52 protein-coding genes and 2 tRNA genes (2 of these 54 cut by a window edge) are annotated in these 57,671 nt (G+C 70.8%); 41 read left to right on the top strand and 13 right to left on the bottom strand.

The annotated features are described in order from the left end of the window. A protein-coding gene (gene pepN / locus IEQ44_RS10805) for an aminopeptidase N (RefSeq protein ID WP_193638471.1) crosses the window boundary here: on the bottom strand, positions 1–1,230 show its 5' portion. It extends 1,335 nt beyond the left edge of the window; the window shows 1,230 of its 2,565 coding nt (coding positions 1–1,230); the start codon lies at positions 1,228–1,230; the stop codon falls past the left edge of the window. Between the two features lie 63 nt (positions 1,231–1,293). Here pepN and IEQ44_RS10800 point away from each other — a divergent pair, with 63 nt between their 5' ends. The 16 genes from IEQ44_RS10800 to IEQ44_RS10725 all read left to right on the top strand — a co-directional run bounded on the left by IEQ44_RS10800 (position 1,294) and on the right by IEQ44_RS10725 (position 14,673). Continuing rightward, entirely contained in the window at positions 1,294–1,920 is a 627-nt protein-coding gene (locus tag IEQ44_RS10800; protein ID WP_193638470.1) for a mycothiol-dependent nitroreductase Rv2466c family protein, read from the top strand. A gap of 2 nt (positions 1,921–1,922) precedes the next feature. After that, on the top strand, positions 1,923–3,143 hold the full coding sequence (locus IEQ44_RS10795; protein ID WP_193638469.1) for an N-acetylmuramoyl-L-alanine amidase: 1,221 nt from the start codon (positions 1,923–1,925) through the stop codon (positions 3,141–3,143). 64 nt (positions 3,144–3,207) lie between these two features. Beyond that, positions 3,208–5,013, top strand: coding sequence for a methionine--tRNA ligase (gene metG, locus IEQ44_RS10790; RefSeq protein ID WP_193638468.1), 1,806 nt, complete (start codon positions 3,208–3,210; stop codon positions 5,011–5,013). Between the two features lie 114 nt (positions 5,014–5,127). Continuing rightward, positions 5,128–5,694 (top strand): LURP-one-related family protein, encoded by a 567-nt coding sequence (locus IEQ44_RS10785; protein ID WP_193638467.1) that lies wholly within the window; start codon positions 5,128–5,130, stop codon positions 5,692–5,694. Positions 5,695–5,734: 40 nt separating this feature from the next. Next, the gene (locus IEQ44_RS10780; protein WP_319804617.1) at positions 5,735–6,628 is read left to right on the top strand and encodes an alpha/beta hydrolase; all 894 of its coding nucleotides are present in this window, start codon (positions 5,735–5,737) and stop codon (positions 6,626–6,628) included. 14 nt (positions 6,629–6,642) lie between these two features. Next, positions 6,643–7,149: a ribose-5-phosphate isomerase gene (locus IEQ44_RS10775; RefSeq protein WP_193638466.1), complete on the top strand. Its 507-nt coding sequence runs from the start codon at positions 6,643–6,645 to the stop codon at positions 7,147–7,149. A gap of 6 nt (positions 7,150–7,155) precedes the next feature. Then, positions 7,156–7,986, top strand: coding sequence for an Fpg/Nei family DNA glycosylase (locus tag IEQ44_RS10770; RefSeq protein ID WP_193638465.1), 831 nt, complete (start codon positions 7,156–7,158; stop codon positions 7,984–7,986). 46 nt (positions 7,987–8,032) lie between these two features. Beyond that, entirely contained in the window at positions 8,033–9,127 is a 1,095-nt protein-coding gene (locus IEQ44_RS10765) for a PP2C family protein-serine/threonine phosphatase (protein WP_193638464.1), read from the top strand. Further along, a complete protein-coding gene (locus IEQ44_RS10760; protein WP_193638508.1) occupies positions 9,066–9,224 on the top strand; it encodes a hypothetical protein in 159 nt (52 codons plus the stop codon). The genes IEQ44_RS10765 and IEQ44_RS10760 overlap by 62 nt, the downstream gene beginning before the upstream one ends. Further along, positions 9,215–9,288 (top strand) — tRNA-Gly (locus IEQ44_RS10755). Before IEQ44_RS10760 ends, IEQ44_RS10755 begins: the two co-directional genes overlap by 10 nt. Before the next feature lie 44 nt (positions 9,289–9,332). Further along, a tRNA-Pro gene (locus IEQ44_RS10750) sits at positions 9,333–9,405 on the top strand. A gap of 208 nt (positions 9,406–9,613) precedes the next feature. Next, positions 9,614–10,978, top strand: a complete 1,365-nt coding sequence (tig, locus tag IEQ44_RS10745; RefSeq protein WP_193638463.1) for a trigger factor — start codon at positions 9,614–9,616, stop codon at positions 10,976–10,978. 183 nt (positions 10,979–11,161) lie between these two features. Beyond that, positions 11,162–11,770, top strand: coding sequence for an ATP-dependent Clp protease proteolytic subunit (locus tag IEQ44_RS10740; protein ID WP_193638500.1), 609 nt, complete (start codon positions 11,162–11,164; stop codon positions 11,768–11,770). Positions 11,771–11,775: 5 nt separating this feature from the next. Then, positions 11,776–12,384 carry an ATP-dependent Clp protease proteolytic subunit gene (locus IEQ44_RS10735; RefSeq protein WP_193638462.1) on the top strand — a complete coding sequence of 203 codons (609 nt, stop codon included), beginning with the start codon at positions 11,776–11,778 and terminating at the stop codon, positions 12,382–12,384. A 156-nt stretch (positions 12,385–12,540) separates the two neighbouring features. Then, positions 12,541–13,812 carry an ATP-dependent Clp protease ATP-binding subunit ClpX gene (gene clpX, locus IEQ44_RS10730; protein WP_193638461.1) on the top strand — a complete coding sequence of 424 codons (1,272 nt, stop codon included), beginning with the start codon at positions 12,541–12,543 and terminating at the stop codon, positions 13,810–13,812. Between the two features lie 105 nt (positions 13,813–13,917). Next, positions 13,918–14,673, top strand: coding sequence for a hypothetical protein (locus IEQ44_RS10725; RefSeq protein WP_193638460.1), 756 nt, complete (start codon positions 13,918–13,920; stop codon positions 14,671–14,673). 92 nt (positions 14,674–14,765) lie between these two features. Here IEQ44_RS10725 and valS read toward each other — a convergent pair whose 3' ends face one another. From valS to IEQ44_RS10710, 3 genes are all read right to left on the bottom strand, one after another. Then, the gene (gene valS, locus IEQ44_RS10720) at positions 14,766–17,381 is read right to left on the bottom strand and encodes a valine--tRNA ligase (RefSeq protein WP_193638459.1); all 2,616 of its coding nucleotides are present in this window, start codon (positions 17,379–17,381) and stop codon (positions 14,766–14,768) included. A 10-nt stretch (positions 17,382–17,391) separates the two neighbouring features. Beyond that, the gene (locus IEQ44_RS10715; protein WP_193638458.1) at positions 17,392–18,675 is read right to left on the bottom strand and encodes a M48 family metalloprotease; all 1,284 of its coding nucleotides are present in this window, start codon (positions 18,673–18,675) and stop codon (positions 17,392–17,394) included. Between the two features lie 130 nt (positions 18,676–18,805). After that, positions 18,806–19,840 carry a hypothetical protein gene (locus tag IEQ44_RS10710; protein ID WP_193638457.1) on the bottom strand — a complete coding sequence of 345 codons (1,035 nt, stop codon included), beginning with the start codon at positions 19,838–19,840 and terminating at the stop codon, positions 18,806–18,808. Between the two features lie 235 nt (positions 19,841–20,075). On the opposite strand from IEQ44_RS10710, the gene IEQ44_RS10705 reads away from it, so the two are divergent. Further along, positions 20,076–21,476 (top strand): bifunctional folylpolyglutamate synthase/dihydrofolate synthase, encoded by a 1,401-nt coding sequence (locus IEQ44_RS10705; RefSeq protein ID WP_193638456.1) that lies wholly within the window; start codon positions 20,076–20,078, stop codon positions 21,474–21,476. Then, a complete protein-coding gene (locus IEQ44_RS10700; RefSeq protein WP_227487290.1) occupies positions 21,473–21,952 on the top strand; it encodes a DUF4233 domain-containing protein in 480 nt (159 codons plus the stop codon). Before IEQ44_RS10705 ends, IEQ44_RS10700 begins: the two co-directional genes overlap by 4 nt. A 90-nt stretch (positions 21,953–22,042) precedes the next feature. On the opposite strand, the gene pdxR is transcribed toward IEQ44_RS10700, so the two are convergent. Beyond that, on the bottom strand, positions 22,043–23,392 hold the full coding sequence (pdxR, locus tag IEQ44_RS10695) for a MocR-like pyridoxine biosynthesis transcription factor PdxR (RefSeq protein ID WP_193638455.1): 1,350 nt from the start codon (positions 23,390–23,392) through the stop codon (positions 22,043–22,045). A gap of 147 nt (positions 23,393–23,539) precedes the next feature. Between pdxR and IEQ44_RS10690 the strand changes: the two genes are divergently transcribed. The 9 genes from IEQ44_RS10690 to rodA all read left to right on the top strand — a co-directional run bounded on the left by IEQ44_RS10690 (position 23,540) and on the right by rodA (position 32,931). Then, complete coding sequence (locus IEQ44_RS10690; protein ID WP_193638454.1) at positions 23,540–24,343, top strand: pyridoxamine 5'-phosphate oxidase family protein; 804 nt, start codon at positions 23,540–23,542, stop codon at positions 24,341–24,343. Positions 24,344–24,389: 46 nt separating this feature from the next. Then, positions 24,390–25,769, top strand: a complete 1,380-nt coding sequence (locus IEQ44_RS10685) for an HNH endonuclease signature motif containing protein (protein WP_193638453.1) — start codon at positions 24,390–24,392, stop codon at positions 25,767–25,769. 58 nt (positions 25,770–25,827) lie between these two features. Next, a complete protein-coding gene (ndk, locus tag IEQ44_RS10680) occupies positions 25,828–26,235 on the top strand; it encodes a nucleoside-diphosphate kinase (RefSeq protein ID WP_193638452.1) in 408 nt (135 codons plus the stop codon). 31 nt (positions 26,236–26,266) lie between these two features. Next, complete coding sequence (locus IEQ44_RS10675; RefSeq protein WP_193638451.1) at positions 26,267–26,971, top strand: hypothetical protein; 705 nt, start codon at positions 26,267–26,269, stop codon at positions 26,969–26,971. A 166-nt stretch (positions 26,972–27,137) separates the two neighbouring features. Then, positions 27,138–28,166, top strand: a complete 1,029-nt coding sequence (locus IEQ44_RS10670; protein WP_193638450.1) for a rod shape-determining protein — start codon at positions 27,138–27,140, stop codon at positions 28,164–28,166. Further along, positions 28,166–29,086 (top strand): rod shape-determining protein MreC, encoded by a 921-nt coding sequence (mreC, locus tag IEQ44_RS10665; RefSeq protein ID WP_193638449.1) that lies wholly within the window; start codon positions 28,166–28,168, stop codon positions 29,084–29,086. Before IEQ44_RS10670 ends, mreC begins: the two co-directional genes overlap by 1 nt. A gap of 4 nt (positions 29,087–29,090) precedes the next feature. Further along, positions 29,091–29,612: a rod shape-determining protein MreD gene (gene mreD, locus IEQ44_RS10660; protein WP_193638448.1), complete on the top strand. Its 522-nt coding sequence runs from the start codon at positions 29,091–29,093 to the stop codon at positions 29,610–29,612. Further along, the gene (gene mrdA, locus IEQ44_RS10655) at positions 29,612–31,744 is read left to right on the top strand and encodes a penicillin-binding protein 2 (protein ID WP_193638447.1); all 2,133 of its coding nucleotides are present in this window, start codon (positions 29,612–29,614) and stop codon (positions 31,742–31,744) included. The genes mreD and mrdA overlap by 1 nt, the downstream gene beginning before the upstream one ends. Beyond that, positions 31,741–32,931: a rod shape-determining protein RodA gene (gene rodA / locus IEQ44_RS10650; RefSeq protein WP_193638446.1), complete on the top strand. Its 1,191-nt coding sequence runs from the start codon at positions 31,741–31,743 to the stop codon at positions 32,929–32,931. Before mrdA ends, rodA begins: the two co-directional genes overlap by 4 nt. A gap of 33 nt (positions 32,932–32,964) precedes the next feature. Here the strand turns inward: rodA and IEQ44_RS17930 are convergent, their stop codons facing one another. Further along, a complete protein-coding gene (locus IEQ44_RS17930; RefSeq protein WP_193638445.1) occupies positions 32,965–35,004 on the bottom strand; it encodes a sensor histidine kinase in 2,040 nt (679 codons plus the stop codon). A 142-nt stretch (positions 35,005–35,146) separates the two neighbouring features. Between IEQ44_RS17930 and IEQ44_RS10640 the strand changes: the two genes are divergently transcribed. Beyond that, complete coding sequence (locus tag IEQ44_RS10640; RefSeq protein ID WP_193638444.1) at positions 35,147–37,129, top strand: TIGR03960 family B12-binding radical SAM protein; 1,983 nt, start codon at positions 35,147–35,149, stop codon at positions 37,127–37,129. Position 37,130: 1 nt separating this feature from the next. After that, on the top strand, positions 37,131–37,382 hold the full coding sequence (locus tag IEQ44_RS10635) for a hypothetical protein (RefSeq protein ID WP_193638443.1): 252 nt from the start codon (positions 37,131–37,133) through the stop codon (positions 37,380–37,382). Here IEQ44_RS10635 and IEQ44_RS10630 read toward each other — a convergent pair. Then, the gene (locus IEQ44_RS10630) at positions 37,372–38,595 is read right to left on the bottom strand and encodes an MFS transporter (RefSeq protein WP_319804616.1); all 1,224 of its coding nucleotides are present in this window, start codon (positions 38,593–38,595) and stop codon (positions 37,372–37,374) included. The two genes, IEQ44_RS10635 and IEQ44_RS10630, sit on opposite strands and share 11 nt — an antisense overlap. A gap of 64 nt (positions 38,596–38,659) precedes the next feature. On the opposite strand from IEQ44_RS10630, the gene IEQ44_RS10625 reads away from it, so the two are divergent. The 10 genes from IEQ44_RS10625 to IEQ44_RS10580 all read left to right on the top strand — a co-directional run bounded on the left by IEQ44_RS10625 (position 38,660) and on the right by IEQ44_RS10580 (position 50,006). Continuing rightward, on the top strand, positions 38,660–39,373 hold the full coding sequence (locus tag IEQ44_RS10625; RefSeq protein WP_193638442.1) for a TIGR03936 family radical SAM-associated protein: 714 nt from the start codon (positions 38,660–38,662) through the stop codon (positions 39,371–39,373). A 111-nt stretch (positions 39,374–39,484) separates the two neighbouring features. Then, positions 39,485–39,733 (top strand): hypothetical protein, encoded by a 249-nt coding sequence (locus tag IEQ44_RS10620; RefSeq protein WP_193638441.1) that lies wholly within the window; start codon positions 39,485–39,487, stop codon positions 39,731–39,733. Positions 39,734–39,774: 41 nt separating this feature from the next. Beyond that, on the top strand, positions 39,775–43,044 hold the full coding sequence (locus tag IEQ44_RS10615) for an Rne/Rng family ribonuclease (RefSeq protein WP_193638440.1): 3,270 nt from the start codon (positions 39,775–39,777) through the stop codon (positions 43,042–43,044). 198 nt (positions 43,045–43,242) lie between these two features. Continuing rightward, entirely contained in the window at positions 43,243–43,545 is a 303-nt protein-coding gene (gene rplU / locus IEQ44_RS10610) for a 50S ribosomal protein L21 (RefSeq protein ID WP_193638439.1), read from the top strand. Between the two features lie 33 nt (positions 43,546–43,578). Further along, the gene (rpmA, locus tag IEQ44_RS10605; RefSeq protein WP_193638438.1) at positions 43,579–43,833 is read left to right on the top strand and encodes a 50S ribosomal protein L27; all 255 of its coding nucleotides are present in this window, start codon (positions 43,579–43,581) and stop codon (positions 43,831–43,833) included. Positions 43,834–43,985: 152 nt separating this feature from the next. Continuing rightward, positions 43,986–45,527 (top strand): GTPase ObgE, encoded by a 1,542-nt coding sequence (obgE, locus tag IEQ44_RS10600; protein WP_193638437.1) that lies wholly within the window; start codon positions 43,986–43,988, stop codon positions 45,525–45,527. Next, positions 45,524–46,693, top strand: a complete 1,170-nt coding sequence (gene proB / locus IEQ44_RS10595) for a glutamate 5-kinase (protein ID WP_193638436.1) — start codon at positions 45,524–45,526, stop codon at positions 46,691–46,693. Before obgE ends, proB begins: the two co-directional genes overlap by 4 nt. Before the next feature lie 12 nt (positions 46,694–46,705). Next, entirely contained in the window at positions 46,706–47,887 is a 1,182-nt protein-coding gene (locus IEQ44_RS10590) for a cysteine desulfurase family protein (RefSeq protein WP_193638435.1), read from the top strand. Further along, a complete protein-coding gene (gene mnmA / locus IEQ44_RS10585) occupies positions 47,884–48,993 on the top strand; it encodes a tRNA 2-thiouridine(34) synthase MnmA (RefSeq protein ID WP_193638434.1) in 1,110 nt (369 codons plus the stop codon). The genes IEQ44_RS10590 and mnmA overlap by 4 nt, the downstream gene beginning before the upstream one ends. Beyond that, positions 48,990–50,006 (top strand): uroporphyrinogen decarboxylase/cobalamine-independent methonine synthase family protein, encoded by a 1,017-nt coding sequence (locus tag IEQ44_RS10580; RefSeq protein ID WP_319804615.1) that lies wholly within the window; start codon positions 48,990–48,992, stop codon positions 50,004–50,006. Before mnmA ends, IEQ44_RS10580 begins: the two co-directional genes overlap by 4 nt. A 48-nt stretch (positions 50,007–50,054) precedes the next feature. On the opposite strand, the gene IEQ44_RS10575 is transcribed toward IEQ44_RS10580, so the two are convergent. The 6 genes from IEQ44_RS10575 to IEQ44_RS10555 all read right to left on the bottom strand — a co-directional run bounded on the left by IEQ44_RS10575 (position 50,055) and on the right by IEQ44_RS10555 (position 55,005). Then, positions 50,055–50,354, bottom strand: a complete 300-nt coding sequence (locus IEQ44_RS10575) for a GntT/GntP/DsdX family permease (protein ID WP_319804614.1) — start codon at positions 50,352–50,354, stop codon at positions 50,055–50,057. 33 nt (positions 50,355–50,387) lie between these two features. After that, entirely contained in the window at positions 50,388–50,588 is a 201-nt protein-coding gene (locus IEQ44_RS16975; RefSeq protein ID WP_227487289.1) for a hypothetical protein, read from the bottom strand. A gap of 54 nt (positions 50,589–50,642) precedes the next feature. Then, entirely contained in the window at positions 50,643–51,107 is a 465-nt protein-coding gene (locus IEQ44_RS16970) for a GntT/GntP/DsdX family permease (RefSeq protein WP_227487288.1), read from the bottom strand. A gap of 91 nt (positions 51,108–51,198) precedes the next feature. Continuing rightward, entirely contained in the window at positions 51,199–54,063 is a 2,865-nt protein-coding gene (locus tag IEQ44_RS10565) for a cation-translocating P-type ATPase (protein ID WP_193638433.1), read from the bottom strand. A gap of 81 nt (positions 54,064–54,144) precedes the next feature. Further along, positions 54,145–54,627, bottom strand: a complete 483-nt coding sequence (locus IEQ44_RS10560; RefSeq protein ID WP_193638432.1) for a PGPGW domain-containing protein — start codon at positions 54,625–54,627, stop codon at positions 54,145–54,147. A 36-nt stretch (positions 54,628–54,663) separates the two neighbouring features. Then, entirely contained in the window at positions 54,664–55,005 is a 342-nt protein-coding gene (locus IEQ44_RS10555) for a lipopolysaccharide assembly protein LapA domain-containing protein (protein WP_227487287.1), read from the bottom strand. 89 nt (positions 55,006–55,094) lie between these two features. Here IEQ44_RS10555 and IEQ44_RS10550 point away from each other — a divergent pair, with 89 nt between their 5' ends. Together IEQ44_RS10550 and IEQ44_RS10545 are read left to right on the top strand one after the other, a co-directional pair. Beyond that, complete coding sequence (locus IEQ44_RS10550; protein ID WP_193638430.1) at positions 55,095–57,542, top strand: phosphoketolase family protein; 2,448 nt, start codon at positions 55,095–55,097, stop codon at positions 57,540–57,542. 5 nt (positions 57,543–57,547) lie between these two features. Beyond that, positions 57,548–57,671 carry the beginning of an acetate/propionate family kinase gene (locus IEQ44_RS10545; RefSeq protein WP_193638429.1) on the top strand. It continues 971 nt past the right edge of the window, so 124 of the gene's 1,095 nt are visible here — the first part of the coding sequence; it begins with the start codon at positions 57,548–57,550; its stop codon lies off the right edge, out of view.

The raw sequence follows: 57,671 nt of genomic DNA, 5'->3' as shown, positions 1-57,671 counted from the left end.
GCGCAGGCCGGCGAGGAACGGGTCGAGCCCGACCCAGGCGACGAGCTGCTTGAGCACCGAGGCGCCCTTGGCGTAGGTGATCATGTCGAAGTTGACCTCGACCGCGTGCAGGTCGACGTTGTCGGCCGCCACGGGGTGGGTCGAGGGCAGCTGGTCGGCGCGGTAGCCGGTCTGCTTGCGGGCGTTGGCGAAACCGGTCCACGCGTCGGTGAACTCGGTGGCCTCGGCCTCGCACCAGTAGCAGGCCCACTCGGCGAACGACTCGTTGAGCCACAGGTCGTCCCACCACTGCATCGTGACGAGGTTGCCGAACCACATGTGGGCCATCTCGTGGGTGATCACCGAGGTGCGGAACTCGTAGAACGAGCGCGGCTGGCGCGAGCGCGGCAGGTACTCGTCGCGCAGGGTCACGCAGCCCGCGTTCTCCATCGCGCCCATGTTGTACTCCGGCACGTAGAGCTGGTCGTACTTGCCGAAGGGGTAGGGGAACTCGAACTTCTCCTCGAAGAAGGCGAAGGAGTTCTTGGTCGTCTCGACCAGGTTCTCGACGTCCATGTGCTCCACCAGCGACTGGCGGCAGTAGTGGCCGAGCGGGATCGTGCCGTACTTGCCCTCGTAGGTGTCGAGCACCTCGTGGTACTCGCCGGCCACGACGGCGGTGATGTAGGTCGACATCCGCTCGGTCGGGGCGAAGCGCCACACCGCCTTGCCGTCGCCCGTGGGCTCCGGGGTCGGCGTGGGGGAGTTGGAGACGACCTTCCAGTGCTCGGGGGCGGTCACGGTGAAGGTGAAGACCGACTTGAGGTCGGGCTGCTCGAAGGTGGTGAAGACGCGACGCGCGTCGGGCACCTCGAACTGGCTGTAGAGGTAGACACGGTCGTCGACCGGGTCGACGAAGCGGTGCAGGCCCTCACCGGTGTGGGAGTAGGTGCAGTCGGCGCGCACCACGAGGGTGTTCTCCGAGGCGAGGTCGTCGAGCCGGATACGGCTGTCGACGTAGACCTCGGCCGGGTCGAGGGAGCGTCCGTTGAGGGTGATCTCGTGGACCTCTGCGTCCACGAGGTCGGCGAAGGTGCTCGCGCCGGGGGTGGTGGCGGTGAAGGTGAGCGTGGTCGTCGAGCCGAAGGTCTTCTCACCGGTGGTGAGGTCGAGGTCGATGGCGTACGAGGTGACGTCCAGGAGGGCGGCGCGGGTGGCGGCCTCGTCCCTGGTCAGGTTGGTTCCGGGCATGGGGTCGATACTGTCACCTCCGGCGAACCGGGTGGTTGAAGCGGGTCTGGTTCACTGAGAGGCGTGAGCACCTCCGAGACGACTCCCCGCAAGGACACCGCCGACTTCTGGTTCGACCCGCTCTGCCCCTTCGCCTGGATCACCTCGCGCTGGATCCTCGAGGTCGAGAAGGTGCGCGACATCGAGGTCGTGTGGCACGTCATGAGCCTGGCCTACCTCAACCAGGACAAGGACATCCCTGACGACTACCGCGAGATGCTCAAGCCGGCCTGGGGGCCGGTGCGGGTCTGCATCGCGGCGGAGCAGCGTCACGGCAACGGAGTGCTGGCGGGGCTCTACACCGCGTTCGGTGAGCTGATCCACCACGAGGAGCAGCCGATCACCCGAGAGCTGGTCGCCACGGCCGTCGAGCGCGCCGGCCTCGAGGCCGACCTCGTCGACGCCATGGACGACTCCTCGCTCGACGAGGCGGTGGCCCGCTCGCACCACGAGGGGATGGACCAGGTCGGCGACGACGTGGGCACTCCGACCATCGCCATCAACGGCAGCGCCTTCTTCGGCCCCGTGCTCTCGGCCATCCCGCGCGGCGACGACGCCGGTCGCCTCTGGGACGGCTGCGTGGCGGTCGCCGGCTTCCCGCACTTCTACGAGCTCAAGCGCTCGCGCACCGGCGAGCTCGACTTCAGCTGATCGTGCCTCGCGTCCTGCCCCGCTCGGTGTCGACGGCGCTGGTCCTCGCCCTCGTCGGAACCCTGCTGGGTGCGGCGCCGGCGGGGGCCGGCCCGACGCCGGGTCCGGCACCGACAGCTGGGCCGCAGCTGGAGCCCAACCCGGACCGCGTCGGCCTGCGGTCGGTCGGGGGAGGTCTGGCCGAACGCCGGGTGCCGGTGCCCGTCTCCTCGGGCGTGAGCACCTGGCGCACCGACCGGTTCACGATGCTGGCCGCCACCTGGCAGGGGAGGCGCTCCCCGCACCTGGAGGTGCAGGTCCGCGGCCGGGACGGCTGGCAGGCGTGGCAGCACCTCGACGAGAGCGAGCACGGTCCCACCACCACCGGCTCGACCGGCCGGCGCGGCAGCGAGCTGGTCTGGGTGGGGGAGGCCCGGCAGGTCCGCGTGCGCAGCGACGCCGCCAGCGCCGCCGACGTGCAGCTGGTCCTGGTCGACACCACCTCCGACCCACAGCCCGAGCCGGAACCCACTCCTGAGCCGACCTCGGAACCGGCGCCGGCCCCTGAGCCGACGCCGACCCCGGAACCGACGGCGACGCCGACCGACGACGCGAGTCCGGCTCCCGAGGCGGCCCCGCGCAGGCACGCACCGCGGCCGCGGATCCGGGGCCGCAAGGCCTGGGGTGCGAAGGAGCGGTGGCGCAGCGGCGAGCCGGTGACGCGTCGGTTCACCAAGCAGGTGCACGTGCACCACACGGCGAGCAGCAGCTCCTACCGTCGGACCGACGTCCCGGGCATCATCCGGGGGTTCTACCGCTACCACACCAAGACGCTGGGCTGGTCCGACATCGGCTACAACGTGCTGGTCGACCGCTTCGGCCGGGCCTGGCTGGGCCGCAAGGGCGGGCCGATGGTGCAGGGCGCCCACACCCTCGGCTTCAACCACAACTCCGTGGGCCTCGCCGTGATCGGTGACCACCGCAGGACGAAGCCGCGCCGCAAGGTCGTGCGTACGCTCGTCAAGGTCGCCGCGTGGCACCTCGACCGCGACGGGCGCCGGGCCAAGGGCCAGGTCAAGGTGACCTCCCACGGCTCGGACCGGTACGCCAGGGGCGAGAAGGTGCGCCTGCCGATCATCTCGGGGCACCGCCGCACCAACCACACCGCGTGCCCCGGCGCCCAGCTGCGGAAGCGGTTGCCGCAGATCCGTCGTCAGACGCAGCGGCGCGTCAACCGGTTCTGACCGGCCGTCCGGTGCGCTCCTGCCGATGCCGGAGCGATCGCGACCCCTCATTAGGATCACGGGCATGAGCAAAGTCCTCTCCGCTGTCGCCTGGCCGTACGCGAACGGCCCGCGCCACATCGGCCACGTGGCCGGTTTCGGTGTGCCCTCCGACGTCTTCAGTCGGTACATGCGCATGGCGGGCCACGACGTGCTCATGGTCTCCGGCTCCGACGAGCACGGCACCCCGATCCTGATCGCCGCCGACGAGGCAGGCATGACCCCGCAGGAGCTGGCGGACAAGAACCACCGGCTCATCGTGGAGGACCTCGTCGGCCTGGGGCTGTCGTACGACCTCTACACCCGCACGACCACCGGCAACCACCACGCGGTGGTGCAGGAGATGTTCCGCGGCGTCCACGCCAACGGCTACTTCGTCGAGGAGACCACCTTCGGGGCGATCTCGCCGTCGACCGGTCGCACCCTCCCCGACCGCTACATCGAGGGCACCTGCCCGATCTGCAGGACGCCGGGCGCCCGCGGCGACCAGTGCGACGCCTGCGGCAACCAGCTCGACCCGCACGACCTCATCGACCCGGTCAGCCGGATCAACGGCGAGACCCCCGAGTTCATCGAGACCCAGCACTTCTTCCTCGACCTGCCGGCGCTGGCCGAGGCGCTGGGGGAGTGGCTCGACGAGCGCGACGCGTCGGGCACCTGGCGGCCCAACGTCATCAAGTTCTCCATGAACATCCTCAAGGAGATCCGCCCGCGGGCCATGACCCGTGACATCGACTGGGGCATCGCCGTGCCGCTCGAGGGATGGCAGGACAACCCCACGAAGAAGCTGTACGTCTGGTTCGACGCCGTGATCGGCTACCTGTCCGCCTCGATCGAGTGGGCGCGCCGCTCGGGCAACCCCGACGCGTGGCGCGAGTGGTGGAACCCTGCGCCAGCGGGAGAGGGCCAGGCCCTGTCGTACTACTTCATGGGCAAGGACAACATCACCTTCCACTCCCAGATCTGGCCGGCCGAGATGCTGGCCTACAACGGCCAGGGGTCGAAGGGCGGTGAGGCGCACGAGCTCGGCGAGCTCAACCTGCCCACCGAGGTCGTCTCCTCGGAGTTCCTCACCATGGAGGGGCGCAAGTTCTCCTCCTCCAAGAAGGTCGTCATCTACGTCGCCGACCTGCTCAGCCGCTACCAGGCCGACGCGTTCCGCTACTTCGTCGCCGCCGCCGGCCCGGAGAACCAGGACTCCGACTTCTCGTGGGCCGAGTTCGTGCAGCGCACCAACTCCGAGCTCGTCGCCGGCTGGGGCAACCTGGTCAGCCGCACCGCGACGCTGATCGCCAAGAACTTCGGCGAGGTGCCCGCGCCGGCGCAGCTGTCGCCCGAGGACGAGACCGTCCTCGCCTCCACGCTGGCCGCCTTCGACACCGTGGGCGACCTGATCGGGCGCAACCGCATGCGCAACGCCATCAACGAGGCGATGCGGGCCGTGGGCGAGGTCAACAAGTACGTCACCGACGCCGAGCCGTGGAAGATCAAGGAGGATCCCGAGCGCCTCGGCACCGTGCTGTGGGTGATGGCGCAGTGCGTCCAGGACCTCAACACCCTGCTCAGCCCCTTCCTGCCCTTCACCGCCAACCAGATCGACGAGATCCTGGGCGGTCCGGGCGACCTCCAGCCGATGCCCCGCATCGAGGAGGTCGACGACCTCGACCTCGAGGGCCGCGCCTACCCGGTGATCACCGGCGACTACGCCAACGCCCGCTCGTGGGGTCGCCACGACGTCGTGGTCGGCACCCCGATCGCGAAGCCGACCCCGGTCTTCACCAAGCTCGACCCGTCGCTCGTCGACGACGAGCTCGCCCGCCTCGGCCTCTGAGGCGCCCCCCATCCATCGGCAACTGTCGGGTTGATGACGCACGTCACGGCGTGTCGTGTCATCAACCCGACAGTTGCCTCCGAGGGGCGGTGACCAGCGCTAGGGTCTGCGTCCATGACGCACACCCACCTGCCCCGGCTCCTGGTCCGGCAGAAGATCACGATGATGGTCAACCGCTTCGAGATCTTCGAGGCCGACCCGAGCACGGGGGCGCAGGGCCAGCTGGTGGCCTTCGCCGAGCAGAAGCGCTTCGCCTTCAAGGAGCAGGTCACGTTCTTCACCGACTCCTCGCGCACGCGTCCCGTCTTCACGTTCAAGGCTCGTCAGGTGATGGACTTCGGCGCCGGCTACGACATCCGCGACGAGGCCGGCACCCAGATCGGCTACTTCAAGAAGGACTTCGCCCAGAGCCTGCTGCAGACGACCTTCCACGTCGAGGGTCCGGGCTACCAGGGCACGGGCAAGGAGCGCTCGATGCTGGTCGCCCTGCTGCGTCGCTTCGCCGACCTGCCGCTGCCGATCCACTTCGACTACGTCGACGCCGCGGGGGCACCCCTGCTCTCGATCACCCGCAAGTTCGCGGTGCGTGACCAGTACGACGTGCAGGTCGCCGACCAGCGGGTCGACTTCAGGGTTGCGGCGGCCATCGCGGTGGGCATGGACGTCCTGATGGACCGCTGAGGCCCCGGCCTCCCCAGACCCGAGCAACGCAGGAGGACCCGTGGTGCTGCACCCCCAGGCCGCCGCCGCCGTGGCGGCGAGCGCCGACGAGACCCCGGTCACCGATCCCGCCTTCGACCACGTCGCCGAGCGCGCGGCGGGCCGGAGGGCGGCTCTGGCGGAGCCGCGCGAGGACGTGGAGGAGGTCCGCGACGTCGACGCCGACGGAGTGCCGGTGCGCCTGCACCGTCCGGTCGGGCGGCCACAGGGCCTGGTCCTGCACCTGCACGGTGGCGGGTTCGTGCTCAACGACATCGACGTCCACGACGCCTCCGCCCGACGCCTGGCCAACCGGTCGGGCATGGCGGTGCTCAGCGTCGCCTACCGACGACCGCCGGAGCACCCGTTCCCGGCCGCCCCCGACGACGTCTCCACGGTCGTACGCTGGCTTGACGCCGGCGGTGTCGAGGCGCTGGGCCTGCCGGCCGAGCTGCCGTTCTTCGCCCACGGTGACAGCGCGGGCGGCAACCTCGCGTTGGTCGCCGCCCTCCGCCACCCCGGGCGGTTCGCGGCCGTCGCCCTGATCTACCCGTTTCTCGACCCGACGGCGTCGTCGCCGTCCTACCACGAGGAGAACCACGGCTTCGGTCGCGAGTCGGCGCTCTGGTACTGGTCGCAGTACGCCCCGGACGCCGACCTCACCGACCCCGACCTCGCGCCCCTGCTCAGCGACCGGCTGGCCACGCTGCCGCCGACGCTGGTGACGACCGCCGAGCACGACCCGTGCCGCGACGACGGCGAGCGCCTGGTCACCCTGCTGGCCGAGGCCGGTGTCGAGGTGGTGGGCACCCGCTACCTGGGCCAGGTGCACGGCTTCTGGCGCCACCCGCAGTCGTTCGACGCCGCGGAGCCGTTGATGCGGCAGGTGGCCGGTTTCCTGGCCCAGCACGCCTGAGGGACAATGGGGCCATGCGCGTTCACATCGGCTCCGACCACGCCGGCCTCGAACTCAAGGACCACCTGCTCAACTGGCTCGTCGACAACGGCTACGAGGCCGTCGACCACGGCCCCTTCGTCTACGACGCGCTCGACGACTACCCGGTCTTCTGCCTGCGCGCCGCCGAGGGCGTCGCCGCGGAGCAGGCCGAGGGCCTCGACAGCCTGGGCATCGTCATCGGCGGCTCCGGCAACGGCGAGCAGATGGCGGCCAACAAGGTCCAGGGCATCCGGGCCGCGCTGGTGTGGAACGACGACACCGCCGCGCTGGCCCGCGACCACAACGACGCCAACGTCATCAGCCTGGGTGGTCGTCAGCACACGATCGACGAGATGACTCGCTTCATCGACATCTTCCTCAAGGCGCCGTTCTCGGGCGACGAGCGCCACGTGCGTCGGATCGGCCAGATGAGCTCCTACGAGCAGACCCGCGAGCTGCCCCCGCTGCCGGAGTCCGCCCTGCGCGGCCCGGAGGCCTGAGGCTCGGTGCCCGAGGGACACACCCTCCGTCGTCTCGCCGGACACCTCGACCAGGCCTTCGCCGGCCGGGTGGTGCGGGTCTCCAGCCCCCAGGGCCGCTTCGAGCACGAGGCACGCTCCCTCGACGGCGCCGTGCTGGTCGGTGCTGACGCGTTCGGCAAGCAGCTCTTCGTCGAGTTCGACGGGGAACGGTTCGTGCACGTGCACCTCGGGCTCATCGGCGCCTTCGACGTCACCGTCGACGTCGAGGAGGTGCCACCCCCGGTCGGCGCGGTGCGCCTGCGGCTGCAGACCGCGACCGCGTACGCCGACCTGCGCGGCGCGACCCGCTGCGACCTGGTGGGTCCCGAGGTCGTCGAACGGGTGCGTACGACCCTGGGGCCCGACCCGCTGCGGGCCGACGGCGACGTCGCGGCCGCGTGGGCCAAGGTGCGGGGCAGCAACCGCACCATCGGCGACCTGCTGATGGACCAGGGCGTGCTCGCCGGTGTCGGCAACGTCTACCGCGCCGAGGTGCTCTTCCGGCACCGCATCCACCCGCTCCGCCTGGGCCGCACCCTCACCCGGGCCCAGTTCGTCGCGATCTGGGACGACCTGGTGGCCCTGATGACCGAGGGCGTGGCCACCGGACGCATCGACACGGTGCGGCCCGAGCACACCCCCGAGGCGATGGGGCGAGCCCCGCGCAAGGACGACCACGGGGGAGAGGTGTACGTCTACCGTCGCGCCGGGTTGCCGTGCCACGTCTGCGGTGCGCCGGTGCGCAGCAGCACGTTGGTGGGGCGCAACCTCTTCTGGTGCGCCAAATGTCAGCCCGCGCCGCGAGCGCGGCACTAGCCTTCAGTTCACCGGGGTGAGCATGACGGAGATGCGAAGGTGAGGAATGGCTGAGCACGGTTCGGTCCTCGACGTTCCCGCGCGCCGCATCAAACGGCGCTGGGAGCGGGCGTCACAGTCCGGCACACCGCCGGAGCTGATGGCGCTGGTGGTGCTCACCGGTGCCCTGGCGTCGATGATCCTGCTGTGGCCGGACGTGGTGCCACTCATCGTGCTGGTGCTGCCCCTGGTGGTCGGCAACAACCTCCTCGGTCCGCGTGAGCTGCCGTGGTTCGTCGTGCTCGTGCTGGTGGCGCTGGCCTTCGTCACCGCCCAGCGCGGCGACATGGATCCTCGCTCGGCGGTCGCCGTCGGCGTCATCTTCGCGGTCGGCTTCATCATCCTGATGACCTCGTTCCGACGCTCGCGCCTGGGCGTCGCCGGGTCGCGCGGGGAGTCGATGCTGGTCGACCTGCGTGACCGCATCCTCAAGCAGGGCGCCATCCCCGCGCTGCCTCCCGAGTGGGACGTCACCTGGGAGCTGCGCTCCGCGGGCGGCACCCTCTTCGCCGGTGACTTCGTGGTGGCCTCGCGTTCGTCGGAGGGGCGTCTCGACGTCGTCGTGGTCGACGTCTCCGGCAAGGGGGAGCAGGCCGGCACCCGGGCGTTGTTGCTCTCCGGTGCCTTCGGCGGGCTGATGGGTGCGTTGCCGTCGAGCTCGTTCCTGCCTGCGGCCAACGCCTACCTCTTGCGCCAGGACTGGGAGGAGGGCTTCGCCACCGCCGTGCACCTGAGTCTCGACATGGCCTCGGGTGACTTCGAGTTGCGCTCGGCCGGGCACCCGCCTGCCGCCCTCCACGACGCGGGGGCGGGGCGCTGGTCGGTCCTCGAGAGCGAGGGCCCGATCCTCGGTCTCGTCGCCGACGCCGAGTTCGTGACCACCCGGGGCACGATGCGCCGCGGTGACGCCATGGTGCTCTACACCGACGGGCTGGTGGAGACCCGGGGACGCGACATCGCGATGGGCATCGACCGCATGTTGGGGCAGGCCGACCGGGTGCTGCGAGGTGACTTCGTCAACGGCGCGGAGCGACTCGTCGATGCCCTGGGCGGCCCCGGCGACGACCGCGGCCTGCTGCTGGTCCACCGCCGCGTGGGCTGACGCCCCCGGGTGGAGCGGGTGCGTGCGGTGTGGCACGATGTCTCCCGCGCACCTGCTGGGCCTGATCGGCGCGGAGGGGCAGCGTACGCGGATGTAGCTCAATGGTAGAGCCTCAGTCTTCCAAACTGATTACGCGGGTTCGATTCCCGTCATCCGCTCCAAGAGCCCGTGGGGCCAGTTTCTCCAGGCCCCGCAGGTGTCTTGACGGGGCGTAGCGTAGTGGCTAGCGCGCCTGCTTTGGGAGCAGGAGACCGCAGGTTCGAGTCCTGTCGCCCCGACCGTCCGTCGTGGGGGGAATTCACGTCCCGTCGCGCCGCGCAGTAGTCTGGTTGGTGGACAATTCTGCCGGGCCCCGCGCGACCAGCCGTACGAGTGTTGCGAAGGTCTGCCCGTTCGGACCCCCGCTCGTCGCTGACGCGGCGTTGCGGTGCCCACGCCGGGACGCCGCACCCCTGAACTGCACCACCATCGATAAGGAGAACACCTGTGAAGAGCGCCGTCGAGAACTTGAACCCGACCCGGGTCAAGCTGACTGTCGAGGTGCCCTTCGAGGAGCTCAAGCCGAGCCTCGACGCGGCGTACAAGAAGATCGCCCAGCAGATCAACGTGCCCGGCTTCCGCCGCGGCAAGGTCCCGGCCGCCGTCATCGACCGTCAGGTCGGGCGCGGCGCGGTGCTCAACGAGTCGATCAACGAGGTCATCCCGGCCAAGTACATGGAGGCGCTCGAGGCCAACGAGCTCGAGCCGCTCGCCCAGCCTGAGATCGAGGTCACCAAGCTGGAGGACAACGACGTCCTGGAGTTCACCGCCGAGGTCGACGTCAAGCCCCAGTTCGAGCTGCCCGCCTACGACGGTCTCGAGGCCGAGGTCGAGGACCTCGAGGTCACCGACGCCGACGTCGAGGAGCAGGTCGAGGCGCTGCGTGAGCGCTTCGGCACCCTGGTCGACGTGGAGCGCGCGGCCGCCGACGGCGACTTCGTGACCATCGACCTGCGTGCGGCCAAGGACGGCGAGACCGTCGAGGGTGGCGAGGTCACCGGCATGTCCTACAAGGTCGGTCGGGGCGGCATGCTCGACGGCCTGGACGAGTCCCTCGTCGGCATGTCGGCCGGCGACGAGAAGGCCTTCACCTCCCAGCTCGTCGGCGGCGACCTGGTCGGCGAGGACGTCGAGGTCACCGTCACCGTCACCGGCGTGCAGGAGCAGCAGCTGCCCGACTTCGACGACGAGTTCGCCCAGCTGGCCTCCGAGTTCGACACCGCCGAGGAGCTGTCGGCCGACGTGCGCGAGCGCCTCGTGCGCGGCAAGCGCCTCGAGCAGGCCGCCGCCGCCCGCGACGCCGTCCTCGAGGTCCTCCTGGAGAAGGTGTCGATCCCGCTGCCCGAGACCGTGGTCACCGACGAGCTCAACTCGCGCCGGGCCAACGTGGAGCAGCAGATCATGTTCTCCGGCCTGACGATGGAGAAGTACCTGGAGCAGGAGGGACAGACCTCCGACGAGTTCGAGGCCGAGCTGGAGCGCCGCGTGCGCGACGCCATCACCGCCCAGTTCATCCTGGACAAGGTGGCGAAGGCCGAGGAGATCGGCGTCGACCAGAACGACCTCTCCCAGCACATGGTGATGCGCGCCCAGCATTCCGGCCAGGACCCGCAGGAGTTCGCCAACCACATGTTCGAGCACAACCACATCCCCGAGCTCGTGCAGGAGATCCTGCGCGGCAAGGCGCTGGCCCAGATCGTCGAGACCGCCACGGTCAAGGACGCCTCCGGCAACGTGGTCGAGCTGAAGAACCTCCTGCCCGACGGCACCATCGGTGAGCCGCAGGCCGAGGAGGCCGGCGAGGAGGCCTGAGCCCCCCGCTGACCCCACGCGTCACACCGGACCCCGTCGCCCACCAGGGCGGCGGGGTCTCGTGCTCCGGGCAGGTGTGCGCTGTGGGCGAACAGGGGGCCGCAACGCGTGGAATGGTCGGAGGCACGGGCTAGTGTCGGCGACGTGAACCTGAACTCCAGTGCTTCCCTGACGTCACCCCAGATGAACGGCGGCGGGTCCTACGGCCTCGACGACCACATCTACCAGCGCCTGCTCAAGGAGCGGATCGTCTTCCTGGGCTCGGAGGTCCGCGACGCCAACGCGAACGCGATCTGCGCCGCGCTGCTGCTGCTGTCCGCCGAGGATCCCGAGGCCGACATCTTCCTCCACATCAACAGCCCCGGTGGCTCCGTCGACGCCGGCATGGCGATCTACGACACGATGAACTACATCCCCAACGACGTGGCGACGGTCGGCATGGGCCTCGCGGCCTCGATGGGTCAGTTCCTGCTCTGCGCCGGCACGAAGGGCAAGCGCTACGCGCTGCCCCACGCGCGCATCATGATGCACCAGCCCTCCTCGGGCATGGGCGGCTCGGCCTCCGACATCAAGATCCAGGCGCAGCAGTCGCTGCACATCAAGAAGGTGCTCCTGGACCTCATCTCCGAGCACACGGGCCAGCCCGTCGAGCAGGTCATCGCCGACGCCGACCGCGACCGCTGGTTCACCGCCGAGCAGGCCAAGGAGTACGGCCTCGTCGACGAGGTGATCTCCAGCGCCCGTCAGGCAGCTGACGAAGGCCGCCCCGCCCGGACCGACAAGAAGGACTGACCTCGATGAACTACTACATCCCGCAGTGGGAGGAGCGGACCTCCTACGGGTTCCGCCGCATCGACCCCTACGCGAAGCTCTTCGAGGAGCGCATCATCTTCCTCGGTTCGCCGATCTCCGACGACGTGGCCAACGCCGTCATGGCCCAGCTGCTCTGCCTGGAGACGATGAATCCCGACCAGGACATCTCGATCTACATCAACTCGCCCGGTGGCTCGTTCACGGCGCTCACCGCGATCTACGACACGATGCAGTTCATCAAGCCTGACGTCCAGACCGTCTGCCTCGGTCAGGCCGCGTCGGCAGCAGCGATCCTGCTGGCCGCCGGCACCCCCGGCAAGAGGCTGGCGCTGCCCAACAGCCGCATCCTGATCCACCAGCCCTACACCGAGGGCACGTTCGGCCAGACCTCCGACATCGAGATCCAGGCCAACGAGATCCTGCGCATGCGTGAGCTCTTGGAGAAGATGATCTCGGAGCACTCGGGCAAAGACATCGAGCAGGTGAGCCGCGACATCGAGCGCGACAAGATCCTCACCGCCGAGCAGGCCGTCGAGTACGGCCTGGTCGACGCGATCCTGCAGAACCGCAACACCCCGATGCCGATCGGCTGACCTGCCGCTCGGACCACGGGCCGGCTCCACGGCTCTTTGTCGGTCCCGGGTGTCCCGCCCCCGTCGGGGCGGGACACCGGGTACCGTCGCAAGACAGTTCAAACTGCACCACCTTGCCGGGCCAGCGCCCGGCCCAGACCGGAGGAATGATCGCTCGTGGCCCGAATCGGAGACGGCGGCGACCTGCTGAAGTGCAACTTCTGCGGGAAGAGCCAGAAGCAGGTCAAGAAGCTCATCGCCGGTCCCAACGTCTACATCTGCGACGAGTGCATCGAGCTCTGCAACGAGATCATCGAGGAGGAGCTCGCCGAGGGCACCGAGCTCGGTCTGGCCGAGCTGCCCAAGCCCCGCGAGATCTTCGAGTTCCTCAACTCCTACGTGATCGGCCAGGAGCACGCGAAGAAGTCGCTGGCCGTCGCGGTCTACAACCACTACAAGCGTGTCCAGGCCCAGGCGGCTGCGACCGCCAAGCACAAGGACGACGCGGTCGAGGTCGCCAAGTCCAACATCTTGGTCATCGGCCCGACCGGCTGCGGCAAGACCTACCTCGCCCAGACCCTGGCCCGGATGCTCAACGTGCCCTTCGCCATCGCCGACGCCACCGCGCTGACAGAGGCGGGTTACGTGGGCGAGGACGTCGAGAACATCCTGCTCAAGCTGATCCAGGCCGCCGACTACGACGTCAAGAAGGCCGAGACCGGCATCATCTACATCGACGAGATCGACAAGGTGGCCCGCAAGGCCGAGAACCCGTCGATCACGCGCGACGTCTCCGGTGAGGGCGTGCAGCAGGCGCTGCTGAAGATGCTGGAGGGCACCACTGCGTCGGTGCCGCCCCAGGGTGGGCGCAAGCACCCGCACCAGGAGTTCATCCAGATCGACACCACCAACATCCTCTTCATCGTCGGTGGCGCCTTCGCCGGTCTCGAGCACATCGTCGAGCAGCGCGTGGGCAAGAAGTCGCTGGGCTTCACCGCCGAGGTGCGTGGCGAGGCCGAGCGCGAGGCCGAGGACCTGATGGCCCAGGTGCGGCCCGAGGACCTCACAAAGTTCGGACTGATCCCCGAGTTCATCGGGCGCCTGCCGCTGATCGCGAGTGTCTCCAAGCTCGACAACGAGGCGCTCGTGCAGATCCTCACCGAGCCGCGCAACGCGCTGGTGAAGCAGTACCAGCGGCTCTTCGAGCTCGACGGGGTCGAGCTCGAGTTCACCGACGAGGCCATTGCGTCCGTCGCCGAGCGTGCCCTCGAGCGCGGCACCGGTGCCCGCGGCCTGCGCGCCATCATCGAGGAGGTGCTCCTCCATGTGATGTACGAGGTGCCCTCGCGTGGCGACATCGCCAAGGTGGTCGTCACCAAGGAGGCCGTCGAGGACGGCGCCGCCCCGACGCTGCTGCCCCGGGCTCCGGAGAAGAAGAAGTCCGCCTGACCCCGAGCTCCACCGCGAATTCTTCCGTTTGGCCACCGTCCGGCCGACAACGACGGAGAATAGGTGTTCAGGACGATCTCTCGGGACGCGAAGGACACCTCACCCATGAGCACGGAGCACAAGCGGCCGCTGTACGCGTTCGCGCTGGTGGCGCTGATCTGCGCGCTCTTCGTGGGCAACGGGTTGCGCAGTGACGCGCTGACCGGCTTCCTGCGAGCGGTGGACCTGCCCGAGCGCGTGCTCGCGGTGACCACCGACCCCGTCGCGGAACGTACGGTCGACTCGGACCCGGGCGCAGAGGCCGCTCCGCGTGCCGCAGCGCCCCAGACTGCCTCGGACGCCCGCGCCGCTGCCGTGCGGCCGTCCGAGCGCCGCGGCCCGGTCAAGGCCAAGAAGGTCCGCGCCGCCGCGCGTCCCACGAGTCCCGCAGCGCCCCGTCCGGCGCCCGCCCCGCCCAGCCCCACCGTCCCGACTCCGGAGGAGACCGTGCCGCCTGGCTCGGACCAGGGTCACGAGGGTGGCCCCGGACACGGCGACGAGGGCCGGGGTCAGGACCACGGAGACCACGGCCACGGAGACCGCGGTCGTGGGGGTGACCGCAGCGACGGTCGAGGGCGCGCCCACGACGACGAGAGCCGCCCCGACGAGGGCCGCGGCCACGGTGGCAAGAGCCACGGTCGCGAGGACAAGGGCAGCGATGGCAAGGGCAGCGGTGGCAAGGGCAGCGGTGGCAAGGGCAGCGGTGGCAAGGGCCACGGTCGGGGCCACGACAAGGACAAGGGCCACGAAGACAAGGGCCACCACGACAAGGGCCACCACGACGAGGGTGGCAAGAAGGGCAACGGTCGCGGCCGTTCCTGACCCACCTCCGCGTGAGCCGACGAGGGCCCCCGACCAATTGGTCGGGGGCCCTCGTCGGTCGCGCCGGGGCGAGGCCCCGACGGCTCAGCCCGTCAGTCGGTGACCTCGGCCAGCTCGGCGTCCACCCGCAGCTCCGTGGCGGAGTCGTCGATGGTGAAGATCAGCTCACCGGTCACCTTGCCGGCCTGGCGCAGGTCGTGCTCGGCGGCCCGTGCGCCCTCGACGAGCGCGGCGGGGCCGCTGATCTCGACCCGCGAGAGCTGGTGGCGCATCGAGACCTTGGCCTTCGACTTCGCGCCACGGATGCCACCCAGGGCAGCAGCCACGCCCGTCAGGGCACCGGGGTCGGTCGCAGCGGCGCTGCCCAGGTCGGTCGGCAGCGGCCACGCCGCGGTGTGCACCGAGCCCTCCCGCCACCACGACCAGACCTCCTCGGTCACGTAGGGCAGGAAGGGCGCGAGCAGGCGCAGCTGCACGTGCAGGGCGCAGGCCAGGGCGGCGCGGGCGGACTCGGTCGCGAGCCCGCCGTCCTCGGCGTAGGCCCGCTCCTTGACCAGCTCGACGTAGTCGTCGCAGAACTCCCAGAAGAAGCGCTCCGCGACCTCGAGGGCCGTCGTGTAGTCGTAGGCCTCGAAGGCGGCGGTGGCCGTGCGCACGGTCTCCGCGAGCCGGCCCATCAGCGCGGTGTCGACGGGCTCGGAGACGGTGACCGGGCTGGGGTTGGTCGCGCCGACGTTGCCGAGCACGAACTTGGAGACGTTGAGCACCTTCATCGCCAGGCGTCGCCCGACCTTCATCTGGCTCTCGTCGAAGGGGGAGTCCAGGCCGGGGCGGGCCATGGCGGCGCGCCAGCGCACGGCGTCGGCGCCGAACTTGTCGAGGATCTCGGTCGGCACGACGACGTTGCCCTTGGACTTCGACATCTTCTTGCGGTCGGGGTCGACCACGAAGCCCGACAGCATGGCGTGCGACCACGGCACGACGCCGTTCTCGTGGTGGGCGCGCACGACGCGGGAGAAGAGCCAGGTGCGGATGATGTCGTGGGCCTGGGTGCACAGGTCCATCGGGAAGACGCGCTCGAAGAGGTCGTTGTCGCTCTCCCAGCGTCCGGCGATGTGCGGGGTGAGCGACGAGGTCGCCCAGGTGTCCATCACGTCGGGGTCGCCGATGAAGCCACCGGGCTTGCCGCGCTGGTCCTCGCTGTAGCCGCCGGGGGCGTCGGTCGAGGGGTCGACCGGCAGCTGGTCCTCGCTCGGCATCAGCGGGTGGTCGTAGTCGGGCTCGCCGTCGTCGTCCAGGGCGTACCAGACCGGGAAGGGGATGCCGAAGAAGCGCTGGCGGCTGATCAGCCAGTCGCCGTTGAGGCCGCCGACCCAGTTGTCGTAGCGGTGCTTCATGTGCTCGGGCACCCAGGTGATCGCGGCACCCTCGGCCACGAGGTCGTCGCGCAGGTCGGCGTCGCGGCCGCCGTTGCGCAGGTACCACTGGCGGGTGGAGACGATCTCGAGCGGCTTGTCGCCCTTCTCGTAGAAGTTCGCCATGCGCTCGGTGCTCTTCGGCTCACCGTCGAGGTCGCCGCTCTCGCGCAGCTGCGCGACCATCGCCTCGCGGGCCGAGAAGACCGTCTTGCCGGCCAGGTCGGCGTACGCGCCGGAGGCCTGCTCGCCGGAGAGCCACTCGGGCGTCTCGCGGGTCAGGCGGCCGTCGCGGCCCACGACCGTGCGCACCGGCAGCTGCAGCTCGCGCCACCACTGCACGTCGGTGAGGTCACCGAAGGTGCAGCACATCGCGATGCCGGCGCCCTTGTCCGGCTCGGCGGCCGGGTGGGGAAGGACCGGGATCTCCACCCCGAAGACCGGCGAGGTGACCGTGGTGCCGAAGAGGTCGGCGTAGCGCTCGTCGTCGGGGTGGGCGATCAATGCGACGACCGACGGGATCAGCTCGGGACGGGTCGTCTCGATGTGCACCGGGCGGCCGTCGGGCCGGTGGAAGGCGACGCGGTGGTAGGCGCCGGGGTAGGCACGGGCCTCGAGCTCGGCCTGGGCGACGGCGGTCTGGAAGGTGACGTCCCACAGCGTGGGGGCTTCCTGGAGGTAGGCCTCACCACGGGCGAAGTTGCGCAGGAAGGCACGCTGGCTGACGGTCTGGGCGTCGTGGCCGATGGTCGTGTAGGTGGTGTTCCAGTCGACCGAGAGGCCGAGGCGGCGCCACAGCGACTCGAAGACCTGCTCGTCCTCCTCCACCAGCTGCTCGCAGAGCTCGATGAAGTTGGGCCGGCTGATCGCGACCTGCTTCTTCGGGTCGGGCTTGGCCGGCGGGGTGAAGTCGGGGTCGTAGGGCAGGCTCGGGTCGCAGCGCACGCCGAAGTAGTTCTGCACGCGGCGCTCGGTGGGCAGGCCGTTGTCGTCCCAGCCCATCGGGTAGAAGACGGACTTGCCGGTCATCCGCTGGTAGCGCGCGACGACGTCGGTGTGGGTGTAGGAGAAGACGTGCCCCACGTGCAGCGAGCCGGAGACGGTCGGCGGCGGGGTGTCGATCGAGTAGACGTTCTCGCGCGGCTGCGTGCGGTCGAAGGCGTAGGTGTCGGCGTCCTTCCACCGGGCCGCCCACTTCTCCTCCAGACCCTCCAGGGCCGGCTTGTCCGGTACGACGACGTCGCGCTGTGCGGGCGACGTCGTGGACAGGTCGGGGCTCTGGGTGTCAGTCATGCAGGGAAGTCTAGGAGGCGCTCGCTCCCCGCAGGAAACCAGTTCCGGGGGCGTGGCGACGACCGGTGGCGGCGCGGAACTCCTGGAGCGCCCGGTCGTCGTGGGTGCCGGTCTCCGAGGGGGACCATCCCGGCGAGACGTTGTAGTCCAGCAGGATCTCGCGCAGGAAGGGCACGACCGAGGTGTCGTCGACGACCTGGCGGGCGACGCCGGAGAGGTCCATGGCTCCCTCGGTGGGGCTCACCAGGTCGATCGTGCCGCCCCACGAGCAGGTCAGCTCGCCGGCTCCGTGCTCGGCGAACGCGTCGGCGAGCACCCCGGTCAGCAGGAAGATGCACTCCTCGCGGTCGCTCCCGGTGTCGCGGCTGCGCAGGGCCTCGCTCACCCGCTTGGGGAAGTCGCCGCGCTCGATGATGTCGAGGAGTCCCGTGAGGGTGCGCACCTCGGGGTGCGCCTCCTGGAAGAGGATCAGGGAGGCGGCGCGGGCGCGGCGCATCGCCCAGCGCGTCATCGCGTCCTCCCAGTGCAGGTCGGTGGTGCCGGGCGGCAGGCCGGCGTCGGCCACGGCCTCGAGCAGGGTCGTCTCGTTGGCCAGCAGGAACATGGCGGGCTCGCCGGCCTGCGGGTGCGCCGGGTCGTCGGGCCGGTCGGCCAGCTGGGCGTGGTCGGCGATCTCGCCGCCCCGCTCCATCAGCAGCTCGACGAGGCCCATGTAGACCGGACGGGGGACCAGGTTGTCGGTCAGGTCGGGCAGCACGAATTCGTCGATCCACCACTGGGTGGCGACGGCGATCGCGTCCTCGAGGCGGCTCTGGCCCTTGCCGTCGGCCTCGGCGGTGGCGCCGTTCTGGCCACCGAGGAGTCGGCCGAGACGACCCAGACGAGACGGACGCTGGCGCACCGGCGCGGCGACGACCTCGCCCTGGTCGGCCATGCGGTCGTGCAGGGAGCGGGTGATGATCTCGGCCAGGTCGCCCTGGTCGAGGGCGAGCAGCAGGGGCACGCCGATGTCGAGGGAGAAGGGGTCCTCGTGGGTGATCACGTGGGAGTTGCCGACGACCCGGATCTGGTCGGGTGCCGGTGAGCCGGCCTCCTGGGCGACGGTGCGCACGAAGTGCCAGAGCGCGGGCTGCTCGAGGGGGGTGACCGTGCTGGCGCCCTGGAGCATCGAGTTCGCGTCGACGGTGTAGACCTCCTGCCACAGCGAGGTCAACCACTCCTGTCCGGGGGCAGGGGTGTTGGGGGCAGCGGGTGCTCCGGGAAGTCCGACGCTTCCCACGGCGATCTCTGACACGTGGCCTCCTGCACAGGGTTCCCCGGGATCTCCCGAGAGTTCGATCGTAACCACACGCCGATGGTGCGCGAGGGGCTTCGGGAGAACTCCGGTGCGACCCGCCGCCCCGCACGGGGCAGCGGGTCCGACGTCAGCGGCGGACGCGGAGGGTCACCTTCGCGGTCGTGCGGGCGTACGCGGAGCCCTGCGTGGGGACGTACGTCACGACCACCGTGTGACGGCCGGGCTTGAGCTTGCGCGGTAGCGCCAGGGCGAAGGTGAGCTTGCCGGTGACCGTGCGGCGGCCGACGACCTTGCGACCGACCTTCACGACGACCTTGCCGGCCGGAGCGACGCCGGAGACGGTGCCCTTGAGGCGGACGCGCACCTTGGCGGGCGCCTTGCCGACCCGCTGCTTCTTCTTGGTCAGGCGCACCGTGAGGCCCGCCTTGACCGGAGCGGGCGCCGGCGAGGGCGCCGCGGTCGGGGCCGGCGTGGGGTCGGAAGTGGGGGCGTCCGTGGGGGTGGGCGTGGGGGCTGCGGTCGGGGACGGCGTCGCGGTCGGTGCGGGGCCGCTGGTCGGCGCGGGCGTCGGCTCCGGAGTCGGCTCCGGCGTGGGGGTGGGCGTGGGCGTGGGGACGGGCGTCGGCGTCGGCGTCGGGGCGGTCCGTCCGTCCACGGGCACCGTGACGGTGGGTGTGGACGCGGCCTCGCAGTTGATCACCACGGTCCACAGCAAGTAGGTGAACTGCACCGTCAGCGGTCCGGGCGTGAAGGTCAGGGTCGCCTCGGGGGTGGGCAGGGAGGCCTGCAGCACCGGCAGGTCGGTGGGGGTGTCGGGGCGGATCGTCACGGTGCGGCTGCCGGCGAGGCGCACGGCGGCGCCGTCGACGGAGGCGTCCATGGCGCTGGTCATGGTGACGGTCAGGTCGCTGGTGATGCCGGGGATCACCGGGCGTCCGGTCGACATGGAGAGGTTGACCTGCTCGCCCTCCGCGGTGGCCTCGAGCACGGCCTCGACCGGCATCTCGAACTCGGTCGGGTCCGTCACGATCGCGCTGGCCACCGGCACGCAGGTGTAGGACAGCGAGGCGGGCGTCGCGGCGAGAGACGCGGTGGTGCCCGGCACGAGCAGTGCGGCAGCGAGCGCGGCCGTGGTGGTCAGGGCGATGCGGCGGGGGTGCACGTGGGGGACTCCTCGGGTGACGGGCGGAGCCCACAGTCTGTGACCTGTGTCGCCCGGGCGTGGGCAACTCCGATCAGAGACCCCCAGAATGGGTATGCGACGCCCGGGCGGCCCGCAGTGGGAGGGGCGGACTGGTCCAGTCCGGCGGCCAGGACGGGGTCCTGCGCCTCGGGGTGGGCGGGAGGGGCAGACGGATGGGGGCCAGCGCCGCTGCTGCGCCTAGACTCGACGGGCGATGAGCCAGACTCCTGATGCCCCCGAGGGCCCCCGTTTCGCCCAGACCTACGACGAGGTCAGCGAGGCGCTGCTGTCTCGGTGGCCCGAGACCCGGCTGGAGCCCTCGCTCGACCGGATCGAGGCCTTCACCGAGCTGCTGGGCGACCCGCAGCGCGCCTACCAGGTCGTGCACCTCACGGGCACCAACGGCAAGACGTCGACCTCGCGGATGATCGACACGTTGCTGCGGGCCCTCGACCTGCGCACCGGCCGCTTCACCTCGCCCCACGTGGAGAAGATGAGTGAGCGCATCTGCCTCGACGGTGAGCCGCTGAGCGACGACGACTTCGTCCGGGCCTTCAACGACGTGGCGCCCTACACCCACCTCGTCGACGAGAGCCAGGAGCACCCGCTCTCCTTCTTCGAGACCGTCGTGGGCATGGCGTACGCCGCCTTCGCCGACGCCCCGGTCGACGTCGCCGTGGTCGAGGTGGGCATGGGTGGGTCGTGGGACGCCACCAACGTCGTGGACGCCCAGGTCGCGGTGGTCCTGCCGATCGCCGTCGACCACGCGCAGTACCTCGGCGACACGGCCGTCGAGATCGCCCGCGAGAAGGCCGGCATCGTCAAGCCGGGCGGTTACGCCGTGCTGGCCCAGCAGACCCCCGAGGTCGCCGCGGTGCTGCTCGAACGCGCCGCCGAGGTGGGGGCCACTGTGGTGCGCGAAGGCATGGAGTTCGGTGTCGTCAACCGGGTGCCAGCCGTCGGGGGCCAGATGGTCTCCATCCAGGGACTGCGCGCCCGCTTTGACGACCTCTTCCTGCCGCTGCACGGCGCTCACCAGGCCCAGAACGCAGCGGTGGCCCTCGCGTCGGTCGAGGCCCTGCTGGGCGACCGGGCCCTCGACGAAGAGCTGGTGCGCGCCGCCTTCGCCGAGTTCACCTCCCCGGGCCGCCTCGAGGTCGTACGCCGCTCGCCGACGATCGTGCTCGACGCCGCCCACAACCCGCACGGCGCCGAGGCGACCGCGGCGGCGCTGGAGGACTCCTTCACGTTCGACCCGCTCGTCGGCGTGATCGGCGTGATGGGCGACAAGGACCACGAGGGCGTGCTCGCCGCCTTCGAGCCCCACATGGAGCACCTGGTCGTCACCCAGAACTCCACCCCGCGCTCCATGCCGGCCGAGGCGCTCGCCGTGGCCGCGCGCGAGGTCTTCGGCGACGACCGCGTCAGCGTCGTGCCCGACCTGGCGGCAGCGATCGACCACGCCGCGGCCCTCGCTGAGGTCGGGCAGGCCTTCAGCGGCGGAGTGGGCGCGGGGGCGGTCCTGGTGACCGGCTCCGTGGTGACGGTGGGCGAGGCCCGCGCGATGATCCGTCCCGGTGGACGTGGCCGGGGCGACGGAGGAGGAGAGCGATGAGCACCGACGAGACGCCCGTGGGCGTGGAGTCCGACCTCGACCCCGGCGCCGCCGGTGTGGAGACCGAGGTCGAGGAGAGCGCCGAGGAGGTGGCGGCCCGCAACATCGCCAAGTCGCCGCGCCGCGGCATGTGCGCGGCGATCCTGGCGCTGGAGTCGATCGCCCTGGGGCTCACGACGCCGGTGATGATCATGATCGCCGACGTGGAGCGCACCACGGCGCTGGTCGTGGGCCTGGGCCTCGCCGTCGCCTGCTTGGTGGTCGCCGGGCTGCTCCGCAAGGAGTGGGCCTACCACGCCGGCAGCGCCATCCAGGTCGCTGCCGTCGCCCTCGGTTTCGTGATCCCGTTGATGTTCGTGCTCGGCGGCATCTTCGCCCTGCTCTGGGGCGGTGCGATCTTCCTCGGACGCAAGATCGAGCGTGAGAAGCGGGAAGCCTGGACGGCCTGGCTGACCGACCAGCAGGCCGCGCGCTGACCGACCCCGCCACCCACCGGCCAGAGCAGGTCAGGCCAGAGCAGGTCAGGCCTGAGCAGGTCAGGCCAGAGCAGGTCAGGCCTGAGCAGGTCAGGTCAAGGCACGTGCGATCACGTCGAGGGCCCGTTCCAGCTCGTCGTCATTGGGGCCGGCGAAGCCCACGACGAGCCCGCTCAGGGGTGCGCTGCGGCAGTAGGTGGAGAGCAGATTGACCCGGAAGCCGGCCTCCTGTGTGGCCTGCTGGGCGCGGACCGCCCGTGGCTCGTCGACCAGCCACGTGGCGTACATGCCTGCGACCGGGCCCGCCAGCTCGGCGTAGGGGCTCAGCGCCGCGACCACCCGCGGCGCGCGCTCGGCGTACGTCCGCCGCGCGGCCCGCACCACGCCGTCGACGTAGCCGTCGCGCAGCAGTGAGGCGAAGGCTGCCTGGACGCCCCACGGCGGGGTGTCGTGGGTCAGGGCGCGGAAGGCGTCGATGGCGGGTCGCAGCCGTCGGGGCACCACGGTCCAGCCCAGGCGCAGTGACGGCATCACCGACTTCGAGGCGGTGCCGAGCAGGGCGACCCGGTCGGGCGCCATCGCCGCCAGCGCGGGCACGGGGGCGACGTCGTAGCGGAACTCCGAGTCGTAGTCGTCCTCGACCACGACCACGTCGTCGCGCTCGGCGGCCGCGAGGAGGCGTACGCGCTCGTCGGCGCCCATCACGTGGCCGAGGGGGTGCTGGTGGGCGGGGGTGACGTAGACGGCCGACAGGCCCCTCAGGCGCTCGACGGGGGCGGTGGCCGGCAGGTCGACGACGCTGCGCCCACTCGCCAGGACCACCGCGACGGCAGCCCGGTAGCCGGGATCCTCGACGGCGACCGGCGTGGCGGGCAGGGCGGTCAGCAGGTGACGCAGGCCCTGGGTGGTGCCACTGGTGACCAGCACGTCGTCGGGGTCGACGTCGAGGCCCCGGGTGCGGGCGATCCGTTCGGCCAGGGCCACGCGCAACGCAGGCAGGCCGCGCGGGTCGTCGTAGCCACGCGGCGCGGTGGCGTCGGCGACGTTGCGCCAGGCCCGACGCCAGGAGGCGTCCAGCGAGCGCGGCCAGGCGTCGGGGCGCCACGGCGTGCCGGCGTCCATGGCGACGAGGTCGCGCGGCGGCGGCGGTGAGGGGGCGCGTGCCGGGGTTCGGCGCACGGTGATCTCAGGGCCTGCCGCCACCCAGGTGCCTGCGCCGGTGCGGCCCTCCAGCCAGCCCTCGGCGCGCAGCTGGTCCCAGGCGGTCTCGACCGTCGCGCGTGAGACCTCCAGCTCCGCGGCCAGCGCCCGGGTGCTGGGCATCCGGTCGCCGGGCGCCAGGGTGCCGTCGAGCGCCAGGCGCCGCACGGCGTCGGAGAGCTGCACGCTCAGGGGCGTACGCGAGTGGCGGTCGAGCTGCAGGGGGAGCGACGTGGGCACGGGTACCTCGTGGCGTTGCGAGATGGCTGGGGCGTGGCGGACGGCTGGGGCGGCGAGTTGCGTGGCGCCGTGGCCTATCCAGTGGCCTGAACGGAAAGGTGGTGATTGGACCGTTTCGCGCAGGCCACTTGTCGAGAGCATCGTGCCATGACGACGAACACGCCGACTCCGAACGCCCTGCCCTTCTCGACTGGTCCCCTCTCAACTGGGCTCACCACACCCCGCCCGAACGACCCGGCTCTCCAGCCGCTGGAGCCGACGGCCCGCACCACCGTGACCCGCGGGCGCAACCGGGTGGTCGCTGACCGGGCGCGGCTGGTGCGCTTCCTCGCCACGGAGGGTCTGGTCGCCCATGTCGCGGTCGACGTCGGCGACCACCCGGTGGTGCTGCCGTCGGCCTACGCGGTGGACCTCGACGGCCCGGACCCCGGCGGCACGCTCTACCTGCACGGTTCAGTGGCGGCGGGATGGATCCGGCGCCTGCTGGCTGGTCCGTCCGGAGCCACCGTCTGCGTGGCCGTCACCGAGCTCGACGGGCTGGTCGTCGGTCGTTCCGCCTTCCACCACTCCATGAACTACCGCTCCGCCGTGGTCGTGGGCCGCGTCCGCTCGGTCGACGACCCGGGGGAGAGGCAACGCGCGCTCGACCTCATCGTCGACCACATGGTGCCCGGGAGAGCCGCAACGCTGAGGCCCAGCACGCGCAAGGAGCTGGCCGCGACCGCAGTGCTCGCCGTGCCGCTGCTCGAGGCCTCGATGAAGGAACGGGCGGGAGCGCCCGTCGACGACGAGGACGACCTGGTCGCCGGGGGATGGGGTGGTCACATCCCGCTGCACCGGGTCGCGGGCGCGCCCGTGCCGGACGACGACGCGCAGGGGCCGGTGCCCGAGCGAGTCATGGCGAGGTCCGTGGGGTTGGCCGGACGCGACGAGGACCTGGGCAGGCCCTGAAAGCTGTCGATCCGAAGTTGTCGGTGGGCTGCTGTTGGGTTGAGTCATGGAAGCCACCGCCACCGGCAACGCCCCCGAGCTGGGTGACCTGACCGCCGCCGAGCTGCTCGGTGTGGCGCGGCATGAGTCGGTGGTGGTGCAGCAAGGCGAGGCGAACCTGTTGGCGGTCGCTTACGAATGGGCAGTCGCCCACCCCGCGGACGACGACGGTTGGAACGCGGCCACGTTCCACCACCCACTGGGTGATGAGCCGATCTCGGGTGACGGCACGCCGCTGGTGGCGGAGTTCTGCATCCCCGAGCTCGGGGCTGCGTTGGGAGTCTCCACTGACGCGGCGAAGAAGCTGATCGGCCAGGCGATCGAGATGGTCCACCGGCTGCCGCGGGTGTGGAAGCGGGTCCAGTCCGGACTGGTGCCGGTGTGGCGGGCCAAGCAGGTCGCTGAGGCCACGATTCACTGTGACCCTGCCCTGTCGCCGGAGGCGATGGCCTGGATCGACGCGCAGGTGGCGCCGTTCCTGGAGAAGATCGGTCGCGCGCAGATGGAGCGGATCGTGGCGCAGGCGATCGAGCTCTACGGCCTGGCGGGCCAAGAACATCCACGCGATGAGGACAACGACGGCCGGTTCGTCCACATCCACACCCCCATCGGACCGTTCGCCGGGTCGATGCACATCGAGGCCGAGGTCTCGAACGCTGACGGGCATGACTTGGCCCAGGCACTCTCGGCGGGGGCTGCTGCGCTCAGGGCCGGTGGCTCCACTGCCTCACTGGACGTGCGGCGGTCGATGGCCCTGGGTGAGCTGGCGCGACAGCAGACCTCACTCGACCTGGCCGGTGCGGACGCCGAGGACGAGACCGTGCAGCGCAAGGCCCGGCGGGTCGACCTGCACCTGCACTTCACCGCCGAGGTCCAGCCCGACGGCACCACCGGCATCAGCCCGATCGGGTTTCTCGAGAACGGCCAGAAACTGGTCCTGCTGTCCCAGGTCCGGTCGTGGGTGCGGGGCACGCACACCGAGGTGCGGATCCTGCCGGTGATCGACCTCAACGAACAGATCACCACGAACCGGTACGAACCCACCGACCGGCTCAGACGCCAAGTCATTCTCCGGGACCGCACGTGCGTCTTCCCGTGGTGCACGAGACCCGCCAGGTCCTGCGACCTCGACCACGTCGAACCCTTCGACCACGAAGCTGCCGGTGAAGGCCGGCCACAGCCAGGGCCGACCGCAACAGACAACCTGGCCGCCCTCTGTCGCAGTCACCACCGGTTGAAGACGCACACCGGTTGGCGACTCACTTCCCCATCCAGCGGGGTGTTCGAGTGGACCAGCCTTCATGGCCAACGCTTCCGACGCGACCGCCACGGCACCCAGGACCTCACTGACGACCCCGCGGATCCCGTCCCCTCCAGATTTCCTTGAACGGCCTGACAACACGGCCGATCACGCTCTCAGCGCACACCCTCGATAGGCTGCGTCCATGACCCAGCGCACCCTCGTCCTGCTCAAGCCCGACGCTGTCAAGCGAGGCCTGGTCGGTCAGATCCTGGCCAGGTTCGAGGCGAAGGGGTTGACCATCGTCGCGATGGAGCACCGCACCATCGACGCCGGGCAGGCCGATGCCCACTACGCCGAGCACGTGGAGCGTGACTTCTACCCGCCGCTGCGCGACTTCGTGACGTCCGGACCGATCGTGTCGCTCGTGCTCGAGGGCGACGAGGCCATCGAGGTCGTGCGTGCCCTCAACGGTGCCACCGACGGCCGCAAGGCCGCCCCGGGCACCATCCGTGGCGACTTCTCCCTCTCCAACCGCGAGAACCTCGTGCACGGTTCCGACAGCCCCGAGTCGGCCGAGCGCGAGATCGCCCTCTGGTTCCCCGGTCTCTGAGGCGCCCGCCCACCCTCCACAGCAGGCAGCTATGGGCCCCACTCTCGCCACCCGCCTCGCCGACTGGATCGACGAGCTGGGCCTGACCGACCACCTGGCTGCCGCCGGCCTGCCGAGCTTCACCCGCGACGCATCCGGCGCCCCGTCTTGGATCGAGGCTGACGGCGAACCGCTCTCCGACGAACGGCTCGCGGAGCTCGACGCGTCGCTGCGCGACCACGGTGACGACCCGGCCCACGGGGTGCCGGTCGCGCTGGTCCTGCTCGCCCGCAAGGCCCGGCTCCGAGCCGAGCTGCTCGCCACGCCGGCGTGGACCTACGACCACCTCGCCGAGGTGCGCGGGGCCTCGCTCAACGCCACCCGGTTCTGGGTGCACAAGCAGGCCGAGGAGCACCACCTGCTGACGGTCGCGCAGGGCGAGCACCTGCTCGTGCCGGCGTTCCAGCTGACGCCGAGTGGGGACGTACGCCCCGAGCTGCTGCCCGTGCTCGAGCCGCTGCTCGCTGCGGGCACCGACCCCTGGGACGCCTGGATCTGGTTGACGCAGCCGGCCGGCCTCCTCGGGGGCGACGTGCCCGAGCGGCTCGCCGCCGACCCGGAGGAGGCTGCCCTCGTGGCGCACGCCGCCACCCGCCTCGCCCAGCGGGTCACCGCCTCGCCGAAGCCTCGACCGCGCCCCGCCCCCTCGCCCGTGCCGCCCGCCTCCGGCGGATGTGGCTGCGGCGGTCACCACTGACCCGGACTCGCCACGGGGACGGCGGGGTGGTCGGGCCGCTCAATCCGCACGCGTGTCCTGCCCGGATGTGGGGTGCGCGCTCCCTAGGCTGAGTCGTGTCGCCTCGGGCGGGGTCCGCCCCGGGTGACGCACTTCCCCGGAGGACCACCAGCGAAGGCGTGCGCACATGGCGAACAGTGTCATCGGCCGTGACATGGCCGTCGACCTCGGCACGGCCAACACGCTCGTGTACGTCCGCGGCAAGGGTGTCGTGCTCGACGAGCCCAGCGTGGTCGCCATGAACACCTCGACCGGCGAGGTGCTGGCGGTGGGCCACGAGGCCAAGCGGATGATCGGGCGCACCCCCGACTCCATCGCCGCGATCCGGCCGCTCAAGGACGGCGTGATCGCCGACTTCGACGCCACCGAGCAGATGCTGCGCTACTTCATCCAGCAGGTGCACCGCCGCCGCTACTTCGCCAAGCCGCGCATGGTGATCTGCGTGCCCTCCGGCATCACCGCCGTCGAGCAGCGCGCGGTCAAGGAGGCCGCCTACTCGGCCGGCGCCCGCCGCGTCTACGTCGTCGAGGAGCCGATGGCCGCCGCGATCGGCGCAGGCCTGCCCGTGCACGAGGCGACCGGCAACATGGTCGTCGACGTCGGTGGCGGCACCACTGAGGTCGCCGTGATCTCACTCGGAGGCATCGTCACGAGCCTCAGCGTGCGCACCGCGGGTGACGACCTCGACCAGGCGATCATGGCGTGGATGAAGAAGGAGTACTCCCTGATGCTGGGGGAGCGCACCGCCGAGGAGGTCAAGATGACCCTCGGCTCCGCCTTCCCGCTGCCCGAGGAGCCCGAGGCCGAGATCCGGGGCCGGGACATGGTCTCCGGACTGCCGCGCACCGTCACCGTCTCCACCGTCGAGGTGCGCCACGCCCTCGAGGAACAGGTGCAGGACATCGTCGACGCGGTCCGCATGACCCTCGACCAGACCCCGCCCGAGCTTGCCGGCGACATCATGGACCGCGGCATCGTCCTCACCGGCGGCGGTGCGCTGCTGCGCGGCCTCGACGAGCGCCTGCGCCACGAGACCGGCATGCCCGTGCACGTCGCCGACCACCCGCTGGAGTCGGTGGCCTTCGGCGCCGGTCGCTGCGTCGAGGAGTTCGAGGCGCTCCAGCAGGTGCTGGTCTCCGACCCCCGGAGGTTCTGATGGCGGGCAGGCTCGGCGAGCGTCGTTGGCGCGGACTGGACGACCGGCACCGGGTGCCGCGCTCGACGATGGTCGCCCTGACCCTCGCGTCGGTGACGCTGATGGTGCTCGACCACCAGGGCGGCGACTCCTCACCGGTGGAGCCGGTGCGGGCGGTGGCCGGCGAGCTCTTCGCTCCGGTGGAGACGGTCACCGCGGCGACGGTGCGTCCCTTCACGGCCGTGCCGACGTGGTTCCGCAGCAAGGACTCGCTGCGCGAGGAGGTCAGCAAGCTCGAGGCCGAGAACGCTGCCCTGCGTGCCGAGGTCGCCTCCGCCGACCTCGATGCCAACACGTTGGCCCAGTTCGAGGGCCTCACCGTGGCCGCCGCCGACCTGGGCCGCGCGATGGTGCCGGCCCGCGTGATCGGTTACGGCCCGGCGCAGTCGTTCAGCCGCACCGTGACGATCGACGCGGGCACCGCTGCGGGCGTACGCCCCGACACCACCGTGGTCAACGCCGACGGCCTGGTCGGGCGGGTGCTGCGGGCCACCGCGCACCGCGCCACGGTGCTGCTCGTCGTCGACCCGGAGTCGATCGTGGGCGGGCGCATCGGCACGTCGATGGAGGTCGGCTTCCTGACCGGCCGCGGCGAGCTGGGCCGTGAGGGCCGCCTCGACCTCGAGCTGCTCGACCAGAGCCTGGTGCCCGCCGAGGGCGACACGGTGCTGAGCTGGGGCAGCGAGGACTCGGGCCCATACGTCCGTGGCGTGCCCGTGGGTCGGGTCACCGAGGTCTTCGAGAGCGTGCGCGAGCAGCGCCGCCACGCGGTGATCAAGCCGTTCGTCGACTTCTCCGCGCTCGACGTGGTCGGGGTCGTCGTGCCCGCCGACACCCCCAGCGACCGCGCCCTGGTGCGCGCCGACGGAAGCATCGGGTGACGTGATGAGCGTCGTGCGAGCCGTCGTCGGGGGCCTGCTGGTGCTGCTGGCCCTGGGCCTGCAGATCTCCCTCTTCCCCCACCTGGCCTGGCGCGGGGTGGTGCCCAACCTGGTGCTGCTCGTGGTGGTCGCGGCGGCGCTGAGCTGCTCGGGCCGCTACGCCCTCGTGCTGGCCTTCACGGGCGGCGTGCTGATGGACCTCGTCGGGCCGGCCGACCACTACGCCGGGCGCTGGGCGCTCGCGCTGGTCGTGGTGGCCTGGGTCGCGGCGCGGGTGCGCCAGGACGCGCGCCCCGGCACGCTCGCGGTGCTGACCACCGTGGCGGCCTGCTCCTTCATCGGCACCTCGGTCTTCGCCCTGACCGGTCTTCTGCTGCGTGACCCGGTGGTGGGCGTGGGGGAGATGCTCACGGTGATCGGGGTGGCGGTGCTCTTCGACCTGCTGCTCACCCCCGTCGTGCTGCCGTTGACGATGCGGGCCCTGCGACGCGTGGCCCCGGCCGGCGCAGAACGGGTCACGGCCTGATGGCGGTCGCGGGCGCCGAGCGGAGTCGGCTGCGACTGGTCGTGCTCCAGGCGCTGGTGCTGGCGCTCTTCGCCACCCTCTTCGTACGTCTCTACTCCCTGCAGGTGGTCGGCGGCGACGACTACCGCGCCAAGGCGGCCGACCAGTCGGTGCGCGACATCGTGGTCCAGCCGCAGCGCGGACTGGTCGTCGACGCGATGGGCCGCCCCCTGGTCGCCAACCGGTTGAGCTGGGTGGTCTCCCTGGACCGCACGGTGCTCGGCAAGCTCGACGACACCCAGCGCCGCAAGCTCGTGGCCCGGGTCGCCGACGCGGTCGAGCTGCGTCCTCGCCGCATCGAGAAGGTCCTGCTCGACTGCGGCGACGCCGGCGCCGAGACCGGCACCTGCTGGAACGGATCGCCCTTCCAGCCCGTCCCGGTGGCCACCGACGTCGACCAGTCGGTCGCGCTGCGGCTGCTCGAGCAGCCCGAGGACTACCCCGGCGTGGTCGTGGAGCAGCAGAACGTGCGCTCCTATCCCTCGCCCTTCGGGGTCAACCTGGCCCACGTGCTCGGCTACCTCAGCCCGATCACCGAGGAGGAGTTCGACACCGCGCAGGAGAAGGACGACCGCTCGTTGCACGGTGCCTCGGTCGTGGGCCGGGCCGGCGTGGAGCGCCAGTACGACGCCTGGCTGCGCGGCATGCCCGGCTACCGCCGCGTGCAGGTCGACTCGATGGGGCGCGTGCTCGGCGACGACAGCGAGGTGGCCAGCACGCCAGGCGACACGCTGGTGACCTCGATCGACGCCAAGGTGCAGTCGGTCGTGGAGAAGGAGCTCGCCCGCTCGATCCGCACCCAGCGCGGGATCGTCGACCGGGTCACCGGCCGACGCTTCGTCGCCGACTCGGGCGCCGCCGTGGTGCTCGACGCGAAGACCGGACGCGTGGTGGCGGCCGCGAGCCAGCCCACGTACGACCCCGAGGTGTGGGTCGACGGGATCTCGTCGAAGGAGCTCAGCCGGCTCTACTCCGAGAAGGCCGGCACCCCGCTGCTCTCGCGGGTGACCCAGGGCCAGTTCGCGCCCGGGTCGACGTGGAAGCCGTTCATGACCGCGGCGGCGCTGCGCAACGGCTACTCGCCCGACTCGCGCATCGCCTGCGGGTCCGGCTACACCGTCGGCAACCGCACGTTCAAGAACTACGAGTCCGGCGCCTACGGGGTCATCGGCTTCGACCGCGCGCTGGAGGTCTCCTGCAACACCTTCTTCTACGCCATCGGCCACAACTTCTGGCAGAAGTTCGGCTCCGACGTCGACGACGTCGACGCGCGGGACCCGCTGGTCGAGGGCGCGAAGGAGTGGGGCTTCGGCTCCGAGACCGGCATCGACCTCCCGGGCGAGGCCCCGGGCCGGATCGCTGACCGCGCCTGGAAGCGCGCCTACTACGACTCCCAGCGCGACTACTACTGCGAGATCGCCGACAAGCCGCAGGGCCCGAAGACCTCCGACTTCCTCTACCGCTTCTCGCGGGAGTTCTGCATCGAGGGATACGCCTACCGGGCCGGGGACGCCGTGAACTTCTCGATCGGCCAGGGCGACACCATGGTGACGCCGCTCCAGCTCGCCGTGGGCTACGGCGCCCTGGCTAACGGCGGCACGCTGTGGGAGCCGCGGGTCGGCAAGGCGATCGTCAGCCCCGAGGGCGAGGTGATCCAGAAGATCGCCCCCCGCCGCGCCGGCCGGGTGAAGTCGACCCGTCGCCAGCTGGCCTACATCGACTCCGCCCTCGAGGGCGTCTCGCGCACCGGCACGATGAGCTGGAAGCTCGTGGGCTTCCCGCTCGACCAGGTCACCGTGCGGTCCAAGACCGGCTCGGCCGAGGTCTACGGCAAGCAGTCGACCGGCTGGGTCGCCTCCTACACCGACGACTACGTCGTGGTCATGATGATCAGCCAGGGCGGCACCGGCTCCGGCTCGGTGGGTGACTCCGTGCGGGCGATCTACGAGACCCTCTACGGCATCGAGGGCGACCGGGTGGTGCCCCGCAGGGCGGCCATCCCCGGCGCCGTCCCGCCGCGTGCGCTGCCCACCTTCGAGGACGACGGCTCGATCCTGCCGCCGGTCCGCGACGGCAGGGGAGGGCCGCGATGAGCCAGGCGATCCGACGCAGCCAGGTCCGTGGGCCCGGCCTCGACTGGGTGCTGATGGCGGCCGTCGTGGGGCTGCTGGTCATCGGCACCCTCGTGGTGTGGTCGGCCACCGCCAGCCGTGAGGGGCTCACCGGCGGCGACTCCACCGCCTACCTGCGCAAGCAGCTGGTCAACCTCGCGATCGGCGGGGTGCTCATGGTGCTGGTCATGGCCACCGACCACCGGTGGGTACGCATCCTCGCGCCGGTGGTCTACCTGGCCGCGGTGGTCGGGTTGGTGCTCGTGCTGACCATCGGCACCGAGCTCAACGGCTCCCAGTCGTGGCTGCGCGTGGCCGGCATGTCGATCCAGCCCTCGGAGTTCGCGAAGCTGGCGGTGGTGATCGGCATGGCGCTGCTGGTGGCCGAACGCACGGAAGGCAGCTGGCGTCGCCCGGTCGGCTCTGTCGACGTGCTGGGCATGCTGCTCATCGCGGGCATCCCCGCCGCCCTCATCCTCGCCCAGCCCGACCTCGGCACGATGCTCGTGCTCAGCGCCACCGTCTTCGGCGTGCTGGCCGTCTCCGGGGCGCCGCGCCGCTGGCTGCTGGCACTGGTGCTGGGCGCGGTCGCGGTGGCGACCGTGGCGGTCACGGCCGGCGTGCTGAAGCCCTACCAGGTTGACCGCTTCATGGCCTTCACCGACCCCACGCTCGACCCGCTCGGCGCCGGCTACAACACCGAGCAGGCGCGCATCGCCGTCGGCAACGGGGGCCTGTGGGGCCAGGGGCTCTTCAACGGCTCCCAGACCCAGGCCGGCTTCGTGCCCGAGCAGCACACCGACTTCGTCTTCACCGCCGTCGGTGAGGAGCTCGGTCTGGTCGGCGCGGGCGCCGTGATCGCCCTCTCCTGCCTGGTGATCTGGCGGGCCCTGGCGATCGCCCACCGCACCGACGACATGTTCGGTCGCGTGGCCGCGGCCGGCATCGCCTGCTGGTTCGGCTTCCAGGCGTTCCAGAACATCGGCATGTGCCTGGGGATCATGCCGGTCACCGGCGTGCCGCTGCCGTTCGTCTCCTACGGCGGCTCCTCGATCTTCGCCGGCATGCTGGCCGTCGGCCTGCTGCACAACATCCACCGGCGCTCGGCCGGCCTGGTGCCCGGGAGCCTGCGTCCGGGCTCCGGAGTGCGCGTGCCCGTCCTGCGCTGAGACCCCTGCCCCTGCTCCCGGGCGGGCGCCGGCTCACCAGTCGGGCGACAACGGCGCCTCGGCGCCGTGGGCGGCGGGCAGCGTGAAGGCGACGGTGGCGCCACCGTGCTCGTTGGTGCGCGCCCAGATCTCACCGCCGTGCCGCTCCACGATGCGGCGACAGGCGGCGAGTCCGATGCCGTAGCCCTCCCGCTCCATCCCGGCCCCGGGGGCGCGGTGGAAGTCGTCGAAGATCCGCTCCTCCTCGCCTGCGGGGAGCCCGATGCCGTGGTCGGAGACCTCGACGCACACCATGTCGCGCAGGGCAGGGGAGGAGCGCACCTCGACGTGGGGCGGCTCGCCGGGGCGGGTGAACTTGAGGGCGTTGCCGAGCAGGTTGGCCAACAGCTGCCGCACCAGGCCCGCGTCGGCCCGCACCGCGTGCGGCGCGTCGACGACGACCTCGCGCGGGCCGGCGGACTGCGTCTGGGCGAGCACCTCCTGCACCGGCACCACCAGCGGCAGGTCGACCAGCTCGAGGGCGCCCTCGCGCTCGACGGTGTAGGAGAGCCAGTCCTCGATCACCTGTCGCATGCGTCGGTTGCTGGCCCGCGCCCGCGCCAACAGGGCGCTCGCCTGCGCGGAGTCGCGCAGCATCAGTGACTCCTCGGCCATCTCCAGCCATCCCTCCAGGCTGGAGAGCGGGGCCCGCAGGTCGTGGGCAACCACACCGGCGAACCCGCTGAGCTCCTGGAGTCGGGCCTGGTGCTCGGTGACGTCGGTGAAGAAGATCATCCAGCGGGTCTCGGGGTCCTCGCTGATGCGTGCCGCGGTCTGGCGCAGCACCCGAGGCGTGTCGGCGATGCGCAGCACGAGGTGGTCGGAGGCGGTGAGCTCGGCCTCCACCAGAGGAGTCCCGTCAAGCCGGGTGAGGCGGAAGTAGTCGGTCCAGCTCTCCGGTCGACGGGCCGGGAACCCGCGCCCCAGCAGGCTCACCGCGGCGCCGTTGTGCATGCGTACGTTGAGCTCACGGTCGACGAGCACCACACCGTCGCGCATGGTCTCGAAGACGTTCTGCAGCACCTCGGCCTGGCGCCGGGCGTCGGCCTGCTCGGCCGCGAGGTCGGCCAGCAGCTGCATGCGGCGCTGGTTGAGCTGGGCCACCAGCAGCGACACCAGGATCAGCGTCGAGACCAACAGGTCCATGACGCTGCCCAGCGGGACGGGGCCGGCCTGGGTGGCCAAGGTGTTGAGCGAGGGGGAGAGCAGGATGCTGACCAGACCGACGAGCAGGCCGTAGGTGCTGGTGATCCACATCCGGTAGGTCAGCGCGACGTAGACGGCGGGCAGCACCGCCAGCCATGCCATGTTGACGGCGCCGGTCGCGTAGACCCACCACAGCACTGCCACCGAGCCCAACCAGATCAGCAGCACCCGGAGCCAGGGCTGGTCGAGGTCGTCGGGCGACCAGATGCCGAAGGTGATGAGCGTGGTGGCGCCGCCGACGCTGGCCACGACGAAGACGTGGGTGAGCCACTGGGCGGCCACGTCGAGGGGCACGTTGCCCCACCACAGGCCGGGCGCGGCGCCCACGAGCAGGCCGGCGACGCCGCTGGCGAGGGCCGCCAGGCCGAGCAGCGCCAGGTCGACCGAGGTGGTGGGCACCCAGCCGCGCACCCAGCTGTTGCGCCAGGGCCCGACACCCTCGATCGGGGGATGGGCGGGCGTCGCGGTGATGCGGCGACCCATCCGGTAGACCCAGGCCATGGTGAAGGCCTGGACCGGGATGCCGAGGGTGGTGCGCAGCACGTCGGCGGGCGCGGCCGCCATCAGCACGGCGGTCGAGCCGCCCAGCGCCGCCAGGGCGGCGAGGGTCGCTCCCAGGTGGAGGCTGGGCCGGGGGAGCCGGGTGTCCTCGGTCCAGCTGAGGGTCAGCCAGGTGAAGCCGACCGTGGAGAACAACCAGACGTGGGGCATCTGGCCGACCACGCCGGTGGCGGCGGCCGCGAGGCCGGAGACCAGGAGCACGCTGACGGCGACCAGCCACAGGGCCCAGTAGCCCCGGTCAGGCCTGACGACCGCTGCCCCCGCCACGCTCCGCTCCTCCCGGTTGCGCCGCTGCCGACGTGCGGCGAACCGGGCCTCACTCTAGGTGCCTGTCGCGACGGCTGGGGTCGTTGTCCCGTTTCCACGTACCCTTGAGCGTTGTCCTGATTCCCACAGGTGAGGTTCCGCCATGTCTGCCGCTCCCGGCACCGCTGACTCCGCAGCGTCGGTCTTCCATCTTCTCGAGCCACGGCTGCCGTCGGTCTCCAAGCCGATCCAGTACGTCGGCGGTGAGCTCAACTCGGTCGTCAAGGACTGGAACTGCGGCGCCCCCACCCCGATGGGGCAGACGGTCCGCTGGGCCCTGATGTATCCCGACGCCTACGAGGTGGGCCTGCCCAACCAGGGCGTGCAGATCCTCTACGAGGTGCTCAACGAGCGCGACTGGATCGTCGCCGAGCGCACCTACGCCGTGTGGCCCGACATGGAGAAGGTCATGCGGGAGGACTCGATCCCGCAGTTCACCGTCGACAGCCACCGTCCGGTGGGCGCCTTCGACGTCTTCGGCCTCAGCTTCTCCACCGAGCTGGGCTACACCAACATGCTGACCGCGCTCGACCTCGCCGGCATCCCGCTGCACGCCGCCGACCGCACCGACGAGCACCCGGTCGTGCTGGCCGGGGGCCACGCCGCGTTCAACCCCGAGCCGATCGCCGACTTCGTCGACGCCGCCGTGCTCGGTGACGGCGAGGAGGTCGTGCTGGCGATCTCCGAGGTCATCCGTGAGTGGAAGGCCGAGGGACGTCCCGGCGGCCGCGACGAGCTGCTGCGCCGCCTCGCGGTCTCGGGCGGGGTCTACGTGCCGCGCTTCTACGACGTGACCTACGGCGCCGACGGCTCGATCGAGGCGGTCGTGCCCAACCGTCCGGGCATCCCGTTCCGGGTGCGCAAGCACACCCTGATGGACCTCGACGCCTGGCCCTACCCGGCCAACCCGCTGGTGCCGCTGGCCGAGACGGTGCACGAGCGCTTCAGCGTGGAGATCTTCCGTGGCTGCACGCGCGGCTGCCGCTTCTGTCAGGCCGGCATGATCACCCGCCCGGTGCGCGAGCGCTCGCTCAGCACGATCGGCGCGATGGTCGAGAACGGCATCCGCAAGTCCGGCTTCGAGGAGGTCGGCCTGCTCTCGCTGTCGTCGGCCGACCACACCGAGATCGGCGACCTGGCCACCGACCTGGCCGACCGCTACGAGGGCTCCAACGTGTCGCTCTCGCTGCCGTCGACCCGCGTCGACGCCTTCAACATCACCCTCGCCAACGAGTTCTCCCGCAACGGGCGTCGCTCGGGCCTGACGTTCGCCCCCGAGGGCGGCAGCGACCGGATGCGCAAGGTCATCAACAAGATGGTCGACGAGGAGGACCTGATCCGCACCGTCGCCACGGCCTACAGCCACGGCTGGCGTCAGGTGAAGCTCTACTTCATGGTCGGGCTGCCCACCGAGACCGACGACGACGTGCTGCAGATCGCCGATCTCGCCAAGCGGGTCATCGCGAAGGGCCGCGAGGTGTCGGGCCGCAACGACATCCGCTGCACCGTCTCCATCGGCGGCTTCGTGCCCAAGCCGCACACCCCCTTCCAGTGGGCCGCCCAGCTCGACCACGAGACCACCGACGAGCGCCTGCGCAAGCTGCGCGAGACGGTCCGTGACGACAAGAAGTACGGCCGCGCCATCGGCTTCCGCTACCACGACGGCAAGCCCGGCATCGTCGAGGGACTCCTCTCCCGCGGCGACCGCCGGGTGGGGCGCATCATCGAGGAGGTGTGGCGCGACGGCGGCCGGTTCGACGGCTGGAGCGAGCACTTCTCCTACGACCGGTGGATGGCCTCGGCGCAGAAGGCGCTGGCCGGCACGGGCGTCGACGTGGAGTGGTACACCACCCGCGAGCGTGACTACGACGAGGTCCTGCCCTGGGACCACCTCGACTCCGGTCTCGACAAGGACTGGCTGTGGAGCGACTGGGAGGACGCCCTCGCGGCGGCCGACGGCGCCGACATCGAGGTCGAGGACTGCCGCTGGACGCCGTGCTACGACTGCGGCGTGTGCCCCGAGATGGGCACCGAGATCCAGATCGGCCCGACCGGGCAGCGGCTCCTGCCGCTGAGCGTGGTCTGAGGTGGCCGAGGAGAAGCGTCCCTCCGGTCGACGCCACCCCGGCCTGGAGGAGGCCTGGAAGTCGAGCGAGCCGGGCCCCCGGCCCCTCGTCGCCTTCCTGGCCGCCGGCGTGCTGGTGCTGCTGACGGCGCTGGTGGCCGGGTTCACCTGGGGTGCGCACGCGCTCGGGGTGCCGGTCTTCCTCGCGCTGCCGGTGCTGGTGGGGCTGCTGCTCGGCGGCTACCTGCTGCTGCAGCGCAGCGTCAAGGACTGACCCGCCCCGCCCGCGCTCCACGCGCGGCCAGCTGGTCCTCGACGTGGACCGGGCGTGAGACGTACGCCCCCAGCGCGGCGAGCGGTGCCACGAGCGCGAGCAGGAACCACAGTGGCGCCTGCCAGCCGCCGGTGGCGCTGTGGAGCAGCCCGGCCACGAAGGGGCCCGGCGCGGCCACCAGGTAGCCCACCGACTGGGCGAAGCCGGAGAGCGCGGCCGTGCCCTCGTGGGTGCGGGCACGCAGTCCGATCATCACCAGGATGATCGGGAAGGTCGTGCCGCCGACGCCGGCGAGCGCCGCCCACAGCACACCCCACCGCTCGGGCGCGAGCATCAGCCCGACGAAGGCCACCGGGTAGCAGGCCATCACCGCGAGCAGGAGCGGGCGCTGGTCGCGCGCCCGCGCCACCGCGGCCGGCAGCACCAGGGAGAGCGGGATGCCGACGGCGGCGATGACGCCCACCAGAGCGCCGGCCTCGGCGGCCGACCAGCCGTTGTCACGCCACAGCTGCGCGAACCATCCGAACATCGTGTAGGCGATCGCTGACTGCAGGCCGAAGAAGCCTGCCAGCGCCCACCCGATCGGCGTGCGCGCGACCTGTCCGAAGGTGATGGTGCGCGACGCGGCCGGCGGTCGGCGGTCGTGCCCCAACAACCCCAGCCACGGCAGCACGGCCACCACGGCCAGGCCGGTCCAGACGCCCAGGCCCCACCGCCACCCGCCGAGGGCGTCTGCGACCGGCACGGTGGTCGTGAAGGCCAACGTGAGCCCGAGGGCCATCGCCGTCGTGTAGAGCGCGGTCGCGGTGCCGACCCGGTGCGGGAAGTGCCACTTGACCAGTGAAGGCACCAGGACGTTGGCGCAGGCCATGCCGGAGACGGCCACGAACGTCCACGCCAGGAAGAGCGCCCCGTCGTCCGTCGTCGCGCGCGCCCCGAGGCCGACCACCACCGCGACCAGCGAGAGCAGGAGCACCCGGTGCAGCCCCAGGCTGCGGGCCAGCCACGGCGCGAGGGCACCCACGACGGCGAAGGCCACCACAGGCAGGGTGGTCAGCAGGCTCACCGCCCACGGCGCGAGGGCCAGAGCCGTACGCACCTCCTCCAGCACCGGTCCGACGCTCACGGCAGCGGGCCGCAGGTTCAGCGACAGCAGCACCAGGCCGGCCAGGAGCAGCGCCGTGCGGGCGGTGGGTCGACGGGGGGAGGACACCGGCTCGATTCTTCACCATCCGCGCGAATCGGTCGTGACCGGCGCAGCGGGCTACCGTTTGCCCGTGCGTACCCAGCCCGAGCAGCAGGCCCCGCCCGTCCAGCGACTCCGCATCCGCTACGCCAAGCGTGGGCGGTTGCGGTTCACCAGCCACCGCGACTTCTCCCGGGCCTTCGAGCGGGCCGTCTTCCGGGCGCGGGTGCCGATGGCCTACTCCTCGGGCTTCAACCCCCACCCGCGCATCTCCTACGCCGGGGCCGCGCCTACCGGCTCGGCCTCCGAGGCGGAGTATCTCGAGATCGCCCTGGCCGAGGTGCTCGACCCGGCCGAGGTGCACCGCACCCTCGACGACTCGCTGCCGGCCGGCCTCGACGTGCTCGAGGTGGTGGAGTCGGGCGGCGGGTCGCTCTCCGACCTGCTGCAGGCCAGCCGCTGGCGCATCGAGCTGCCCGGCGCCGGTGACCTCACCGGTGTCGTGGACGCCTTCCTGGCCGCCGAGACCGTGCTGGTGGAGCGGATGACCAAGAAGGGCCTGCGGCAGTTCGACGCCCGGGCCGCGGTGCTCGCGCTCGACGTCACGGTCGAGGGTGACGTCACCGTGCTCGACGTCGTGCTGGAGCACGTCGTTCCGGCCGTACGCCCCGACGACGTGCTCTCCGCCCTCGCGGCCGTGGGGGAGGTGCCCAGCGGTCTCGTGCCGCTGCTGGTGCGTCTGCAGCAGGGTCCGCTCGACCGGGAGACCGCGACCGTGGGCGACCCGCTGGCCACCGCGCAGTGATGGCGCAGTGACTGTTCAGTGACCGCGCCGTGACTGCGCCATGACGGGGATCACCACGGGGTGTGCGACAATGACGGCGGTCGCACTCCAGCGGCACCCGTCGATGGGTGTGTGACCCGACGACGTTCTCGCCCGATCGGCACGGCCGGTCAGGCACGGAGGATGGAAGTCGTCACCAGACCGCGACGCGGCCCGGGAGTCGGTGACAGCGACCCCCGTGTGGTTGCCCGGGAGACCGGACACCACGAAGGGCGAGCGACCGCGGCAGGTGGACGACCGACACCCCCCGACGCAGCAGCGGAGGAGGTCGCCGCCACCTACAGGCTTTGCGTCAGGTCCTCCAGGCACGTCGGCACCTGACGTCCTACCCTCCGGTGCCCTGCACCGGTCGAGGAGCGCACATGCTCGACGAGACGACTCCCGCGGCTGAAGAATCGGCCTCCACCACGGCGCCCGCCGAGGAGTCCGCAGCCCCGAAGGCAGCGAAGAAGACCACCGCCCGCAAGAGCGCGGCGAAGAAGACCACCGCCACCCGGCGGACCACGAAGAAGGCCGCCGCCGAGGCGCCCGCCGACGCCGACCCGGCGGCCCCCGAGGCTGCTGCGGAGGCTCCCGAGGCGCCCGTGAAGAAGACGGCCGCGAAGCGCACTCGCAAGGCGCCCGCCAAGAAGGTGGCGGCCGCCGAGCCGACCACCGAGCCCGCCGAGTCGCCCGCTGAGGCTGACGCCGCGGCTCCCGCGCCTGCCGAGGCTCCCGTGGAGGGTGCAGCCGAGGGTGAGGAGACCGCGCCGGCGAAGAAGGCCGCGCGCAAGGCGCCCGCCAAGAAGACCGCCGCCAAGAAGACGGCGGCGAAGAAGACCACTGCCAAGAAGACCGCGGCCAAGAAGGCTGTCGCCGAGCCCGCCGCCGACGCAGCTGCCGAGCCCGTCACTGAGGCCCCCGAGGCTTCTGAGACCGAGGGCGACGCCGGCACCCTGCCCCTCTTCCAGGCCCCCGAGCCGGTGAAGAAGGCCCCGGCCAAGCGGACCCGCAAGCGGGTGGCCAAGCCCGCCGAGGTCGTCGCCGACGAGGCGGTCGACGAGGACGCCGAGACCGACGAGACGGCTGAGACGGCCGAGGCCACCGCCGCTGAGGCCGTGGCGACCGCCGAGGCCCTTGAGACCGAGACTGAGGCTGCTGCCGACGCCGACGCTGCCACCGACGGCACCGGTGCCGAGGACGCGGACGCCACCGACGACTCCGACGACTCCGAGGACTCCGACAGCGACTCCGGTGACGGCACGCCGGCCCGGCGCCGTCGCCGCCGTGGCGGTCGCCGTCGTCGCCGGTCCTCCGGCTCCGACTCCGACTCCGGTTCTGACGACGACTCCGAGGGCGACGCCGCGGCGAAGGGCGCGGACGCCTCCGACGCCGGCGAAGGCGCCGAGGGGGAGCAGTCCGACGACTCCGACGACGCGGGCAGCTCCGACGGTTCCGACAACGCCGACGGCGAGCAGGGCGGGTCCTCCAGCTCGCGTCGCCGCCGTCGCCGCCGGCGCAGCAGCGACGCCGACTCCGGCAACGGCGACGACCCCGACAACACCGTCACCCGCGTACGATCCGCGCGCAGCGCCGAGGACCAGATCACCGCGGTCACCGGTTCCACGCGCCTGGAGGCGAAGAAGCAGCGTCGCCGCGAGGGCCGTGAGGCCGGTCGCCGCCGCGCCCCGATCGTGAGCGAGGCCGAGTTCCTGGCCCGCCGCGAGTCGGTCGAGCGGGTCATGGTGATCCGCCAGCGCAAGGACCTGACCCAGATCGCCGTGCTCGAGGACAAGGTCCTCGTGGAGCACTACGTGGCCCGCGAGTCGCAGACCTCGCTGATCGGCAACGTCTACCTCGGCCGCGTGCAGAACGTGCTGCCCTCGATGGAGGCCGCCTTCATCGACATCGGCAAGGGCCGCAACGCGGTGCTCTACGCCGGTGAGGTCAACTGGTCGGCGCTCGGCCACAAGGACGGCCAGCCCCGCAAGATCGAGTCCGTGCTCTCTCCGGGGCAGCCCGTGCTGGTGCAGGTGACCAAGGACCCAATCGGCCACAAGGGCGCCCGGCTCACCAGCCAGGTCTCGCTGGCCGGCCGCTTCCTGGTCTACGTGCCCGACGGCACCACCTCCGGCATCTCCCGCAAGCTGCCCGACACCGAGCGCAGCCGCCTCAAGGCTCTGCTCAAGGAGATCGTGCCCGACAGCGCCGGCGTCATCGTGCGCACGGCCGCCGAGGGGGCGAGCGAGGAGGAGCTGACCCGCGACGTCGAGCGCCTCAAGGCCCGCTGGGAGGTCATCGAGTCGAAGGTCAAGGGCAACGCCCCGCAGCTGCTCTACGGCGAGCCCGACCTGACCCTCAAGGTCGTGCGCGACCTCTTCACCGAAGACTTCTCCAAGCTGGTCATCGAGGGTGACGACGCCTGGGACACCGTCTCGGCCTACGTCGAGCACGTCGCCCCCGACCTCGCCGAGCGCGTCGAGAAGTACGCCCCGGCGGACGCCGCGTCGGCCCAGCAGGGTGACGTCTTCTCCGTCTACCGCATCGACGAGCAGATCGCGAAGGGCCTGGACCGCAAGGTCTGGCTGCCCTCGGGTGGCTCGCTGGTCATCGACCGCACCGAGGCGATGACGGTCGTCGACGTCAACACCGGCAAGTTCACCGGCTCCGGGGGCAACCTCGAGGAGACGGTCACCAAGAACAACCTCGAGGCGGCCGAGGAGATCGTGCGCCAGCTCCGGCTGCGCGACATCGGCGGCATCATCGTCGTCGACTTCATCGACATGGTGCTCGAGTCGAACCGCGACCTGGTCGTGCGTCGACTGGTCGAGTGCCTGGGCCGCGACCGTACCCGCCACCAGGTCGCCGAGGTCACCTCGCTCGGCCTCGTGCAGATGACCCGCAAGCGGATCGGCACCGGCCTGCTCGAGGCCTTCTCCACCGACTGCGAGCACTGCAACGGTCGCGGAGTCGTGACCCACTCCCACCCCGTCGACGGCAAGTCGGGCGGTGGCGACGACGAGGGTCGTGGCCGCGGTCGACGCGGTCGCGGCGGTCGCGGTCGCGGTGACGACTCCAACGACCGGCCCAGCGACAAGTCCGGGGACAAGTCGGGTGACAAGTCCGACAAGGGCTCGAACCGTGGCGAGGGACGCGGCGACCGCAACGGTCGCGGCGCGAAGTCCGACGCCCCCGTGACGCCCCCGACGCCTCCGGTGGCACCTTCCCCGAAGGACGTCGCCGCGATGGCCCGTCACGAGGCGGAGACCGCCGTCGAGGCGCCCACCGAGCCCGCCGCTGCGCCCGCCACCGAACGCGCCGAGACCCCGGCTGCCGCCACCGAGACGGCAGCTCCGGCCGAGGAGACTGCCGGCCCGCGAGTCGTGACCCGCCAGCGGCGCGGCGCCTCCAGGCGTACGGCCATCACGACGCCGACCGCCGCGGTCGTGGTCACCGAGGCTGCGGCCCCCGTGGCCCCGGCGCCGGCGACCGAGACGCCCGAGGCGGCGAAGCCGAAGGTCGTCACCCGCACCCGAGGTCGCGCCCAGGCCCGTCAGGCGGAGGCGTCGACCGACGCGTCGCCCGAGGCCGGGGGAGACGAGTCGGGCGTGGAGCACGTGCCGGTGAAGAAGAAGGGCGCGCGCAAGCGCTGAGGTCAGCACGGGTGCATGGGCGACAGTGAAGGCCCGTTTTGCACTGCCGCACCGTGCCCCGTACTATTGACCCTCGGTGTTCGAAGCACCTTCCTGCGCGATGCGCTGGCCGCCGATCTGGTGGCTGCGCGGCGTGGGCGCCCTGAGTTTGCAGTTGTTGACGGGACCGTCTGGGTCCGACGAGGAGAGTGAGTCGCGGTGTACGCGATCGTGCGCAGTGGCAGCAAGCAGCAGAAGGTTTCTGTTGGCGATGTCATCGAGATCGACAAGGTCGAGACCGCCGTCGGCGAGTCCGTCTCCCTTCCCGTCGTGATGGTGGTGGACGGCGAGTCCGTCACCGCCACCGGCCTGGACAAGGCCTCCGTGGCCGTGGAGGTCCTGGGTCGTACCAAGGGTCCGAAGATCGTGATCCAGAAGTACAAGAACAAGACCGGTTACAAGAAGCGCCAGGGTCACCGTCAGAAGTACACCCAGGTCAAGGTCACCGCAATCAACGTCTGAGCGCTCGCGCCGATAGCTCCGAAGGACTGAACAATGGCAAGTAAGAAGGGTGCGTCCAGCACCAAGAACGGTCGCGACTCCAACTCCAAGCGCCTCGGTGTGAAGCGCTTCGGCGGTCAGGTCGTCAGCGCCGGCGAGATCCTCGTCCGCCAGCGTGGCACCCGCTTCCACCCCGGCAACGGTGTGGGTCGCGGCGGCGACGACACCCTGTTTGCCCTCGTCGGCGGTGCCGTCGAGTTCGGCAACAGCCGTGGTCGCAAGGTCGTCAACATCGTCCCCGGCGAGTGACCTGACCCCTGCACCACACGCAGACATCAGGCGAAGGGCGTCCCTAGACTTGGGGCGCCCTTCGTGCGTTTCACCCCCCGCTCCATCCAGAGCTCCACTCAGCTCGACCCCAGTTCCACCCCCCACGCTGTTCAGGTTCACCAGGAGAAGCCATGGCCGTCCCCACGTTCGTCGACAGGGTGACGCTGCACGTCTCCGCCGGTCGAGGTGGTCACGGGGTCGCCTCGGTCCACCGTGAGAAGTTCAAGCCGCTGGGTGGCCCTGACGGGGGCAACGGTGGTCCCGGTGGATCGGTGATCCTCCGCGTCGACCCCAGCGTCACCACCCTGATCGACTACCACCACAGCCCCAAGCGCAGCGCCCAGAACGGGGCCGGCGGTGGCGGCTCGCACCGCAACGGCGCCCACGGCTCCGACCTCGTGCTGCCCGTGCCCGACGGCACCGTCGTCACCGACATGCAGGGCAACGTGCTGGCCGACATGGTCGGCGCCGGCACCGAGATGGTCATCGCCCAGGGTGGTCGCGGCGGCCTCGGCAACGCCGCGCTCGCCTCGTCGAAGCGCAAGGCCCCCGGCTTCGCCCTCCTCGGTGAGCCCGGCGAGGAGATCGAGATCGGTCTCGAGCTCAAGGTGGTCGCCGACATCGGCCTGGTGGGTTATCCCAGCGCCGGCAAGTCGTCGCTGATCGCCGCGATCTCTCGAGCCCGGCCCAAGATCGCCAACTACCCCTTCACCACCCTGGTGCCCAACCTGGGTGTGGTGCGTGCCGGCGACACGGTCTTCACCGTCGCCGACGTGCCCGGACTCATCGAGGGCGCGGCCGACGGCCGGGGGCTGGGCCACGACTTCCTGCGCCACATCGAGCGCTGCGCCGCGATCGTCCACGTGGTCGACACCGCCTCGATCGAGCCGGGCCGCAACCCGGTCGACGACCTGGCCGCGATGGAGCACGAGCTCGCTCGCTACGGCGGCCTCGAGGACCGACCCCGCCTGGTCGCCCTCAACAAGGTCGACGTGCCCGACGGCGCCGAGATCGCCGAGATGGTGATCGACGAGATGCGCGAGGCCGGCCACCTGGTCTTCCAGATCTCCGCGGCCTCCGGGCAGGGCACCAAGGAGCTCATCTTCGCGATGGCCGAGATCGTGCAGCGGGCTCGCGCCGAGCGTCCGGTCGCCGAGGCGAAGCGCATCGTGCTGCGCCCCCAGGCCGTGGCCGGCGGCGGCGACTTCGAGGTCGTACGCGACAACGACGGCTGGCGGGTGCGCGGCGAGAAGCCGGAGCGTTGGGTGCGCCAGACCGACTTCAGCAACGAGGAGGCCGTGGGTTACCTGGCCGACCGCCTCAACCGTCTCGGGGTCGAGGTCGAGCTGGCCAAGAAGGGCGCCGTCGAGGGCGACGCCGTGATGATCGGCGCGCTCGACAACTCGGTCGTCTTCGACTTCAAGCCCAGCGTCGAGGCCGGTGCCGAGATGCTCGGCCGCCGCGGCGAGGACCAGCGCTTCCTGGAGGACCGGCCGGCCAACCAGCGTCGCCGCGACATCCAGGAGGCGATGGAGGAGAAGAGCGAGGAGGAGACGCGCGCCGACGTGGCCCGTCGCCTCGATCGCGAGATGCGCCCTGGTGTCGGGCCGATGGCCTACGAGATCGGCTCGGCCGACGACCCCGACTGGGCCGAGGACGACCCCGACGCATGAGCACAGGAGTCAACGGGCAGTCGGCCGCGACCGGGCTGCGTGAGGTGGTCGCCGGCGCGCGCCGGGTGGTCGTCAAGATCGGGTCGTCGTCGCTGACCACGCCCGACGGCGGCCTGGCGACCGACCGCATCGCCGCCCTCGTCGACGAGCTGGCCCAGGTGCGCGAGCGCGGCGCCGAGGTCGTGCTCGTCTCCTCCGGTGCGATCGCCGCCGGCCTGGCGCCGTTGGGGCTCTCCAGCCGCCCGCGGGCGCTGGCCCTGCAGCAGGCTGCCGCCTCGGTGGGCCAGGGGCTGCTGGTGCACCACTACCAGCAGCACTTCGCCCGCCACGCCATCACGACCGGTCAGGTCCTGCTGACCGTCGACGACGTGATCCGCCGCGGGTCCTACCGCAACGCCCACCAGACCATCTCGGCGCTGCTCGACCTGGGTGTGGTGCCGGTGGTCAACGAGAACGACACCGTCGCCACCTCCGAGATCCGCTTCGGCGACAACGACCGGTTGGCCGCGCTGGTGGCCCACCTGGTGCACGCCGACCTGTTGGTGCTGCTCTCCGACGTCGACGCGCTCTACGACGGGCCGCCGAGCCGCGAGGGCACGCGCCGCATCACCGACGTACGTTCCGCCGCCGACCTCGAGGGTGTCGAGATTGGCTCGGTCGGCAGTGCCGTGGGCACGGGCGGCATGGTGACGAAGGTGGAGGCCGCCCAGATCTCCACCGGAGCCGGTATCCCCGTCGTGCTCACCTCCGCCGACCAGGCCGGTCCGGCGCTCGCCGGGGCCGAGGTCGGCACGCTCTTCCACGCCACCGGTCGCCGTCGCCCGATCCGCCAGCTCTGGCTGGCCCACGCCACCGAGGGCAAGGGCAGCCTCGTGCTCGACGCGGGCGCCGTGCGTGCCGTCGTGGAGCGTGGTGCGTCGTTGCTGGCCGCCGGGGTCACCGGGGTCGAGGGCGCCTTCGTGGCCGGTGACCCGATCGACCTGGTCGGGCCCGAGGGCAATGTCGTGGCCCGCGGCCTGGTCAACTTCGACGCCGGCGAGATCCCCGGCCTGCTGGGTCGTTCGACCAGCGAGCTGAAGGAGGTCTTCGGTGACGCCTACGACCGGGCGCTGGTGCACCGTGACGACCTCGTGCTCGTCGCGGGCGTGCCTGCCCACCTCACGTAGGCTGGAGCCGTCATGAGCGATGCGACCTCCTACCTGGACCACGCCGCCACGACGCCGATGCTGCCGGTCGCCGTCGAGGCGATGACGCGCCACCTGGGTGGTCTGGGCAACGCCTCGTCGCTGCACGCGGCGGGTCGTCGCGCGCGACGGGTGGTCGAGGAGAGCCGCGAGACCATCGCCGCTGCCCTGGGTTGTCGGCCGGGTGAGGTGGTCTTCACCTCCGGCGGCACCGAGTCCGACAACATGGCCCTCAAGGGCATCTGGTGGGCCCGGCGCGCGCAGGACCCGCGCCGCACCCGCATCCTGACCACGGCCGTGGAGCACCACGCCGTGCTCGACCCGCTGGAGTGGCTCGCCAAGCACGACGGCGCCGAGGTCGAGCTGTTGACGGTCGACTCGGCGGGCCGTCTCGACGTGGAGGCGTTGCGCGCCTCCGTCGAGCGTGACCCCGCCTCGGTGGCGCTGGTCTCGGTCATGTGGGCCAACAACGAGGTCGGCACGCTGCAGCCCGTCGACGAGGTCGTCGCGATCGCCTCCGCCCACGGCATCCCGGTGCACACCGACGCCGTGCAGGCGGTCGGTGCGGTGCCGGTCGACTTCGCCGCGAGCGGCGTCGACGCGCTCACCTTCACCGGCCACAAGCTCGGCGGTCCGCACGGCGTGGGGGCACTGGTCGTACGCCGTGAGGTCAAGGTCGAGCCGCTGCTGCACGGCGGCGGGCAGGAGCGGGGGATCCGCTCCGGCACGCTCAACCCGCCGGCCATCGCGGGCTTCGCGGCGGCCGTCGAGGCCGCGGTGGCGCGTCAGCCCGAGCACGCCGCCCGAATGGCCGCGCTGCGCGACGACCTGGTGCGTCGCGTCACCGAGGTCGTGCCCGACGCGCACCTGCACGGCGACCCGGTCGGCCGCCTGCCCGGCAACGCCCACGTCGGCTTCCCCGACTGCGAGGGCGACTCGTTGCTGATGCTGCTCGACGCCCAGGGCATCGAGTGCTCCACCGGCTCGGCCTGCTCGGCCGGCGTGCCACAGCCCTCCCACGTGCTGCTGGCGATGGGCTGCGACCCGGTGCAGGCCCGTCACTCCCTGCGCTTCTCCTTCGGACGCACCTCCACCGCCGCCGACGTGGACCGCGTGGTCGCCGCGATCGGCCCGGCCGTCGAGCGCGCCCGGCTGGCCAACCGGAGGCCGTCATGAGGGTGTTGGCTGCCATGTCCGGCGGCGTCGACTCGGCCGTCGCCGCTGCGCGGGCCGTCGAGGCCGGCCACGACGTGACCGGCGTCCACCTGGCGCTGTCGCGCAACCCGGCGTCCTACCGCAGTGGGGCGCGTGGCTGCTGCACCATCGAGGACTCCAACGACGCTCGGCGTGCCGCCGACATCATCGGCATCCCGTTCTACGTGTGGGACATGTCGGACGAGTTCCATGAGGGTGTCGTCGAGGACTTCATGGACGAGTACGCCGCCGGCCGCACGCCCAACCCGTGCCTGCGCTGCAACGAGAAGATCAAGTTCGCCGCCGTGCTCGACCGGGGGCTGGCGCTGGGCTTCGACGCGGTGGCGACGGGTCACTACGCGCAGCTGCGCACCGGTGACGACGGCCTGATCGAGATGCACCGGGCGATCGACCACGGCAAGGACCAGTCCTACGTGCTCGGGGTGCTCACCCAGGAGCAGCTCGCCCACTCGTACTTCCCGCTCGGCGACTCCATCAAGCCCGACGTACGCCTCGAGGCGGAGCGTCGCGGCCTGCTGGTCGCCGACAAGCCGGACTCCCACGACATCTGCTTCGTCGCCGACGGCGACACCGCCGGCTGGTTGAAGGAGAAGCTGGGGGAGCGGGCGCCCAACGACGGCGGCGAGATCATCGACGACGCGACCGGCGAGGTGCTGGGTCGCCACGAGGGCACGTACGGCTACACCATCGGCCAGCGCAAGGGCCTCAAGATCGGGCGCCCCGCGCCGGACGGCAAGCCGCGCTTCGTGCTCGACATCGAGCCGGTCTCCGGCACGGTGCGGGTGGGCTCGCGTGACCGGTTGACCGTGCACGCGATCGACGCCGACCGCGCCCGCTGGTGCGGCACCGTGCCCGAGCGGGTCGAGGGCACCGTCCAGCTGCGCGCCCACGGCGACGAGCACCGGGCCGTGGTCACCACCGACGGCAAGAGTGTCCACGTCGAGCTGCTCGACCCGGCCCAGGGCATCGCGCCGGGGCAGGCGGTCGTGATCTACGACGGCACCCGGGTGGCCGGCTCGGCCACCATCACCGCGGCGCACCGCGTCGGCGTGGAGGCGCCGGCGTGAGCCTGGCGACGGGCCTCGGGTCGATGCCCGGGGGAGACGTGGCGAGCGCGGAGGCCGACAATGCGCGCGCCTACACCGAGGCCGTACGCGTCGTGCTGGGCGAGCTGCCCGACCTGCCGCACGTGCCCGAGCTGCCCGGCCGTGGTGCGGTCGCGTCGATGACCGGTCGAGCGCTGGCCGTGGTCGCCGAGCTGGGCGCGGACCTGCAGCCCGCCGGCTGGCGGATGACCGACCGGACCGGCATCGACCAGCGTCGGGCACGGTCGCTGCTCGCACAGGACCTCGACACGGTCGAGGAGCTCTCGCAGGGCTTCGCGGGCACCTTCAAGACCCAGGTCGCGGGCCCGTGGACGCTGGCCGCGACCGTGGAGAAGCCGCGCGGCGACAAGGTGCTCTCCGACCACGGCGCGCGCCGCGAGCTGTCGCAGGCGCTGGCCGAGGGCGTACGCACGCACGTCGCCGACCTGCGTCGCCGCGTGCCGACGGCTGCTCGACTGGTGGTGCAGGTCGATGAGCCCGTCCTGGCCGCCGTGCTGGGTGGCCGAGTGCCGACCGCAAACGGCTTTGGTCGACACCGCAGCGTCGATCTGCCCGAGGCGTCGGCACTGCTGGCCGAGGTGCTCGGCGCGATCACCGACGCTGGCGCGGAGCCGTGGGTGCACAGCTGTGCTCCTGGCACGCCCTGGGACCTCGTGCGCGGTGCGGGTGCGCGTGGGTTGCTCGTCGACGTGTCCCAACTGGACGCGGGGGCGACCGACCACCTCGCCGAGCACCTGGAGGCCGGGGGAGTGGTGGGCCTCGGGGTGCTGCCGACGACCGACCCCGCGGGTGCGGTCTCGGACCGTACGTTCACCGAGCAGGTCCTGCGCTGGTGCGACATGGTTGGGCTCGACGCCGAAGAGCTGGGAGAGCAGGTCGTCGTTACGCCGGGGTGCGGGCTGGCGGGGGCGAGTGAGGCGTGGGCTCGGCGGGTGCTCGAGGTTGCGGCGACCACGGCGCGCAACCTTTCCTGACGTAGGTGGGCGCGTCACACCGCCCACATAGACGCACCCTCCCGGCCACTAATGCGCTGCGCGGGGTTTGACGTCGGCCTGGAACAGGTCGCCCAGCACGGAATCCAGGCCGGTCGCCTCGATCACTGCGCCGAGCGAGCCGCCGACGCCGGTAATCAGGATCTCTCCGGTGGTGTGGAACCCGTCGGTGATTGCCTCGCCGGTGCGCTCCGCGCCAGCCGACATCCGGGTGAGGAAGTAGGCCCCGAGCAGGCCGACGAACAGCGCCAGATTGGCGTCGCCGAGGAAGGCGATGAACGTAGTGGACCAGCCGCCGCACTCAGCGAAGGCGCCGAAGGCAATCAGCACCAACGGCACCGAGGATCGGGAGCATCAGCACGATCAGTGGCAGACGGCGTACGCCCTCGGCCTCTTCGATATGCGTGCCTGGTCCTCGGCGCGGGACATTGCCTCGTGCGCAGACCCCGCCTCGCCGGTGAGGTAGGCCGCGTCGGCGGCCTCCTGCGCGGCCATCGCCGCCTCGTCGACTTCTTCATCAGTCTCGGGGCCCCAAAAGCCGCCCGCGCTGAACAGGATCCGCATCAGCATCGTCGAGACGACCGCGGCGGTGAGACCGATGACCAGTCCGTAGAGGAGCTAGTCGCCGAGTTGGATACCGAGGAGTCCCGCGATGGAGATCGTGGCGAGGCCGGGGATGACGAAGACGTAGCCGGCGAAGATGCCGCCCCCGAGCGCGCACGCCAGGACGGGCAGGTCCGTCCGACCGATGAACGGGGAGGCGCTGCGAGCCACAGGCGCCGCCAGGACCACCTGCACGTCGACGTAGATCGACGGCATCACCACCGCGAGAAGTGAGGTCAGAGCGTATGGCAGCCGCGCGGCGCCGACGCTCTTCACGAGCAGACCGCCCAGTCGTCGGAACGGGCCTGTGGAATGCAGCAACGCGCCGATCAGCACGCCGAAGCCAATGAGAAGCCCCACCTCGGCCATGATGCCGCCGAAGCCGAGCGTGATGGCCTCAGGCGTCCCGGCGAATCCCACCCCGGCGGCCAGTCCGAGATAGAGCGAGCCGAGGACCAGCGATATCACTGGATTGACCATCCCCCAGTCGCAGTCTGACCCAGCCGAACGGTCGCAGTCCGCCGCTCTCAACGCGCGGCAGAGTCCTGGCGCTCAGCCAGGCCCGACGTGCTCAACGGGAGTGGTGGGGGTTGTGCGCCGCCGCGTGACGCAGCGGTGCGTTCCTTCGGCGATCGGTCCGCCGCAGCGTGAGTTTCCGGAGTTCGTCGTACCAGAGCACGATCGAGCCAAGTGCGACGCACGCGGCCCAGTGAGTCAGATCCAAGGGTGCGGTGCCGAAGGCGACCTGCAGGAGCGGAACCTCGACGACTGCGACCTGTAGGGCTACTCCGAGACCGATTGCGCCCCACAGCCACTTGTTGGCGAAGAGGCCGTGGAAGGCGCTCGTTGTCTCCGACCGGGCGTTGAGGGAGTTGAAGAGTTGTGCGAGTACGAGGGTGGTGAAGCCAGCAGTACGGGCGACGTCGAGAGTGTCATTGCCCTCAACCAGTCCGCCGGGCAGAAACAGGTCGATCGCGAAGAGGGTCGACAGGGCCATGACCAGTCCGATGGACGCGATTCCTTTCCACATGCGGGCGTCGATGGCCCGGTCTGTCATCTTGCGCGGTGCTCGTGCCATCACGTCGTCGATCTCGGGGTCGATCCCCATGGCCAAGGCTGGCGTCGAGTCGGTGATCAGGTTGATCCACAGGATCTGGGTCGCGAGCAACGGCAGCACGACCGCAGACCCGTCGCTGGCCTCGTTGAGGCCGATGACTCCGGCGAAGACGACACCGAGGAAGACGGTGAGAACCTCGCCCACGTTGGACGACAGCAGGTACCGCAGGAACTTCTTGATGTTCTGGAAGATGACGCGACCTTGACGCACGGCGGCGACAATCGTGGCGAAGTTGTCGTCGGCCAGGATCATCCGCGCGGCCTCTTTGGTGACCTCGGTCCCGGTGATGCCCATCGCGACGCCGATGTCGGCCGACTTGAGCGCGGGTGCGTCGTTGACGCCGTCGCCGGTCATGGACACGATCTGGCCGTCGGACTGCAGTGAGTCGACGAGCCGGAGTTTGTGGTGGGGCGCGACCCGGGCGTAGACGGAGACCTCGCGAGTGAGGACGAGTAGTTCCGCGTCATCGAGGGCGTCCAGTTCCACTCCGGTCACGGCGCGACCTCCGGCCTCGATGATGCCAAGGTTCTGCGCGATGCGGCTGGCGGTGCTCGGATGGTCTCCGGTGATCATGATGACGCGGATGCCAGCGCGGTGGGCCTCACTGATGGCCGGGGCCACTTCGGAGCGCGCGGGGTCGATGATGCCGACGACTCCCACATAAACCAGGTCCTCCTCCCAAGACTGGTCGATCTCGATGTCATCGTCTGCGGATTGGTCGGTCACGCTGCGGTAGGCGACGCCGAGGGTGCGGAACGCGTCGGCAGAGAGGCCTTCGATCTCGGCGAGGAGCTCGGCCCTGCTCTGGTCCGTGAGTGGCACGGTCTCGCGCCCGACCTGCTGCCTGGTGCAGCTGGACAACAGAACGTCGGGGGCGCCTTTGCTGAGCAGGACGTGGGTGCCGTGGTTCGACTCCCGGTGCAGGGTCGACATCATCTTGCGTTCGGAGGTGAAGGGAACCTCGGCGCGTCGCTCGAAACGGCTCATGCGCTCCGTGGTGCCTGCGAGCTTGCGCGCCGCGACCAGGAACGCAGCCTCGGTCGGGTCACCGACGATCTCCCACGCGCCGGCACGCTCGGTCAACTGTGCGTCATTGGCGAGCGAGCCTGCCCCGAGAAGTAGCCGTGCCTCGTGCAGGTGAGCGTCGACAAGCTGGCTGGCGTCACTGCGTACGTCGCCCTCGGGGCGGTATCCGATGCCACTCACTTCGGCGGTACCCGAGGCCGTGACGATCCGCTGGATGGTCATCTCGTTCCGGGTGAGGGTGCCGGTCTTGTCGGTGCAAATGACCGATGCCGACCCGAGGGCCTCCACCGCGCTGAGTTTCTTGACCACGGCGTTGCGTTTGGCCATCCGTTGCACACCGATGGCGAGCACGACGGACAAGATGGTCGGTAGGCCTTCGGGCACTGCGGCGACCGCGAGGGAGACACCCAGCAGCAGCACGATCACCAGGTCGCTCGGTTCGGTGACACCGTCCACCAGGATGATCGTGAGCATCACGACGAGGGCGATGACGACGACCGCTGCCCCGAGCATCTTGCTGATGGCTGCCACTTCGTTCTGCAGGGGGGTGGGTTCCTCGACGGTGGCGTCCAGCATCTCGGCGATCGAGCCGACCTCGGTGTCCATCCCGACGCCGGTGACGATCGCGCGTCCGTTGCCCTGGGCCACAGCGGTGCCCTTGTATGCCATGTTCAACCGGTCGCCGAGGGGCACCTGGTGACCCAAGGTCGTGGGATCCTTCGTGACAGCCTCGCTTTCCCCGGTCAGGGACGCCTCCTGGACCCGCAGCGCGTTCGCGCTCAGCAGACGTGCGTCCGCCCCGACTGCCGCGCCCTCGTCGAGCACGAGCACGTCACCTCTCACCAGTTCGGCCGAGGGGACCGTACGGAGTTTTCCGTCCCGCAGGACCGTGGACACTGCGGCCGTCATGGTGCCGAGAGCCGTCACCGCGTTCTCGGCCTTGGACTCCTGGGTGTAGCCGAGTACGGCGTTGAGCACGATGATCGCGGCGATGACGAGGGCGTCGATGGGCGTGCCCGGGGCGCCATCGATGATCCAGGCGATCAGCGAGATCGCGACCGCGGCGAGCAGCAGGTAGATCAGGGGATCTTGAAATTGGGTGAGGATCTTGCGCCACGTCGGCACCGGCTTCTTGCCGCGCAGTTCGTTGGCGCCGTCGGTGGCCAGGCGGCGGGCGGCCTCTTCCTCGGAGAGGCCGGTGGACGGATCCACATCCAACTCTCGGCCTACGGCGTCAGCGTCCAACAGCGACGGGTCGCGGAGCACCCTTGGACTCGGCGGACCCAGAGCCATGATCCTCCTCCAGAGGTTTGGGGCGCCCTCGAAGCGGCCCTGGCTTGACGTTAGCGCTGGGCAGAAGGGGGCGTCGCAACGTCACCCCGGATCGTTGCCCTCGTCGATCGCGTGCTCGGCCGGACCCTGGTCGTCGTGGGGACCGCGAAAGTTCAGGTAGCTGTAAACGAGCAAGGCGAGGGCGATGACGCCGGACCCGATCAGGGTGGCGCCGGTGCCCCAGCCGCCCACCAGCCACCAATGGTCGGGCACGGGCCACCAGGAGGGTGCCGCGACGCTGATGCCCCAATAGATGCCCAGGCCGATCAGCACGAGGATGCCGATCAGGGACAGCAGAATCCGCAGCCAGGTCCTGACGCTGTCAGCGGCCGTTCGCAGGGCAGCTCTCCTGACCGGTGCGAGGCGTCGGTCAGCCCATTCGTACTGGGTGGCCAGCATGGCCATCCCCGCAAAAAGGGCGAGCAAACCTGGTCCGGGAAGGACCAGGGCAGCAAGACCGACGATGACCAGAACCCAGCCGGCCCCTTGTAGCAGGACGTGTTTCCCGGTGCTCGTGACGCTCACAACAGCTCTTTCGTCGAGCGCGAGGTGCCATCAGGGTCAGGGGTGGTTGTGTCTGACGCGGCGGGCGTTCAAGCGCAACTGGGTGACCCGCGCGACCCCAGCGATCGCCACCACCACACCGCCGCCCACCGCGGCGATCAGCAGAGCCATTCCGAGGGGGATGGTTCCCGCCATCCCAAGGAACTGGACCTCGACCCGTGACGAGTTCTGCAAGATGAAGACGATGAGGAGGATCAGGAGCAGGAGGGCCACCCCGGTCGCCACCCACGCGGCGCTTGCTCGCGTGACCTTCGGGGTGGAGCCTGAGGCGATGGAGTCCGCCGTGGGGGTGGTCGTTTCGGCAACTCCTTCATCGGGGGACGGGGTGGGAGATTTCATGGCCATGCCTCACCTTCCTTCTGTTCGCGACGAGTGTCAACGGGCGTGGCCCTCGACGCGGCCATGACTCGCCGCTAGCGTCGAGCAGCATGGATGGACGCAACGTCACGACCAGCACCATCAGTAGGCGGCCTCTGGGCAGGGCGGAGCTTCGCCGGATCGACGCGTGGTGGCGAGCAGCGAACTACCTGTCGGTGGGTCAGATCTATCTGATGGACAACCCGCTGCTGCGTGAGCCCTTGAGGCCCGAGCACGTCAAGCCGAGACTCCTGGGTCACTGGGGCACGACCCCTGGCCTGAACTTCATGTACGCGCACCTCAACCGCGCGATCGCGGCGCGCGACCTCGACATGATGTATGTGATGGGCCCGGGCCACGGCGGTCCTGGCCCGGTGGCGGCAGGGTGGCTCGAGGGGACGTACAGCGAGGTCTACCCGGACATCGGCCGGGACCTACGTGGGATGCATCGACTCTTCCAGCAGTTTTCGTTCCCAGGCGGGATACCGAGCCATGTGGCCCCCGAGACACCTGGTTCCATCCACGAGGGAGGGGAGCTGGGCTACTCGCTCTCGCACGCCTACGGTGCGGCGTTCGACAACCCCGGGCTCGTGGTCGCGGCGGTGGTGGGGGACGGGGAGGCCGAGACCGGGCCTCTGGCCGCGAGCTGGCATTCCAACAAGTTCGTTGACCCGCGGCGCGATGGCGCCGTTCTCCCGATCCTGCACCTGAACGGGTACAAGATCGCCAACCCGACCCTCCTGGCGCGCATCCCCGCGGACGAGCTGACCTCACTGATGCGCGGGTACGGACACGCGCCGTACATGGTCGAGGGATCGGAGCCCGAGGAGATGCACCAGTCCTTCGCCGCCACGCTGGACCACTGCCTGGACGAGATCGGCGACATCCAGCACGAGGCGCGTACCGCCCGGCGGCAACCGGTCGCCAGGCGACCGTGGCCGATGATCGTCCTGCGATCTCCCAAGGGCTGGACCGGTCCCGCGACGGTCGACGGGCAGCAGGTCGAGGGCTCCTGGCGCTCGCACCAGGTGCCGTTCGCGCGGGCCCGCGAGGACGACTCGCACCGTGCCGTCCTCGAGGAGTGGATGCGCAGCTACCGACCCGAGGAGCTCTTCACCGCCGAGGGTGCCCCGGTCCCGGAGATCGCCGACCTGCACCCCGCCGGCGACCGACGGATGAGTGCCACCCCGCACGCGAACGGCGGACTCCTGCTGCGCGACCTGCAGATGCCTGACTTCCGGGAGTACGCGGTCGAGGTGGAGACACCGGGGACCGGCGCGGTGGAGGCGACGAGGGTGCTGGGCGGGTTCCTGCGGGACGTGATGGCCGCCAACATGGACCGCTTCCGCCTGTTCTCCCCGGACGAGAACAACTCCAACCGGCTGCAGGACGTGCTCGACGTGACCGGGCGCACCTGGAACGCCGAGACGCTGCCGGGCGACGACCACCTGGCCGTTGACGGCCGGGTGATGGAGATCCTGTCCGAGCACACCTGTGAGGGCTGGCTCGAGGGATACCTGTTGACCGGCAGGCACGGGCTCTTCTCCTGCTACGAGGCGTTCATCCACCTCGTGGACTCGATGTTCAACCAGCACGCGAAATGGTTGAAGGTCAGCAACGACATCGTGTGGCGCAGGCCGATCGCCTCCCTGAATTACCTGCTGACCTCGCACGTGTGGCGTCAGGACCACAACGGCTTCTCCCACCAGGACCCGGGTTTCGTGGACCATGTGGTCAACAAGAAGTCGGACGTGGTGCGCGTCTACTTCCCCCCGGACGCCAACACGTTGCTCTCGGTGACCGACCACTGCCTACGCAGCCGCCAGTACGTGAACGTGATCGTGGCCGGCAAACAGCCGGCGTTGCAGTACCTCACGATGGATGAGGCGATCGTGCACTGCACCAAGGGCATCGGGATCTGGGAATGGGCCAGCACCCACCCGGATGCGGAACCCGACGTGGTGCTCGGCTGCGCCGGCGAGGTGCCGACGATGGAAGCCCTGGCGGCCGTGGACCTGCTGCGCGGGTTCTTCCCCGACCTCGCCGTCCGGTTCGTCAACGTGGTCGACCTGATGCGGCTCCAGGATGAGCGCGAGCACCCCCACGGGATCTCGGATGCCGCGTTCGACGCCCTGTTCACCAAGGACAAGCCGGTCATCTTCGCCTATCACGGGTATCCCACGCTCATCCATCGGCTGACCTACCGGCGGCACAACCACCACAACCTCCACGTGCGTGGCTACAAGGAGGAGGGCACCACGACCACTCCGTTCGACATGACCGTGCTCAACCAGATCGATCGCTTCAACCTGGCGATGGACGTGATCGATCGGGTTCCCCGCCTCCAGGCGGTGGGGGGACCGGTGCGGGAGGCGCTGAGGGACAAGTTGGTCGAGCACAGGTCATACATCCGCGCCCAGGGCGAAGATCTCCCTGAGGTCCAGGACTGGCAGTGGCGACCCGGGCCCGGACCTCGGACCGAGACGTCGGATCCCGCCCAGAATGCCCCGGAGGGCTGAGGGGCGTGCGGATCCTGATCGTCAACGCCGGCTCCAGCAGCTTGAAGCTCTCTCTGCGTGAGGGGGACCGGGAGGTCGCCGCCACCACCGTCGAGCGGTGGGAGGGAGACGGTCACGACTCGCCGATCC

Origin of the sequence: Nocardioides malaquae (assembly GCF_015070385.1) — a bacterium.
In the GTDB taxonomy this organism is placed as follows: domain Bacteria; phylum Actinomycetota; class Actinomycetes; order Propionibacteriales; family Nocardioidaceae; genus Nocardioides; species Nocardioides malaquae.
The sequence above is the reverse complement of the archived record's forward strand: the minus strand, read 5'-3'. Positions and strand labels throughout refer to the sequence as shown.

Coding starts and splice junctions, on each gene's coding strand:
- IEQ44_RS10705 (WP_193638456.1), top strand. CDS start 20,076: ATGAGCCAGACTCCTGATGCCCCCGAGGGCCCCCGTTTCGCCCAGACC.
- IEQ44_RS10550 (WP_193638430.1), top strand. CDS start 55,095: ATGGATGGACGCAACGTCACGACCAGCACCATCAGTAGGCGGCCTCTG.
- mrdA (WP_193638447.1), top strand. CDS start 29,612: ATGGCGGTCGCGGGCGCCGAGCGGAGTCGGCTGCGACTGGTCGTGCTC.
- IEQ44_RS10735 (WP_193638462.1), top strand. CDS start 11,776: ATGAACTACTACATCCCGCAGTGGGAGGAGCGGACCTCCTACGGGTTC.
- IEQ44_RS10765 (WP_193638464.1), top strand. CDS start 8,033: ATGGCTGAGCACGGTTCGGTCCTCGACGTTCCCGCGCGCCGCATCAAA.
- IEQ44_RS10690 (WP_193638454.1), top strand. CDS start 23,540: ATGACGACGAACACGCCGACTCCGAACGCCCTGCCCTTCTCGACTGGT.
- IEQ44_RS10670 (WP_193638450.1), top strand. CDS start 27,138: ATGGCGAACAGTGTCATCGGCCGTGACATGGCCGTCGACCTCGGCACG.
- ndk (WP_193638452.1), top strand. CDS start 25,828: ATGACCCAGCGCACCCTCGTCCTGCTCAAGCCCGACGCTGTCAAGCGA.
- mreC (WP_193638449.1), top strand. CDS start 28,166: ATGGCGGGCAGGCTCGGCGAGCGTCGTTGGCGCGGACTGGACGACCGG.
- proB (WP_193638436.1), top strand. CDS start 45,524: ATGAGCACAGGAGTCAACGGGCAGTCGGCCGCGACCGGGCTGCGTGAG.
- IEQ44_RS10740 (WP_193638500.1), top strand. CDS start 11,162: ATGAACGGCGGCGGGTCCTACGGCCTCGACGACCACATCTACCAGCGC.
- IEQ44_RS10675 (WP_193638451.1), top strand. CDS start 26,267: ATGGGCCCCACTCTCGCCACCCGCCTCGCCGACTGGATCGACGAGCTG.
- IEQ44_RS10685 (WP_193638453.1), top strand. CDS start 24,390: ATGGAAGCCACCGCCACCGGCAACGCCCCCGAGCTGGGTGACCTGACC.
- IEQ44_RS10700 (WP_227487290.1), top strand. CDS start 21,473: ATGAGCACCGACGAGACGCCCGTGGGCGTGGAGTCCGACCTCGACCCC.
- IEQ44_RS16975 (WP_227487289.1), bottom strand. CDS start 50,588: ATGCGGATCCTGTTCAGCGCGGGCGGCTTTTGGGGCCCCGAGACTGAT.
- IEQ44_RS10615 (WP_193638440.1), top strand. CDS start 39,775: ATGCTCGACGAGACGACTCCCGCGGCTGAAGAATCGGCCTCCACCACG.
- IEQ44_RS10725 (WP_193638460.1), top strand. CDS start 13,918: ATGAGCACGGAGCACAAGCGGCCGCTGTACGCGTTCGCGCTGGTGGCG.
- obgE (WP_193638437.1), top strand. CDS start 43,986: ATGGCCGTCCCCACGTTCGTCGACAGGGTGACGCTGCACGTCTCCGCC.
- IEQ44_RS10565 (WP_193638433.1), bottom strand. CDS start 54,063: ATGGCTCTGGGTCCGCCGAGTCCAAGGGTGCTCCGCGACCCGTCGCTG.
- rodA (WP_193638446.1), top strand. CDS start 31,741: ATGAGCCAGGCGATCCGACGCAGCCAGGTCCGTGGGCCCGGCCTCGAC.
- IEQ44_RS10785 (WP_193638467.1), top strand. CDS start 5,128: ATGACGCACACCCACCTGCCCCGGCTCCTGGTCCGGCAGAAGATCACG.
- IEQ44_RS10640 (WP_193638444.1), top strand. CDS start 35,147: ATGTCTGCCGCTCCCGGCACCGCTGACTCCGCAGCGTCGGTCTTCCAT.
- rpmA (WP_193638438.1), top strand. CDS start 43,579: ATGGCAAGTAAGAAGGGTGCGTCCAGCACCAAGAACGGTCGCGACTCC.
- IEQ44_RS10775 (WP_193638466.1), top strand. CDS start 6,643: ATGCGCGTTCACATCGGCTCCGACCACGCCGGCCTCGAACTCAAGGAC.
- mreD (WP_193638448.1), top strand. CDS start 29,091: ATGAGCGTCGTGCGAGCCGTCGTCGGGGGCCTGCTGGTGCTGCTGGCC.
- IEQ44_RS16970 (WP_227487288.1), bottom strand. CDS start 51,107: ATGGTCAATCCAGTGATATCGCTGGTCCTCGGCTCGCTCTATCTCGGA.
- valS (WP_193638459.1), bottom strand. CDS start 17,381: ATGACTGACACCCAGAGCCCCGACCTGTCCACGACGTCGCCCGCACAG.
- IEQ44_RS10555 (WP_227487287.1), bottom strand. CDS start 55,005: ATGAAATCTCCCACCCCGTCCCCCGATGAAGGAGTTGCCGAAACGACC.
- IEQ44_RS10590 (WP_193638435.1), top strand. CDS start 46,706: ATGAGCGATGCGACCTCCTACCTGGACCACGCCGCCACGACGCCGATG.
- mnmA (WP_193638434.1), top strand. CDS start 47,884: ATGAGGGTGTTGGCTGCCATGTCCGGCGGCGTCGACTCGGCCGTCGCC.
- IEQ44_RS10760 (WP_193638508.1), top strand. CDS start 9,066: ATGCCCTGGGCGGCCCCGGCGACGACCGCGGCCTGCTGCTGGTCCACC.
- metG (WP_193638468.1), top strand. CDS start 3,208: ATGAGCAAAGTCCTCTCCGCTGTCGCCTGGCCGTACGCGAACGGCCCG.